This window comes from Paenibacillus oleatilyticus (genome assembly GCF_018998565.1).
Classification (GTDB): Bacteria; Bacillota; Bacilli; order Paenibacillales; family NBRC-103111; genus Paenibacillus_G; species Paenibacillus_G oleatilyticus.
Genome location: NZ_JAHNZO010000014.1, coordinates 1 through 57,671, shown reverse-complemented (window position 1 = coordinate 57,671; position 57,671 = coordinate 1). Strand labels below are relative to the sequence as shown.

The window sequence follows — 57,671 nt, the reverse complement described above, 5'->3', positions numbered from 1 at the left end:
CTTGCTGTTACTGTCTCCAGAATCGCATGGTTAAAGCTTCTTTTTCTTGGATGCGTATAGATAATCAGATGCTTCATTTCCTTTTCCTCCAATATTGGTAGTGATTAATCAATTACTTTTAGCTAAAATGAACGTTATTTTTTCTTGATCAGCTCGCGCACCGTATTCGTGATTCCTTCTTCAAAGGACGTCGCCCGCACCGGTCCGATCAACCGCTTGTATTTGTCCCCGCTCAGCACAAGCGGCTCTTCGGTCAAATAGAGCATCTCCACGACCTCCTTCATGACCGGCACCGCCATGCCAAGCAAGGATAGCCCGCCTCTTCCGAGCGGAATGACCGGTTTGCTGCTCCCGCTTGCTCGCCGGGCAATTCGCACGATTTCCTTGCCCGAGATCAAGCCCGCGCCCGGAATATGCCAGTTCTCCCCGTAAGCCTCGTCCCTGGCAGCGAGCTCCGCAATCATGAACGCAGCGTCCGGCAAGTAGACATACTCCCGTGGGACACGCATATTGCCGATGAAAAAAGTCATTTTGCCCGCCGCAATAGCTTCGAGCGTAGAGCCCAGATAGGAGGCCTCGTTCGCCGTGGGACCGTAATAGTCCGGCAAGCGGACGATCATCACCTTAGCCTGGCTCCATCGATCTTCGAAGAGCATTCGCTCGTAAGCAAGCCTAATCTTGCCTTTCCTCGTATGCGGCTGCTTCGGATGATCCTCGGTCGCCCGGTCCATCTGTCTTCTTCCATAGGGATAGATACCGTCGATCACGACTACCTTCAGTCTAAGCCGGTTGGCGGCTTCCATCACGGATTCGCCCAGCGGAATCAGCTTGCTCACCATCTCGTGATACGGCACGTTTGCGCAGTGAAACAGAACGTCCGCACCTTCCGAAGCCGTGATGATGTCATTCGGACGGAAAGCGTCGCCTACGGCAATCGTCAAATGATGCGGGTTACCCAGGTTGGCCTTGAGCTGCTCAAGCTTCCCGCGGGATCGCCCGAAGGCGACCGTTCGAATCCCTCTTCTAACCAGTTCCTCCGTAACCGAAGCGCCGGTACCGCCAGTTGCACCTATCACAATTGCTTTGTTCAATGGTCTCACCTCAATAGTTATTTATCAATCACTAACTAAATGAAAATGTATCATGTTATTAGTGATTAGTCAATAACTAATTTGTCGGGGATCGCCAAGGCCGCGGCAATGCTCCATAGCATCCCACAGGCCAGGAGCGAGAAAAACAAAACATACATTGGCTGCAATAATTTAAGCTTACTCTGCGACTTTTGCGACTTCTTGCTTGTTAATAACGAGCATTCACCATACGAATTTCGCATCCCAATAGCTGTTCAACCCTTCTCAACTGCTCTGCTGTCACTTCTTCCTCGGGGTTCTCGATTACAAAAATAAGACGCGAGAATCCTGCCGGGAAATCATAATGAAGGCCGTGAAGCGTAGTATGCGCCGAACAGCAAGGGAGCTGCACGTCCAAGTCCTTGAAGGTGCTTTGCCATGCGTTATCCATCGCTTGGTGCCACCATTTTAATTCAATCACCGTGTCGCAGCTCGGACACGTGATTTGAACGAAGTTTTCACCCTGATCGACGAATTGAATCTCTTCCGATTGCTCTACCGATATCTTATCGGTCGGGAATATGGAGGCCAGATAGGACCGTACTTGCTCTACGTTTGCTTTTTCAGGCACAAAATGTACATCCTCAGGTATCAATTTATAGATGGTGGATGACACGAATTTAACCTCCTGTATAAGATTTATATGGAGACGAATCGTGGCTTGGCAAAACCACAATTCGTCCCAGACTTGTTTCGGCGTAGAATGGGGTCAGACTAATCTGCAGGATTGAAAATGGATAACTTATTAAGCTCAATCTTAATATTACGACGAGTAACATCACCAATCGTCACGTCATAGCTTCCTTCGCTTAAAGGATACATCCATTCGGTTTTCCCATAAACGACTCCTGAATAACTAAAGCTATTGTCCGTTTTCTTAATCGATACGAATGGGTTTGTCAGAGGCTTGTCGTTACTATCTTTGAAAACCAATTTAATAAATCCGCCATAGCCTACCAAGTTAAAATCAGCCGTTTCGTATACATTTGAGGTTACATTTACATTGGATTTCGAACTTTCCACATATCCATTTGCGAAAACCATCAAATTGTATACTCCTGAAGGAACCGAAAGTGCATAATTTCCATAGACATCCGTCGTTACTGTCCATGATTGGTTGTAGGTGCTAGCCGTTACCGTAGCATGCTCCACAGGGAGGCCCTCGACACCACGTATCTTGCCTTGAATTACTCTTGTTGTTGGAACAGGGATTGAAGGATCAAAGACGGATAGCTTATTAAGCTCGATTTTAATATTACGACGAGTAACATCGCCAATCGTAAAATCATAAGTTCCTACGCTTAAAGGATATACCCATTCATTCTTTCCATAAACTATCCCTGAGTAACTGAAGCTATTATCCGTTTTTTGAATCGATACGAATGGGTTGGTCAAAGGTTTGCCGTTACTATCTTTGAACACGAATTTAGCAAATCCGCCATAGCCTGCCAAGCTGAAATCAACCGTTTCGTATACATTTGAGGTTACGTTTACATTGGATTGCGAACTTTTCATGTATCCATTTGCAAAAACATTCAAGGTGTAGATTCCCGATGGAACCGTGAGATTATACTTGCCATAGACATCCGTTGTTACTGTCCATGATTGGTTGTATGTGCTAGCTGTTACCGTAGCATACTCCACGGGGAGTCCCTCAACACCACTGATCCTGCCTTGAATTACACTTGTTGTTGGGACAGGGATTGAAGGATCGAAAACGTATAACTTATTAAATTCGATCTTGATATTACGACGAATAACATCTCCAATCGTAACGTCATAATTTCCTACACTTAAAGGATATACCCATTCGGTTTTACCATAAACTTCCGTTGAAAAACCAAAGCTACTATCCGTTTTTTTAATTGATACAAATGCTTTTGGCAAAGGCTTGCCACTGCTATCTTTGATTACCAGTTTAATAAACCCGCCACTACCTACCAAGTTAAAATCGGCCGTTTCATATACGTTTGAGGTTACATTAACATTGAATTTCCAGCTTTCCATGTAACCATTCGCGGAAGACCTTAAGGTGTAGATTCCCGATGGAAGCGAGAAGGCATATCTGCCATAGACATCCGTGGTTACTGTCCATGATTGGTTGTATGTGCTAGCTGTTACCGTCGCATTCTCCACGGGAAGACCTTCAATGCCATGTACCTTGCCTCGAATTACACCAAATATGGATGGGTCAAAAACGGATAATTTATTATGTTCGATCTTTATATTACGACGAGTGATGTCGCCAATGGTAACATCATAATTTCCGACGCTTAAAGGATATACCCATTCGGTTTTCCCGTAAACTTCCGTCGAATACCCAAAGCTATTATCTGTTTTTTTAATCGATACGAATGCGTTTGGCAAAGGCTTGCCGCTACTATCTTTAAATACCAGTTTAATAAACCCGCCGTTGCCTACCAAGTTAAAATCGACATTCTCGTATACACTTGAGGTTACATTTACATTGGATTTTATATTTTCCACGTAACCATTCGCAGAAGTCTTCAAGGTGTAAGCTCCCACTGGAACCGAGAGAGAATATCTGCCATAGACATCCGTTGTTACTGTCCACGATTGGTTATAGGCGCTCGCTGTTACCGTCGCATACTCCACGGGCATGCCTTCAATGCCATGTACCTTGCCTCGAATTACACCAAATATGGATGGGTCAAAAACATACAACTTATTCAGTTCGATCTTGATATTACGACGAGTAACGTCACCGATGGTAACATCATAAGTTCCCGCGCTTAAAGGATACACCCATTCGGTTTTGCCGAACACTGCCCCCGAATAACTGAAATTACTATCCGTTTTTTTAATCGATACGAAGGGATTTTGCATAGGCTTACCGCTGCTATCTTTGAATATTAATTTGATAAATCCGCCATAGCCTGCCAAGTTAAAATCAACCGCTTCGTACACACTTGAGGTGACAGTTACGTTTGATTTCGAGCTTTCCATGTATCCATTTGCGAAAACCTTCAAATTGTAGATTCCCGATGGAACGGAGAGGGCATATCTGCCATAGACATCCGTTGTTACCGTCCATGATTGGTTGGATGTGCTTGCTGTAACCGTAGCATGCTCTACAGGAAGGCCCTCAACACCACTTACCCTGCCTTGAATTACACTCGTTGTCGGAACAGGGATTGACGGATCAAAGACATATAACTTGTTAAGCTCTATACCAATATTACGACGAGTAACGTCGCCAATGGTAACATCATAATTTCCGACACTTAAAGGATGCACCCATTCGGTCTTCCCATAAACTAAGCCGGAATAACTAAAGCTATTGTCCGTTTTCTTAATCGATACAAAAGGATTCGACAAAGGCTCGCCGTTACTATCTTTCAACGCCAACTTAATAAATCCGCCATAACCTGCCAAGTTAAAATCGGCCGTTTCATATACGTTTGAGGTTACATTTACGTTTGATTTCGTACTTTCCATGTATCCATTTGCAAAAACCTTCATGCTGTAGATTCCCGTTGGAACCGAGAGGGCATACTTTCCATAGGTGTCCGTTGTTACTGTCCATGATTCGTTGTATGTGCTGGCCGTTACCGTAGCATACTCTACGGGTATGCCTTCTATACCATATACAGAGCCTGTAACAAAGTGAGAGCCGGGTTGATCATCATTCGGGAAGCTTACTCGGACCGGATTGGTTTTATCTTCAAGTGTCCCATCACCTAATTGTCCCCAGTAGTTGCTTCCCCATGCCCACACTGTTCCATCTTTTTTAATTGCTAAGCCATGCTGCGGAAAATCATATGTTCTTCCTGAAATAAAAACGACATCGTTTATCGTTATTGGTGTGATAACGAGCTGATCATTCATTATGTCATGTCTAACCGACAAAACAGTTCCATCAGCTTTTAAGGCAATCCCATTTGATATAGATACAATATTGTTCAGATTCGAAATTTGGGAAGGATTTGGACGATAATCATCCCAACTCCATACTGTACCATCAGATTTTAGTGCCAGCGTACTTAAATTTGACCCATTCTTAATGCCTGTTGCATTTGACCCATTCTCAATAGCTATTACATTTTCTATCCCTAAAATTTGTTTTGGAGTAGTTTGGTAAGTAGAACCGTCAACTAAATCTCCCCACTCCCAAACCGTTCCGTCTGACCTGACTGCTTTTGATTTTTCATATCCCCCTGCGATTGCAGTAACATCTGATAATTCCTTCACTTGAACCGGGGTAAATCTATTAACAGTAGTTCCATCGCCTAATTCACCGTGTGAATTAAGGCCCCAAGTCCATACTGTCCCATCGGATTTCAAAGCAAGCGAATGATGGCTCCCTACTGATATGGAAATTACATCATGTAAACCAACTACTTGTGTAGGTTTAGATTTATAAATATTAGTTCCGTCACCTAGTTGTCCTTCAGCATTATAACCCCAGGACCATACCGTACCATCTGATCTTAGAGCCAGTTGGAAACTGTTACCTACAACTTTCGTTATTTTATTCAGATATGGGATTTTTACAGGGGTCTTAATGAGATTCGGATAACCTACCATTTCACCCTTATCATTCAAACCCAGCCCCCATCCCCATACGGTCCCATCTGCTTTAACTGCAAATGATCTTCCATAGTCGGCTGTAACATTGATGAACTTAGACGATTGATTGGAATTACTGTCAGATGAAGCATACACAAAATTTGAAATAAAAAGCATCGCCATAAGCAACATTGAAAATTGTAAGATCGTCAGTCTAAACATTTTTAGCACTCTGTACATGTCGCTATCATCCTTTCTAGGTGGTTGTGATGGATCTCCTCGTGCTCGCTCTCATTGGAACAACTTCGTACAAAACTGATCGGCATCTATTATCTAGTCACATCCCTTTAAAAAATTTCTACAGCATAGGTAAATGGTCCCAATTCGAATTATACTTGAAACATCTAGGAATGTCATGGAAATATAGGTTGAAAGTGTGAAATCGAAATAATGATAGGAAGCAATCTATTAGCCCGATTTGCTCCACCGTTTGGTAATATATACAATGGATAGAGTGCATACTTCGACTAGGAGAGGATAAAATGACAGCCCAACAACAAGCGGCCATGCAGTCCATGATTGACTGGTTAGCGGATGAACGCGAGCTCGGGCGAATACCCAGCAAAATTGAAATCGCAGGAGAATTTGATTTGCATGACATGCATTACTACATATTCAAGTACAAAAAAACATTGCTTGGCAAGTGGCTCCTTGCCGTCTGCGGCGGTTATGAAGATCCATCCGATACGGAGCATTGCGGCCACATATTCAGTGAGATGCAGCCCTACGACCCGGCTACTGCGAAGCAGGAAGCCATTGCTATGGTGGAGATGATCCGCGAGTACTGGATGAAGCAGGCAGCTGCTATTGAGGCTGCACAAACACAAGAAGGCGACGCGGAATCTCAGGACGATTCATCCGGGTCCGGCATTTTTAACGGGTTCGTTCTGCTGAACTCTTCGGAGTGCGATCTTGATCAGGTAAAGGAACACCTTCTGCAGGATTGGAACATCTCCTGCTCATCGGCAGAGGGAGAAGGCCACCCCCAGGAAGAAAAAGAAGGAATCCTTGTCTTCGAAGTGGACGGCTTCACTGCAGCCTTAAGCTTTGTCGATGCTCCTATACCGAACGGAGAGGCGGAGCATTATGCACAGGGCAACTACCTGTGGCGAGAAGCCGCGGACATTACCAAAACCCATGTCGCCCAAATGATTGTGGCCGTATTTACCCGATCCGGCTCTCCGCTCGGCAGCGGCAGGCTTTACACTAAGCTGGCGGCCAGCTGCTTGAAGCTTCCCAATGCTATTGGGCTCTACTCATCCGGTACCGTGTTTCAACCGGAGCTTTTTCTGGAAATGGCTGAAATGATGAAATCGGATGACGCTTTTCCATTGTTGAATTTGGTTCACATTGGTCTGGTCGGAACCGAGACAGGAATGAACGGCTATACCCACGGGCTGAAATCCTTTGGCAAAGATGAAATCGAAGTGCTGGACAGTCAGACCTCTCCTGCCGAGCTGCGCGATTTTCTGATCGACATTTCCGGTTATGTGGTGGAATATAACGTATCTTTAAGGGACGGAGAAACAATCGGCTTTAGCGCAGAACAAAAGCTGCCGATTACCCGTTCGGAAGGCGTATATGTTAACGGAGAAAGTCTTAAGATCAAGTACTGATCTCCTGAATTTCCGCAAAACAAAAGCACCGGCCGCCTAGGCCGATGCTTTTTACTTTATTTCATCTTCTTCAATATCCCATTTCCTTCAATATTCTTGATAATGTACGCAGGCGTTCGCCGATCATTTCATCGTCCTCGCTTAAAGCTTGGCTGAACAGCTTGATATCTTCATTAATTCTCTCATTGTCCGTACATATCGCTACGGTCATGGCATCCCCTTGCAAGCCAACCCGGTCGATGACAGGCTGCTGCGGATCATATAGATGCTCGTATCTGTACGCTTCGCGAAAATGCGCCAAGGACCGACAAATCAGAATGGACAAATCAAGAACGCGATGAAGAGGCAGTTCCTCCGATTGCCTTGACCATTTTTCGCCCGTGTATCTCCATACCTTAGCGGAAATATCAATCTTCCCTCTATCGTTCCACTGGGCCAATCCTAAAGAAAGGCCTTTTGCATCTGTATTTCGAGCGAGTCGGCCGTCAATCTGCTCATAATTTTCCGACACGACTACAGGCTTATGTTTTAAGGTCGTAGGTATTTTCATATTCGTTCCCTCTTTTCATTTACTGATTTACTGACCCACTAAATGACTGTTTCATCTTATCTTGGATTGCAACGTTAGTCAATCCGCGTGAGTCAAAAGCCCCCGGTAAATGAACAAACGGCAGTCTTGGACGGAAAAAAGTCCCGGACTACCGCTGTTTTAAATGATCCTAAACTAATCTGCCTTAGGCCCCCATAGTCAATCCGTTATGATGCCTTTCCTCTCTCATCTTTTCGTCCTTTCTCAGCAATAAGAGGGGTTAGCAAAAGTGCGCCGGCAATAATCAAACCACCGCTCACGACATATACGGCCAACAGGGAAAACGATTCCTTCAAATAGCCGGATAGGAACATGCCAATCACCATCATCCCCATAAAAACAGGCGTAATCGCGCCGGATACCCGGCCAATAAATGCCCCTTCCGTGTTCCGCACAATAAGCGTCTGGATTCCGCCTTGAATACAAGGGTAAAACAAACCGCTGATCACCAAAAGAACGATTGTCAGCCAGATCGTGGTAGAGGCGCCTATTCCAATCGTACAGACGGCGGCGACAAGCAAGCCTACCATGAGCAACAGCTGCGGCTTCACCTTTTTGGCTATCCCCATGATGGCAATTCCGCCTACCAACATGGCTGCCCCGTTGGCCATAACAAACCATTGCAAAGATTCTTTGTTCAATCCCAATTTCTCGATGACAAGGAAGATCTGAAGCGGCTGAGTCAGTCCTGACGCTAACCCGACAGCCGAGAAAGTCAGGCTGAGTGTTCTTAAGGATTGATTCGACCCGATATAGCGCAGCCCGCCCGTCAATTCCTTCATGAAGCTGCCGGCATCCCCGGACTTCGGTTCTTCCGCATCACGTGGAAGTGATGATAATATCAGCGAAGACCCCAGGAACAGAACTGCCGTCAGAATCAGAGATACGTTAATTCCAAACCGGATGAAAATAAACGTGCCGATAACGGGACCCAACACCATAAAGACAGCAACAAGAGTTTGGGATATTGCCATCACGCCCTGCAGTTGATCCCCCAGCACATGCTGCTTGTATAGTTTCATGCCCGAAGGCTGAGAAAATTGAGACAGGCTGGCGGAAATAAATGATCCGACGAGAAGAGCAATCCATCCGCCGTTCATGACGGCAAGCAGCACAGTCACAACGGACAAGGCAGACAGCAGATCGCTCCATACCATTGTCCTCTTCGGCCGCCATCGGTCGGCAAAGGTCCCGCCAATAAGTCCGAACAGAAAAATCGGAGCGAATTCCGCAACCGAAATCAGCGATACATAAACCGGGTTATTATTTGTCAATTCGGTAACATAAAGAAGGACGGCATAGTTCCGGATCCATATTCCCAACTGCAGCAGCACCCGGGAAAGGATAATAGTTCGAACATAACGATTGGAAAACATTTTTAATACCCCATATCCTTTAATATTTGCGATAACGGACGCAGACGCTCGCCGATCATCTCGTCATCTGCGTTCAGAGCTTGGTGGAAATAGCAGCCTTTCCTCTATCGCTGCGCTGGGCCAACCCCAGGGAAAAACCTTTCGCATCTGTGTTACCGGCGAATCGACAGTCAACCTGCTCATAGTTTTCCGACACGACAATAGGTCTGTGCTTGAAGACAGCAGGTAATTTCATACTTTATCCCTCATTCCCATTTACTAAATTACTGGATTATTAGATTACTGATTTACTAAATTACTGCTTAAGTTTATCTTGGATTTCATTCTTAGTCAATCTTTTTTTAAACGTCATCTCGGCCCAAATGATTGGAGAAACGAAAAATAAGCCGATACAGCCGACCAAAGCCTTGAATCCGAATCGCCTGTCAAATCCTGTGATGGCTTGGGTCAAACCAGAAAAAGCCGCATTTTATGCGACTTTTCAATCCACTCCCTATAAACCTGAACGAACTTATCTCAATAAGTTCAATACGTACGAAGAACTGTAAGCAGCAATTGTGGAATACAGGCAATACCTTTTCAGTTCAGCAGCAAAAAAATGGCACCAACCATAACGATATGGCCGGTGCCAGAGCTTTTTCTTTTTTCACTGTCTACTTGACGGAGGGCACTTCATTTGGCAAAACCACAATCCGCCGCCTCTGCGTGATCCCAGAGTAGAGTGCAGGCTGCTTGCTAGTCCAAAAATTAATGCAGCTGCATTAGATTGGCATCGTTAATGTCGTACAAGGTACCATGATTACTTTGCACAAGCTTGATAATTTGCTCGTAGGCCAATCCGCTTTGCGGTGCAATGGCATCAAGAGTAACATGATTCGTTTGCAGTTTAGAGATAATTTCTTCGAGAAAGAAGCCGGACATTCCTTGCGAGGTGCCTTTATCGTGAACAGGGGCATCGGTTATAAAGATGATTCTTTTGGAGTTCTTGCTCCCTGATAATTTTTGAAGCGCCATATCAATAGCCTCCAATCCGGATTCCTCCAGATCTTCTCCCCCGGAAGCCACTAAGTTATCTAATTGCGCCTTTAACAAATCTTTATTATTCGTGAAATCAAAAAACTCGAAATCCGGATTATAAATATCCACAAAATTAATATCCCGATAAGCAACGATAGCAAAATTAGAGCCGGATGGGACGGAATCCACGAAGCTGCTGACCGTTTCTTTCACATAGTCGATGACTTCCCCCATACTGCCTGTAACGTCAATTACAAAAACGATATCGGAAGAATTCGTAATCCCTTTCGATATGTTTTGTAAAATAGGCGAAGAAGCCGACGGTTCGGACGGTTCCTGCACTCCCGCCTCGATTGGAGTTTTCTCGCTTTCAGCGGTCGTAGGAATAACGGGCTTATTTTGAAAAACAATAACCGACTTGGATGCCTCGTTCCACTCTACAACTCCCCCTAGAGCTTCACTCACGAATCGAACAGGAACCATGGTGCTTCCATTGATTAATTGTGCGGGTGCACTCAAAGTTACAGGAACGCCATTCACATAAGCTATACCGGAACCAATCGTTAATACGATCGTTTTGCCTTCTCTTGTTGCCGTGACCGTTTGGGTGGTGCTTTCCCATTCCACTGCTGCGCCGAGCGATTCGAAAATGGCCCGAAGCGGAACAAGCGTGCTACCGTTCCAATTTACAGGTGCCTGTGCATAAGCTTGCATTTGTCCGCCAATAAAGACTTGAATAGTTTGCGGTTCATTGTTAATCGGAACGAATTGAGGGATCGATGCCGCCAATCCACCCGATTGATTGACAGTCTTCAAATAAAAGTAATATCCCCCCGATGGCAGCCCAAGCTTGCTCAATGAATAAGTTGAAGGGCTATTGGGGGTAACTCGGATTTGCTTAACAAGCTTGCCCTTCGCATTTTTGACCATTAAATAGGTAAAATAGGTCGGCTGTGAAGTTGCAGCTGTCGTATTCACCGTGAGTGTATGATCCGGGTTTAGCGCAACTGTGCCGGGAAAGCTTGCTCCGCCAGGTACTTGGAATTCCGGTTTAACGGAAGTATTGGTAGATGGGGCTGCAACCGAGCCTGACGGAGGATTCGATGTAGATTCCCCGCGGGATGGTTGGACACCGGCAATGGAAGTTTTGGGAAAATAAAAGTAAATTTTCGACTTCGCGCCCGGTGCCCGGCGTTTTTCTAAGACCGTTACCGTATTATTCTCATGGTTAAAGGTAAATTCCGAAGATCGGACTTTAGAACCATCTATGTATAAACTGACATTTTTACTGGAGTTGATAATATAACGGGAAGTTACTTTAAAAACTCGCGTTGAACCATCCCCCTCGGAAAGAGCATTTCCAATTTTGTCCGTGCCCGACTCTCCTTCTCCCCATTCAAAGGTAGGGCTGATTAAGTATTTAATGGAAATTTCGGCCCCTAAGTCGGGAGCATTACGCATCGTTATGGTGCTGTTCTCATAATCAACCGTATACTCCTTAGACTCAATTTCACGTGCATTGATAAACAAGCGAAGCTTCGTATTCGTAGCTGTAATTCGATTACCCGGCGCGAATTTAAAAACGCGATTGTATCCATCCCCTTCTTGAAGGAGACTTACCAGGTAATCGCCTTCCCTAAAATCAAGGCGGTCATTCGCACTTGCAACTCCGGCACGAAAATCCAAGGCTCCGAGAAGCAACAAGAAAACAATAAACAAACTAATCATTGTTCTACTATTCATCTACTTCACCCCGTTACGAAAGACATGGTTAAATATTTTGCTGCAAAAATACTCTGCGAAAAGTAATTCCGATTTCTTGGCCCCATCCTCTTCGATAACTGAAAATAAACTTTTGCTAGGATCTGCTCTGCCTTATTCATCCTTATATCTATATCGGAAAAATAACACATAAAATGTTATATTTTTTCTGCTTTCGTTTCTCCTAAAATAAAAGCACCGACCTTTTTCGGTCGGTGCTCTTTTGTACTTAAATGGAGACGAGGGGAGTCGAACCCCTGTCCGAAGATAACGCCACACAGGCTTCTACGGGTGTAGTCACAGTTTTGATGTCACCCGAGCGTCGCCCCGTAACCGGCTACGCGTTAGGTCAGCCTGATTATCTTCTTCAGCTAGCCGCAGGCGGAGACTAGACAGCGTATCCCACTAAGGTTGAGCCCCTATCCCGGCACATGGGCGATGCAGGGTAGAAGCCGCGTCACAGGTTATTAAGCTGCGAAAGCGAGTTGTTGTTGTTGTTTGCCATTTAATTGGCTTTAGCGTTGATAAAGCGGACGCGTCCCCACTACCCGCAACCCATGCTCGAACTATCCCCGTCGAATCCAAGAACGTCCCCGCATAGGTGGATCTCCCATCGGATGGGAGACCCTAATTAAAAAGGTTATGAAAAAAACTTACCTACAACTTCTGCTGACTTCTGCTATAAAAGCTGTGCACTTCCCCAAGTGCCCTTTCATTATAACATATCCTTGAGCAAAATGAAGGGGCGAGTTGTTGGAAGCGATACCAGAACCTAAACATACTGGCGAATTTCCGCCAAAACGTTACCTTGCGACCTTCTGCTTCTCGCGCAGCGCTCGCTGAATATCCCGCTGAGCATCGCGCTTCGCCGCCGTATCGCGCTTATCGTATTGCTTTTTCCCTTTACCCAAGCCGAGCAGCAGCTTCGCATAGCCGTTGCGCACATACACCTTGAGCGGCACCAGCGTATAGCCTTCCTGCTTCGATTGGCCCAGCAGTTTGTTAATCTCGACTTTCTTGAGAAGAAGCTTGCGGGCCCGCGTCGGATCGCTGGGGTTAAACCGGTTGCCTTGCTCGAATGGGCTGATGTGCATATTGTGCACGAACGCTTCGCCGTTGCGGATCGTCGCGAACGCATCGCCGATATTGGCTCGTCCGAGCCGCAGCGATTTGATCTCCGTACCGGTCAGCACCAGGCCGCATTCGTAAGTATCCTCGATAAAATAATCGTGAGACGCTTTTTTGTTCTGCGCCAGCACTTTTCCATCGCTTTTTTTGCTCATGCCCCCGTAGCCGCTCCTTCCCATACCGATTTCCAAACAGAGGGATGGAGTCCATTGTACCAACTCCATCCCCGGAAATCAAGGGGAACTAGCGCTTGACGGTCTTTTTGCGCTTCTTCTTGGCGAAGCCGATGCCCACGCCGCCGCCTTTGGCTGCCTTGCCCACGGCTTTGGCGCTTTTGCGCCCTGCGGCACGGCCGGTCGCCGTGGCGCCCTCGCCCGTGCGCACCGCCTCCAGCGCACGCGTCTTCGCGGCTGCCGGGCCCTTCCCGCGGCCGTTGCCGCCTGCGCTGCGCTTCCCGGGGCGCTCTGCGCGTCCAGTGCGTGCTGCGCCTGCGGCGGCTTTGCCTGCCCGGCCGGGACGGCCGTCGCGCTTGGTCTTGCGCACAGCGTTCAGCGCGTCGACCAGGCTCATCTTCTGCGGCCGCGGTTTCATGTCGACCATCTCGAAATCGATGGTATGCTCTTCCATGTTCACCCGCGAGATGCGCACCTTCACTTCATCGCCAAGGCGATAAATTTTGGACGTGCGCTCGCCGATGAGCGCGTGCTGAGCGTCATGGAAGTGGTAATAGTCGTCCGTCAGATCGGATAGACGGATGAGCCCTTCTACGGTGTTATCCAGCTCCACGAACATCCCGAAGCTCGTCACGCTGCTGATGATGCCGTCGAATTCTTCACCGACTTTGTCGAGCATGAATTCGGCCTTCTTCAGCGCCTCTGTCTCCCGCTCCGCATCGACCGCCACCCGCTCCCGCTCGGACGATTGCTTCGCAATATCGTCCATCCGCGAAGCCAAGTACTCATGCCGCGCTTCGCTGAGCGTACCGCTCTCCAGCACCTCGCGCATGACGCGGTGAATGACGAGGTCTGGGTAACGCCGGATCGGCGACGTGAAGTGCGAGTAAAATTCCGCGGCCAAACCATAATGGCCCAGACTCTCCGAATCGTACTTCGCTTGCTTCATCGAACGCAGCATCACCGTGCTGATGACCGTTTCTTCCTTTGTACCCTTAATTTCCTCAAGCAGCGTCTGCAGCGCCCGCGGATGCACCGAATTGCCTTTGCCCCGGACAACATAGCCGAAGTTCGTAATGAACTCCATAAAATGCTGCAGCTTCTCCGTGTCCGGGTCCTCGTGAATCCGGTACAGGAACGGCACCTTGAGCCAATGAAAATGCTCCGCCACCGTCTCGTTCGCCGCCAGCATGAACTCCTCGATGATCATCTCGGCGATCGTCCGGTCCCGCTTCACGATATCCGTCGGCTTGCCGTCCGCATCGACCAATATTTTCGATTCCTGAAAATCGAAATCGATCGCACCGCGGCGCATCCGCTTCGACCGCAGCTTCATCGCCAGCTCTTCCATCAGACGGAAGTCGTCCATCAGGTACGCGTATTTCTCCAGCAGCTCCGGCTCCGGTGCTTCCTCGCTCAGCAGCTTGCGGACGTTCGTATACGTCATCCGCTCGGTTGTCTTGATCACGCTTGTAAAAATATCATGGCGCACCACGTTCGCATCCGCGTCGAATTCCATCTCACAGGACATCGTAAGCCGATCCACCTGCGGATTCAGCGAGCAGATCCCGTTGGACAGCCGATGCGGCAGCATTGGAATGACCCGGTCCACCAAATACACGCTGCACCCGCGGTTGTACGCTTCATTGTCAAGCGGCGAGCCCTCGCGCACATAATAGCTGACGTCAGCGATATGCACGCCGAGCACATAATTGCCGTTCGGCAGCCGCTCCACGTTGACGGCATCGTCCAAGTCTTTGGCATCTTCCCCGTCAATCGTAACGATACGTTTGCCGCGTAAATCGCGGCGGCCCTTCAGATCCTCTTCCGCGATCACCTCCGGGACAGCCGAGGCTTCTTCCATCACCTCATCCGGGAACGCTTCGGGCAGCCGGTGCTTGCGAATAATCGAGAGAATATCGACGCCCGGATCGTTTTTATGACCCAGAATCTCCACCACTTCGCCTTGCGCCGCTGCTCGTCCTTCCGGGTACGATACAATTTTTACGACGACCTTATGGCCATCCATAGCACCGCCGAACGATTCCTTCGGAATAAAAATATCCCGCACTACCCGCTTGTCGTCCGGGATAACAAACGCATACTCCTCGTGGGATTGGAACAGACCGACGATCTGCGTATTGCCCCGGGTGACCACCCGTACGACTTCGCCCTCCATCCGGCCGCCGGACGGGCTCTTCGACGTGATCCGCACGAGCACGATATCCCCGTTCATCGCCGTCCCCATGTCGTTGGCATGGATGTACACATCCGGTTGATCCCGGTCGTCGGGAATGAGGAAGCCGAAGCCTTTGGCATGCGCCTGCAGCTTGCCGCGCAGCAGATTCATCCGCTCCGGCACCCCGTACCGTTCGTTGCGCGTACGAAGAATAAGTCCTTCATTCTCGAGCTCATTGAGCAGCTTGAGAAACGCTTTGAACTCCTCTGCGCTCTCCAGCACGAAGTGCTGCTCCAGCTCATGATACGTCATCGGCTTATACGCCGTCTCTTTCATAAAATCTAGTAAAACTTCACGCGTTATCAATGTTCTCACCTGCCTTTTCTTTCTATAACCTATGTCTGATTTTCCACGACCGCCTGTTTCCATGTCCCGGCCTGGTCAAGCCTCGCCAAAAAACGGGATATATCTTCGTATACCCGCTCCCGCCACTCGTCAAGCAGCAAGCCATGGGAGGAATGGGGGTAATACTCGATTTGACGGACGAGCGAGGAGACATGCCGGTAAATGTACTCTGCGCTTTTCGGAAGGACCATCCCGTCCTGTATGCCCTGCCCGACAAATAACGGTGCCGACACTTGTCCCAAGTTCGCTTTTACGAGCTTCATCAGCTTCCGAAGATCGACCACGCACCGGACCGGCGTCTTGTCATATGTACAGGCTTCTTCCATCAAATGTGCAGCAGCAGACGGCCTCCGTTCGATGTAATTGATAAAATACTGCAGCACCAGGGCCAACGAGGTTTTGCGGCTGGACAAAAACATCGGCGCCGCCAGCGAAACCACGCCATCAAGTCTTCGCTTCATCGCCAGCTCCAAAGCCAACAGCCCTCCCATAGAATGGCCGATCGCCACAATTTTGCCCTCGCGAGCCTGCCTGGCAGCCATCGCATCATAGCTGCGCAGCACATGACCGGACCAATCGTGCATACCGGTTCGGATCATGTCCTCCGGCGTCGTGCCATGCCCCGGCAGCAGGACCGCATTAACAGTATAGCCCAGATCGTTCAAATAATAGCCTAGCCGCCGAAGCTCCGACGGGGACCCCGTAAAGCCGTGAATGAGCAGCAGCTGCGTCGACGCCCGCTCACCGGTACCTTCCAGCCGAAAAGGCTCCGTTGTTTTGTATACTCGTTTCAAGCGCCCCGCCTCCGTCTCGCACCCTTCGGGATGTTCCAGGCCGTCCCTTCCTTCCTGGAGCGAGATCTATCCATGTGAAAAGCTACAAAAAAACAGCAGGAGTAATATTCCCCTGCTGTCGCCTTTTTATGTTTACGCGCCTCTTACAAAGTACGCCACAATCAAAGATAAGACGAAGAATACAACGGCGAGACCCATAGTCAAACGGGACAAAAACAGCTCCAGCCCCCGCGCCTTCTTCTTTCCGAACAGATGCTCCGCCCCTCCGGAGATGGCACCGGACAAACCTGCGCTTTTTCCCGGCTGCAGCAATACGGCCGCAATCAAGCCAAGCGAAGCGATGACCAGGATGATCTTCAATGCTAATTCCATGATTCCACCTCCTGCAAAAATAAACGGACTTGTCCGAAAATAGACAGCATGCTTAGTATACCACAAAAAATACGCACTGACAAATCCTGTTGGATCGTCCAGGCGTATTTTTACAAAATCTTTAATCTTCGAACTGCTGCCGGTATGCGGGACGAGAGGAACGTGACGACTTGCGGCCGCCGAGAAACCACTTCAGCGCCCGTACCGCGCACCATAAGGAAAACAGCGTCAACAGCACGGCCCACCCGATAGCCGGGATCGGAGTCACCAGACTGAGGTTCGTCGCATCGCCCGCCTTCGCCGGATCGTTCCACGCATACAGGATCAACGAGAACGGTCCGAAAACCGACTCTTCCAGCGTGAGGAAGGCCAGAAGCAGGTAATACAGATCGCTGAGCCAGCGCGGCATAAACGCCAGCATGATCGTATTCAAGATAATGAAGCCGAGCAGCCAGAAGATTCCGAACTCGTTGCGCACGAACAGGATCAGAGCCACGATGGCGATCGCTGTCATCACCTGCAGTCCAAGCCGCTGCTTGTCACTGGCCCGCATCCGGAACATGAAGAGCGCAAACAGCGAGGCCGTCATGTACCCTGCCAGCGCAATCGGAAGGAGACTCCACCGGCTTGTTACCTGCGAATACGTCACGCCGCTATGGTTCGCGAACAGCTCGATGTACATTACTTTGCCGGAGAGCGCCAACGTCACGATCGCGTGGCCGAACTCGTGAATCATCGTATCGAGATTGCGGAAAAAATCACTGAAGGGAATCAGATGCGTAAGAAAGGCCGATAAAATCAAGAAAAATACGGTCTTTATCAAATTACTCATGTGATCCCCTCCGGGTGAGTGTCAGTCGTCGTTGTGAGTTTGATGCTCGTGCAGTTACGGGTATTGCTGTCCTCCTGCGGCTGCTCTTAAAAACGGGTTCTATGTGAACTTACCTTTCGGTAATAACCCGTTTTTAAAGGCAGCACGTAGACTCTACGGAGGACACAATACCCTTCACCTTCGTGCCGTCAAAAACAATACCGTCTGACAGTTATTTTATTATTAAACCCCTGTACTTTACAACTGCAAACTTACTTGAAGTTTTTCAGGTTGTAAAATGCGGATTTGCCTGCGTATTGAGCGACGCTTGCCAATTGGTCCTCGATGCGGAGCAATTGGTTGTACTTCGCTACGCGGTCGGTACGGGAAGGCGCACCGGTTTTGATTTGGCCTGCGTTCGTAGCTACCGCGATATCCGCGATCGTGCTGTCTTCGCTCTCGCCGGAACGGTGGGAGATAACCGCCGTGTAGCCAGCGCGTTTTGCCATTTCGATCGCGTCGAACGTCTCGGTCAAGGAACCGATTTGGTTCACTTTCACGAGGATGGAGTTGCCGATATTTTGCTCGATGCCTTGGGACAGGCGGTTCGTGTTTGTTACGAACAAGTCGTCACCGACGAGCTGTACTTTGCCGCCAAGCTTCTCAGTGAGCAGCTTCCAGCCTTCCCAATCGTCTTCGGAGCAGCCGTCTTCGATCGTGATGATCGGATATTTGTCTACCCAGGAAGCGAGGAAGTCTACGAACTCGGCGGAAGTGAACGATTTGCCTTCGCCTTCAAGATGGTACTTGCCGTCTTTGAAGAATTCGGTGGAAGCTACGTCCATGCCGAGGAATACGTCGACGCCCGGCTTGTAGCCTGCGCGCTCGATTGCCGTGATGATCGTTTGAATCGCCGCTTCGTTGGAGCTCAGGTTCGGAGCAAAGCCGCCCTCGTCGCCAACAGCCGTGTTCAAGCCTTGCTCTTTCAATACGTTTTTCAAGCTGTGGAAAATTTCCGCGCCTGTACGCAGCGCTTCTTTGAAGGTCGGAGCGCCTACCGGCAATACCATAAACTCCTGCACGTCCACGTTGTTGTCCGCGTGTGCGCCACCGTTGATGATGTTCATCATCGGAACCGGAAGCGTCTTGGCGTTGAATCCGCCAAGGTATACGTACAGCGGAATGTCCAGCGCTTCAGCTGCTGCGCGAGCTACGGCCATGGATACGGCGAGAATCGCGTTGGCGCCAAGCTTCGCTTTGTTCGGCGTGCCGTCCAGCTCGATCATGCGCTTGTCGATGCCGACTTGGTCAAGGGCGTTCATGCCGATGATTTCCGGTGCGATTAAGTCGTTCACGTTCTCAACGGCTTTCAGTACGCCTTTGCCGAGGTAACGGCCTTTGTCGCCGTCACGAAGCTCTACAGCTTCGTAAGCGCCTGTCGATGCGCCGGATGGAACGATAGCGCGGCCGCGCGCTCCGGATTCCAGATATACTTCCACTTCTACCGTCGGGTTACCGCGGGAGTCGAGCACTTCACGTGCGTATACATTGGAGATTACAGTCATTGCTAGAACACTCCTTCTCGTTTTTTATTCCGTTTGCACAAGGGTTAACCGCGTGTTGCAACGATCGATTTCCCGGTCATTTCCGCCGGCTGCGTCACGCCCAGAAACTCGAGCATCGTCGGGGCGATATCCGCCAAAATGCCATCGTTTCTTAGTGTAACATGACTGTCGGTGAGAATGAAAGGGACCGGATTCGTCGTATGCGCAGTATTACGCGAACCGTCCGGATTCGTAACGACATCGGCGTTGCCGTGGTCGGCCGTAATTAGCGCGACCCCGCCCTTCGCCAGAATGGCGTCGACGACTTTGCCGAGGCACTCGTCCGTCGCTTCGATCGCTTTGATCGTCGGCTCCAGCAAACCGGAGTGTCCGACCATGTCAGGGTTGGCAAAGTTCAGGATGATCACGTCTTGACGCTCGGCCTCGATCTCCTGCACCGCCGCTTCCGCTACCTCGTAAGCGCTCATCTCCGGCTTCAGGTCATACGTCGCCACCTTCGGGGAGTTGATAAGAATACGCGTTTCGCCCGGAAGCTCGACGTCGCGGCCGCCGCTGAAGAAGAACGTGACGTGCGGATACTTTTCCGTCTCGGCAATGCGGAGCTGCTTCAGGTTGTTCTGCACCAGCACCTCGCCGAGCGTATTGTCCAGATTCTTCGGTTTATACGCAACGTAGCCGCCCACGGTTTCGCTGAAGAGGGTCAGGCACACATAATACAAATCTTTCGGGCACTTGTCTCCACGGTCGAAGCCGCGGAAATCGCTGTTCGTGAATACTTGCGACAGCTGGATAGCCCGGTCCGGACGGAAGTTGAAGAACACGACCGAATCGCCGGACTCTACCAGACCGACAGGCGTGCCGTCCTTCTTCACGATGACCGTCGGCATGACGAACTCGTCGAATACGGAACGGACGTACGATTCCTTGATGGCGTTCATCGGGTCCTCGAAGGTTGGTCCATCGCCGTATACCATCGCGCGGTACGACTTCTCCGTACGCTCCCAGCGCTTGTCGCGGTCCATCGCGTAGTAGCGTCCTTGCACCGTAGCGATGCGTCCTACGCCAAGCTCCGCAATTTTGCTTTGCAGCTGCTCCATGTAGTTCACGGCGCTGTCCGGCGCCACATCGCGGCCGTCCAGAAACGCGTGAATGTAGACTTCTTGGAAGTCTTCCTTCTTGCACACTTCCAGCAATGCGAACAAGTGTGCGATATGGCTATGTACGCCGCCGTCGGACAGCAGACCGTACAGATGAAGCTTCTTGCCATGCTCGCGGGCATGGCGTACAGCACTGAGTATCGTTTCGTTCTCGAAAAACTCGCCTTCGCGAATCGACTTGGAAATCCGCGTCAAGTCCTGATACACGACCCGTCCGGCACCGATGTTGAGATGACCCACTTCCGAGTTGCCCATTTGCCCTTCTGGCAACCCGACAGCCTCGCCGCAAGCGGTCAGCGTCGTATGGGGAAACTGGTTCCAATACCGGTCGTAATTCGGCTTGTTCGCCTGCGCCACCGCATTGCCCTGCGTTTCGCCGCGAAGGCCGAAGCCGTCCAAGATGATCAATGCTACCGGTTTCGGTCTGGCCATGTTACTCGGCCCCCTTGATCAAATCAATGTAGGATGCCGGCTCCAGACTCGCGCCCCCTACCAGTGCGCCGTCGATGTCCGGCTGCTGCATGTACTCGGCGATATTGTTCGGCTTCACGCTGCCGCCGTATTGAATCCGTACCGCCGCTGCCGTCTCGGCTCCATACAAGCCGGCAACCAGCTCGCGGATGTAGCCGATCACGTCCTGTGCGTCCGCCGCGGTCGACGATTTGCCCGTTCCGATCGCCCAGATCGGCTCATAAGCGATGACGACTTTCGCCGCCTGCTCCGCGCTCAAGCCGGCAAACGCCGCTTCGGTCTGCACTTTGCATACGTTTTTCGTTTGGCCCGCTTCGCGCTCTTCCAGCTTCTCGCCGACGCATACGATCGGAGTCAAGCCGTGCTTGAACGCCGCGTGCACTTTTTTGTTGACCGTTTCGTCGGTTTCCGCAAAATAAGCCCGGCGCTCGGAGTGTCCGATGATCACGTACTCTACGCCCAGATCTTTCAGCATCACGCCGCTGATCTCGCCAGTAAACGCGCCGTTGTCTTCAAAATGCAGGTTTTGAGCGCCGACCTTCAGCGTCGTGCCCTTCACCGCTTCTACCAAGGCCGGAAGGTTCGTAAACGGCGCGCAAATGACGCTCTCGACGCCCGCCGCTTCCGCCTTGCCCTTAACCTCGCTGACGAAGGCCAGCGATTCTCCTACCGTTTTGAACATTTTCCAGTTGCCTGCAATGATCGGTTTGCGCATTTGCCCCGCCTCCTATTTATCGTTTAAAGCCACGACGCCTGGAAGCGCCTTGCCTTCCATAAATTCCAGAGAAGCTCCGCCCCCGGTGGAGATGTGATCCATTTTGTCGCCGAGATGGAATTTCTCTACAGCCGCCGCCGAGTCGCCGCCGCCGATGACCGTATAGCCGGCCGTCGCCGCGCAAGCTTCAGCTACCGCTTTCGTTCCGTCTTCGAACGGCTTCAATTCGAATACGCCCATCGGCCCGTTCCATACGACCAGCTTGGATTCCGCAATCGTTTTGGCAAACAACTCGCGGGTTTTCGGTCCGATGTCGAAGCCTTCCCAATCCGCCGGAATTTGGTCGACGTCTACGATTTTCGCATTCGCCGAAGCGCTGAAATCGTCGCCGACGACAACGTCAACCGGCAGCAGGAAGTTCACGCCTTTTTCCTTCGCTTTGCGCTCGAATTCCTGCACTAGCTCCAGACGGTCATTGTCCACCAGGGACTTGCCGATCTCGTAGCCTTTCGCTTTGAAGAAGGTGTAGGATAGTCCGCCGCCAATGATGATGTTGTCCGCAATCTCGATCAGCTTCTCGATGACAGCAATTTTGTCTTTGACCTTCGCTCCGCCGACAATCGCGGTGAACGGACGATCCGGGTTGTTGAGCGCTTTGCCGAGAACGTCGAGTTCTTTTTCCATCAGCAACCCGGATACGGCCGGCAGATGATGCGCGATACCTTCCGTGGAAGCATGAGCCCGGTGCGCGGCGCCGAACGCGTCGTTGACGTACAGATCCGCCAGTTCGGCAAAAGCTTTCGCCAGCTCCGGATCGTTCTTCTCTTCGCCCGCGTAGAAGCGCACGTTCTCAAGCAGCAGCACGTCGCCGTCGTTCAGCTTGGAAATTTGCGCTTTGACTGTGTCGCCAATCGCTTCGTCCGCCTTCGCCACCGGCTTGCCGAGCAGCTCGGACAAGCGTGCCGCAGCCGGAGTCAGCCGCATCTCTTCGACAACTTGTCCCTTCGGACGGCCCAAATGGCTGGCCAGAATGACTTTCGCTCCGCGATCCGTCAAGTACTTGATCGTCGGCAGCGTTTCGCGAATCCGCGTATCGTCGGTAATTTTTCCGTTCTCCAGCGGCACGTTGAAATCGACCCGGACAAATACGCGCTTACCGCTAACTTCTACGTCACGAACGCTTTTCTTATTCATCTTCCATGCCTCCCAGCGGTTTTGTCTCTTCCTACCCACACACAAAAAATTGTGGGGACGTGCCTGGTTTCCACTATTGAAAGGCAGCTCGCGCGAGCGCAAATGGGGTGTGTCGTAGAGCGCTAGCGCGGTTCCTTTGAATTTTCGTTTCATCCTATTAAATATTGTTAAAAGAAACGAAAGTTCAACAGAACCCGGAGACACATCCCATTGCGTACGATAAGCGAGCTGTCTTTCAAGCAGTTTTCAGAACATCACCACAATTTTACCATTACAGACCTTTTTTCGCGATAAAGCTTACCAGATCGACGACACGGTTGGAGTAGCCCCACTCGTTGTCGTACCAGGATACCACTTTCACCATGTTGTCGCCGACAACCATCGTGGACAACGCGTCGATCGTGGAGGAAGCCGGGTCGCCGTTGTAGTCGCTGGATACGAGCGGCTCTTCGGAGTAGTTCAAGATGCCTTTCAACGGGCCGTTAGCGGCTTCTTTCAGAGCGCTGTTGACTTCGTCAACCGTTACGTTTTTGCTCAGCTCAACGACGAGGTCCGTAACCGATACGTTCGGCGTAGGAACGCGCATTGCCATACCGTTCAGCTTGCCTTTCAGCTCCGGCAGCACGAGAGAAACGGCTTTTGCAGCACCAGTTGTCGAAGGAATGATGTTTTCAGCGGCTGCACGAGCGCGGCGCAGGTCTTTATGCGGCAGGTCGAGCACTTGCTGGTCGTTCGTATAGGAGTGAACCGTCGTCATCATGCCTTTAACGATACCGAATTTGTCGTTAATAACTTTGGCGAAAGGAGCCAAGCAGTTCGTTGTGCAGGATGCGTTGGAGATGATCGTATGTTGAGCCGGATCGTATTTATCTTCGTTAACACCCATAACGACCGTGATATCTTCGTTCGTTGCAGGTGCGGAGATGATAACTTTTTTCGCTCCGCCTTTCAGGTGAAGCTCGGCTTTCTCTTTTGCGGTAAAGATCCCTGTGGATTCAACGACGATTTCAACGCCGTTTGCAGCCCAAGGAAGGTTTTCCGGATTGCGCTCGGCGAACACTTTAATCGTTTTGCCGTTTACGATGAGCGCGCCTTCGGTAGCTTCCACCGTAGCGTTCAGACGGCCGTGAGTCGTGTCGTACTTGAGCAGATGAGCCAACGTTTTTACGTCCGTCAAGTCGTTGATAGCGACGATCTCCACCTCAGGATTGCCAAGTGCTGCGCGGAATACGTTACGACCGATACGTCCAAAACCGTTAATACCAACTTTTACCATGTTGAAAGCCTCCTAGAAATGATTTGGTGTCCGCTGCTCCCGGCAAGGTTTCGTAGAATTACAACCGCGGCAGCGATATGTCAAGACAGGCAGAGCCCGTCAAGATAGCAAACGATTCACAACTTCCCAGGCAGCCGCCTCATCGGTGACCAGCACGTCCTCGTGACCGTGCTTTAATACCGAAGCGATCGACTCGCCCTTGCTTTTGCCTCCGGCAATTCCGATCACATGGTCCATGCGGTGAATATCTTCGATCCGCAGCCCGATGGTCGGCATCTTGTGCAAAATGTTCCCGTCCCGGTCAAAATAGTACCCAAACGCTTCCGCAAGCGCGCCGTCGCGCCGCAGGCTTTCGGTCGTCTCCGGGTCCACCTTGCGCCGTCTGGCCATTACCATAGCTTCTCCGATGCCGTGAACGACAATCCGCGCACCGCGGATGAAGGCGATGATCTCAGCAATGTGGCTGTCCTGCATCAGCGACTGATACGCTTCCTCGCCGAGATGGTCCGGCACGTGCAGCAGCCGATAGCGGCCGCCCGCTTTCTTCGCCATCGTCGAGGCGATCGTGTTCGCCTGAAGCTCGACGCTTTCCCCGAGTCCGCCGCGGGCCGGTACGAACCAGCAGCCCTTCATCGGAGTCGCCGGCGTCAAATGATAGGCCACTTCAGCCATCGTGGAGCCGCCGGTTACGGCAATGGTCTCGTCCTCGCCGACCAGCTTCCGCAAGACGGAGGCGCCGGCACGGCCAAGCTCTTTCTTCGTATGAGGGGAAACGTCCGAATCGCCGGGGACGATGATCACCTGCTTCAAGCCGAAGTGCGAACGTATGCGTTCTTCCAGCTCCGTCAGACCGAACAAGTCTTTGACGAGCGGTTCGAGCCGCTCCAGCAGTTCTCTGCCCGACACGCTGATCCGCATGCCGGAAGCTTCGACTTCGATCAAGCCCTGCTCCTTCAGAAAATCCACTTCCGCGCGGAGCACCCGCTCCGTCGCTCCCACCGACATCGCCAGCGTCCGACGGCCCACCAAGCCGGATACCATGATGTGATGCAAGATCGTATATCGCTTCTTCATGGTGTCAACCAGATCGGGCAAAAGCTGCTTTTGAATGTCGAGGATTTCTCTCATGGATTCACACCCGCTTAAGATTGCAGCTTAGTTGGACGTTTTTTGTCCCGGTGCTGCATTTTAAGTCCCACATACTCTAAAAAAAGTACTAAGTTGTTTTCACTTAGTGTCCCCATTATAACCCATTCTTCCCTTCGCATCAAGTGCCTTCGTCACCATTCGACATTCCGTCAGCGCCCCGGAGCCGCTATTCTTGCGGCAATTCGGCATGGAAAATTTTTTTATCGCCAAAAGGTTGCTTTTCTTGGGCTTATGGCTTATAATAAATTTTGCTGTCACTTACGAGACACAGCACACCAAATTGAATATGCGCCCGTGGTCCAATGGATATGACGTAGGCCTCCGGAGCCTGAGATCAAGGTTCGATTCCTTGCGGGCGCGCCATTTACACACCAATCAGTTTGTGCAAAACTGGTTTTTTTATTTCCTTGGTTTGACCTTTCTTGACCTTTGTTTGTTTTTCGTATATGATGGTTATAGTTTGAATATAAAGGAGGCTGCAGCCGATGAGTTTTATTCCAATGGTCGTCGAACCGGATGCAAGAGGAGAACGCGCTTATGACATCTATTCGCGTCTGCTCAAGGACCGGATTATTTTTCTCGGAAGTCCGATCAACGATGTTGTAGCCAATTCGATTATCGCGCAAATGCTGTTCTTGGCCGCAACCGATCCGGATAAAGACATCAGCTTGTATATCAATAGCCCTGGCGGCTCCATTACGTCGGGGATGGCGATCTATGACACGATGCAGTTCATCAAGCCGGACGTGTCCACGATCTGCGTTGGCATGGCGGCATCGATGGGCGCCTTCCTACTGGCCGCAGGAGCGAAAGGCAAACGTTTCGCTCTGCCGAACAGCGAGGTTATGATTCACCAACCGCTCGGCGGAGCCGAAGGCCAAGCCAGCGATATCGAGATTCGTGCGAAGCGCATCCTGAAAATGCGCGACAAGCTGAACACGATTCTCGCCGAGCGTACAGGCCAATCGTTTGAACGCATCGAGAAAGACACCGACCGCGACAACTTCATGTCCGCAGAGGAAGCTCAAAACTACGGCTTGATCGACAAAGTTATCGAACGCGTATAACCTTGATCCGGTCAGCACGAAAAGCCCGGCCATTCCACGGCGCATCTTTGGATGCTACCGTGCGAATGGCCGGGCTTTTTTGCATACAACGACTTGCGTCCTCCGCATTAGAAAAAAGGCCTTGCCCCGAACCGCATAGCGGCTGAAGAGCAAGGCCTTATTTTTTACCTTTATTCCGCCGCACGTTCGTCGAGCGGATAGAAGATCAGTTCGAACGGCAGCGCCGAGCCGGCCGGCGGACTGAATTCGATATCGAGCGAATCTTCTTTGCCCGTCGTTTTGGCCAGAATCTGCATGCCGTCGAAAGCGGTCATCACGCCGGATTGAGGAGCCAGACGGATATCGCCGTTAATTTTGAACGGTCCTTTGTATACGCCGCCCTTCGGCAAAATCATGACAGCCAACTTCCGAGGCTTATCGGCATGAATCTTATAAACGACGCCGTAGTTGCCGTCGTTCTTCACTTCCATCTTGCGCATCGGATCGTATCCCGGCTGGAACGGATCGGTAACTCCGTCGCCAATCAAGAGCCGTGACGGCTTCGTAAAGGAAGAAGCATCGATCTGCCACGTCATCTCAGACACCGGGAAGGAGCCTCTTACATGCCCCTCAAAAGGAAGCAGCGGCAGAGTCTGCGAATTTTGAGAAATTTCGCGGTCGGCCACGAACGAGAACTGCACTTTCCCGTCGGTCTCGACATCGTAGAACAAGTTAACGCCTTGATCCGGATAGAAGTCCGGCATTTGCTTGTAAATAAACGTTTGGTGAGCCGGAATCGTCATCGTCTCGTTGATCTGGTCGTTCATCAGGAAATCGACCGTCGCTTCACTGCCGATCAAGTTGGCATACACCGAAGGCCAAACTTCGCCTTTGTTCGTCGTTTTGATCGTAACCGGCTTGTCTGTCAAGTTTTTGGCGAGAATCGCCATGCTGAGCTTTTCCTTCGTTCCGTTGATGTGGTCGGCGTACAGACGGCCTTTGCCTTCCACTTCATCCTGGTACAGAACGCCCCGCTCCGTGAACGTCTCCGGGCTGTCGCTGACAAGCAGCTTGCGCGAACGATCTTCGCTTACCGTCTTCGGCAGCTGCGGCAGCTCCCAGAACGCACCCCAGAGCATGCTCCAATCGGTCTTAATAAACGAACCGACCGGCTTCCTGAAGATCGGATATTCGATCGCGCTCAGATACGTCTCATTGCTGATCACCAGATTGCGGGTATAGGTCTCACTCTTGTTGCCGTGAATATCCCATACGGTCAACGTAACCGGATACGTTCCCGGGGTGAAAAAGGCTTCCTGATTGCCGGTCCATTCATACCGCGCAATGCCTTCCGCATCCGGGTCATAGCTCAGATCCACGTATTTGACCGGTTCCCCGATCTTGTAGCTCGGCTGGGCGAACGTAAATTTCGCTACCGGATTCGAGTTGCCCCGATTCGGATCGAAAATGCCCGTCGGCGCCTTCACATGCAGCACTTCTACGCGACGCAGCTCGTTGTTGTACGTATATTTCGCTCCCATGTAATCGGCCAGCCAAGTCAGCTTAATCATCAGACGGCCGTTTACAATCGCCGCTACGTCGTCGAACTTCATCCAGTAGCCGTTAATCCATACCGACTTGTTGTCGATGTCGATCGTAATGTTGTGGCTCGGCGTCACCATTTCGATTTGGCGCGTCTTATCGTTCCATTCGACCTTCATCCCGAACGCATCGCCCAAAAACTTGGCGGGCACGAACGTCTTGTCCTTCAAAATCGTTGCAGGCGCATCCAGCTTCACCTGCTTGCCATTCAAGAAGGCATCGGGCTTATCGATATACAGCAGCACATAGGTGGTTCCGGACGACATCGGCGCCTCTTTCTCCGAGGCGGACGTCGACGACGCCTCTTTCCCCGGGGTGGACGACACCGGCGCTTCTTTTCCTGGGGCAGGCGACATCGGCGCTTCTTTCTCTGCGGCGGATGCCAGTGGCGCAATGCCAAACGACAGCAGCATGGCCATTACCAACAGAACGACCCATTCTTTCTTCAACGGCTTCATTCCCTCTACTCCTCTTTCTGCACTTCTAATGGTGCCCGATACAGAAAAAACCTTTTCCGGTTCAAAGACACGTCAAATTAGACGCATCAGCCCAAAAAAGGTTGCGCTTTATGAACAAGTATCATATGTGACAAAATAAGGAACGCCGCAAAGAAAAAAGCTTCCGGATCGGAAGCCCTGTGGCGGTTTATTGGTTTTCCAGCTCTTCCTTGCTGACCAATGTGACTAAAGCGTTTACAGCCTGTTCGGCGTCCGAACCTTCTGCACTTATGTGAACTTCGGTTCCCGTGCTGATAGCCAAACTCATAATGCCCATAATACTTTTGGCGTTGACCTTCTTCTCGTCCTTCTCCACAAAAATCTCCGAAGAAAACTTATTCGCTTCCTGAACGAAAAGCGCTGCCGGTCTGGCGTGAAGGCCTGTTTTCAACTTGACGACTACTGGGCGTCTCGACATGCAACCAATACCCCCTACAATCTTTAAATTCCTAAAATAAGGAAGGGCATAACGCCCTCAGCGTAAACGAATACATCGTCCTGCAGGACATAGACAAACGGTTTACCAACGATTTCGGCATTGAAGCGCAATCTGGAAGACAGTCTGCCCGAAACCGATTTAAAAAAAGCGATTTTTCAAACATTATATCATTTTTCGGCAGTTTGCACTAGAATTATTGCAAATTTACACAAAAAATCTATAATTGGCCGAATCTACTCACGATTTCCGCAGCTTTTCAGCCAATTCATCGATCTTGCGCAGCCGGTGGTTCACCCCGGATTTGCTTACTTTACCTTTCAGCAGATCGCCGACCTCTTTGAGGTTCATATCCGGATGCTTGAGCCGGATCTCCGCCACTTCCCGAAGCTTGTCGGGCAGGTTATCGAGCCCCACTTCCTTCTGCAGCAGCCGGATGTTGTCGATCTGCCGGACGGCGGCGCCGATCGTCTTGTTCAGATTGGCGGTTTCGCAGTTGACCAGACGGTTCACGGAATTGCGCATATCCTTCATAATCCGGACGTCCTCGAACCGGAGAAGCGCTTGGTGAGCACCGATCAGGCTGAGAAACTCGATGATCCTCTCGCCTTCTTTCATGTACAGGACGAAGCCCTTTTTCCGCTCGATGCATCTGGCATTCAGATCGAACTCGTTGGCCAGCCGCACCAGAGCTTGGCAGTGCTCCTCGTACATCGAATAAATCTCCAGATGGTACGACGACCCCTCCGGATTGTTCACGGAGCCGCCCGCAAGGAATGCCCCGCGTAAGTAAGCGCGCTTGCAGCAGTCGCGTTTAATGATCTCCGGCTCGATGCCCGGAGTGAACAAAAACCCTTCGGAGACGATATGCAGCTCCGACAACAGGTCCTGCACTTGATTCGGCACGCGCACGATATACACGTTGTTTTTTTTGAGCCGCATTTTTTTGCGGACGAGCAGCTCGGTATGCACCTTGAACGATTTTTTGAGCAGCGAATAAATGCGTCTGGCAATCGCGGCGTTTTCCGTCGAGATATCGAGGACGATCTTCTGGCTGGTCAACTGCACAGCCCCGTTCATGCGGATGAGAGCGGACAGCTCGGCTTTCTCGCAGCAGCGCTCCGACTCCATCATGGTCAGTTCTTTTTTCGTCTGGGCGGCGAAGGACATGGGAAATCACCTCTTCTTGAACATCCAGCTCTCCACCAGTTGATAAATATGTTGACTCAGCTTCTCGGCGTCATGACGCAGGTAAGTCCGGAACAGAACGAGCTGGTCGGCAATGACCTTATAGCCCTGCTTCGTCACTTCGTCCAAATCGAGCGGAACGATCTTGGCCCCCTGCTCGGCATACTTGCTCTGCACCTGCTCCGGGATGACTCCGTTGTTCACGATCACGTAATCGAACAGGTCGCTGCCGACGTGGTCGCGCACCGCTTTGAGATGGTCGCTGACCTTGTAATCGTCAGTTTCGCCCGGCTGCGTCATCACGTTGCAAATAAAAATTTTGAGCGCATTCGACTCGATGATCGTTTTCGCGATTTCCGGCACCAGCAGATTGGGCAAAATGCTCGTATACAAGCTTCCCGGACCGACCAGAATCGCGTCCGCCTCCCGAAGTGCCTCCAGCGCCTCCGGGAGCGCCCGAACGTCCTTCGGCTCGATGAACACCCGGCGGATCACCCCTCTTGCCTTCGGGATATTGGACTCGCCCTCGACAATCGAGCCGTCCTCCATCAACGCCCGCAGCACGATCGAGTGATCGGAAGCCGGAAGAACCCGCCCGCGCACGGCCAGCACCCGGCTTAGCTCGCGCACGCCGGTGACGAAATCGCCGGTAATGTCGCACATGGCTGCCAACATTAGGTTGCCCAAACTGTGGCCTGCCAATCCGTTTCCTTTATCAAAACGGTAATCGAGCAACTGACCGAGCAGCGGCTCTACGTCCGCCAGCGCAGACAAGACGTTGCGGATGTCGCCCGGCGGGATCATTTCCAGCTCCGACCGCAAGATGCCCGAGCTTCCCCCGTCATCGGCTACGGTGACAATCGCCGTAATGTCCACGGGCTTATGCTTTAGCCCCCGGAGCATGACCGATAGCCCGGTTCCCCCGCCAATGACGACGATGCGCGGAATGTACGTTTCCCTCTCCCGGTCAAACGTCATTTCTTCACCTCTACCCGGTCGCGTTCGGAATCGCGGTGGCTGACCCGGACGACTTCCGTTTCGCTATTGCCCATCATTTTACCGAGATATTCGGCAATCGCCACCGAGCGGTGTTTGCCGCCCGTACAGCCGATGCCGATGACGATCTGGCTTTTGCCTTCTTTCTTGTACTGGGGAACGAGAAAGTGGAGCATGTCGAGCAGCTTCGAAAGGAACTCCTGCGTTTCGGTCCACTTCATGACATATTCGTACACATCCGGGTCCTGCCCGGTATTGGGGCGCAGATTGTCCACATAATGCGGATTCGGCAAAAAGCGGACGTCAAAAATAAGATCGGCGTCGATCGGAATGCCGTACTTGAAACCGAACGAGATGACGTTGATCGAAATGCCGCTGTTTTCGAGGTTGGTGAACCGGGAAATGATTTTTTCCTTCAGCTGCGCCGGCTTCAGGCTGGACGTATCGATCACCTGCGTAGCGTGGCCTTTGAGCTCCTCCAGCAGCTTGCGCTCCTGCTGAATCCCTTCCAGCGGGGCTCCCGTCGGGGCCAGCGGATGCTTGCGCCGGCTTTCTTTATACCGCTGCACCAGCGTCGAATCCGTGGCGTCGAGGAACAAAATCTCGTGCGTCAGCGTGTAGTTCTCGCTCAAGTAGCGCAGCGATTCGGACAGTGAAGTGAAAAACTCTCTCCCCCGCAGATCGATGACCAGCGCAACTTTGCCGATTCGACCTTTGGACTGCTCGATCAGCTCGGCAAATTTGGGAATCAACACCGGAGGAAGGTTATCCACGCAAAAAAAGCCCAAGTCTTCCAAGCTCTGCACCGCAATCGTCTTGCCGGCTCCGGACATGCCCGTAATGATGACCAGCTTTCCGAGAGTTTGCATATCTTCCATGGCTGCTCCTCCTGAGGACGCTCCGTTCGGGTCTTTTCGCTGTCGCAGCAGGAAAGTACCTCCGGGTCCTGTTCAAATCGTGTTCCTGGAATAATAATAAAATGGTCGGAACACGATTTAAAAGGGACCACGTAAACTCTCCGGTATCTTTCCTGCTGCTTACGCAGACCCGACCTTCGCTATATATCTATCTGTTGGCGCTTTGCAATTTGCCGCGCCGATTGTTTATACGTGAAAATCCAGCCCGGGTTTCCGGGCTCCAGCGGGTGCCGGACCGATGCGCCGGCTTCATAAGCCGTGCAGGCACGTCAGCCTGCCTCTAGCCGTGCAGGTTGAGGCCCGCTGCGCCGACGACGCCGGCATCGTTGCCGAGAACGGCTGGGACGATGTCCACGCCTTCTTTAGCCGTTTCCTGGGCATGCTCGTTGTAATACTTGCGGATCGCATCGAACAGGATGTCGCCTGCTTTGGATACGCCGCCGCCCACGATAAAGCGCTGCGGGTTCAGAACGACGGAAATCGCCGCCATCGATTTGCCGAGATAAAGCGCGGCGCGGTTAATGATCCGCAGCGCTGTTTCGTCGCCTGTTTTGGCCGCGTCAAACACGTCTTTTGCCATAATGTTCTCGACAAGCGCCAGAGACGTATGCTCGCCCCGCTCCACGGCTTCTTTAGCCATGCGGATGATACCTGTCGCCGACGATACGGTCTCCAGACAGCCTTTCTTGCCGCAGCCGCATTCGATCGCTTCGAGGTCCGGCACGACAACCATGTGGCCGAGCTCGCCGGCCATGCCGTTGTAGCCTTGGTAGATACGGCCGTGGATAATGACCCCGCCGCCTACTCCGGTACCCAGCGTATAGCAGACGACATTCGGAATGCCCGCGCCTGCGCCGCTCCATGCTTCTCCAAGCGCAGCGACGTTGGCGTCGTTGTCGATTTTGACCGTTTTGCCAAGCTTCTCTTCCAGAATCTTCTTGACCGGCACGTTGCGCCAGCCCAGGTTGGGCGACAGCTTGATGAAGCCTTCGGGAATATCCATGAACCCGGCGATTCCCGCACCGATGCCGGCGACTTGCTCCCATTCGTATGGAGATTCGTCAACCAGCTTACGCACATACTGCGCGATATTTTCCAGCACTACCTCTGCGCCATGTTCGGTACCGGTCGGGCCCTCGTACGTTTGCAGCAGCTTGCCCTGCTCGTCGCACAATCCGACTTTAATCGCGGTTCCTCCCAAATCGACTCCTACATAAACACGTTCTCCCATACCTGTCGAATCACCTCGTACCTATCCGTTATCTATAAGCTCCTGTTCCAACTATAAGCCAACCTCCCTAGAAGGTCAAGATTAGCCAAGGGGAAGCCGAGCACTCCTCCAAGAGTGTGTCGAGAAAGTGTCAATGACCGCTTTCCGACCGTTTAATCACGGAAAAGTACCCCCGGAAACTTAAGACGGAACGTTATTTTTTTAAGCATGAAAAAGGCGCAGAACGCAGGGTTCCACGCCTGAATGGCGTTGTTAGAGAGACTTGCTCCAGTCATGCACCATATGCCCTTCCAGAAACTTCTCGCAGTCGAGCGCCGCCATACAGCCGCTGCCGGCCGCCGTAATCGCCTGGCGGTATTTGCTGTCCTGCACGTCGCCGCAGGCAAAGACGCCTTCGACATTGGTCAGGGACGTGCCCGGCTTGACCAGGATGTATCCGACTTCGTCCGTAACGATTTGCCCGCCGAGGAAGTCCGTGTTCGGCTTGTGGCCGATCGCCACAAAGATCCCGTCGGTTTCGATAATTTCCTCTTCGCCGGTCTCGTTATTTTTCACCTTCAAGCCGGTCACGCCCTTCTCGCCGGAAATAACCTCCAGAGGCGTGCGGTTCAGGCTCCATGTAATTTTCTCATTTTCGCGCGCGCGGTCCTGCATGATTTTGGAGGCACGCAGCTCGTTTCTGCGGTGCACCAGACGCACTTCCGTCGCAAAACGGGTCAGGAAGTTCGCTTCCTCCATCGCCGAGTCGCCGCCGCCCACGACAATGATCTTCTTGCCGCGGAAGAAGAAGCCGTCGCACGTTGCGCAGGTACTGACGCCGCGGCCGATGCTTTCCTTCTCGTTCGTAATGCCGAGCAGCTTCGCCGAAGCGCCGGTCGAGATGATGAGCGATTCGGCTTCAATATCGCCGAGGCCTTCCACGTTCAGCTTGAACGGACGCTTGGACAGATCGACCTTGTTCACCCAGCCCGTTTTAAACTCGGCGCCGAAACGCTCCGCTTGCTTCCGCATGTTGTCCATAAGCTCCGGGCCCATGATTCCTTCCGGGAACCCCGGGAAGTTCTCGACTTCGGTGGTCGTCGTCAATTGTCCGCCCGGCTCCGGTCCTTCGATGACGAGCGGGTTCAGGTTGGCGCGGGCCAAATAAATGGCAGCCGTGAGTCCCGCCGGGCCGGTTCCGATTACGATCGATTTGTACATAGAGGTTCCTCCTATCGCATCTTCTGATCTCTATATTAAGATTGAGACTCCATGCCGGTCAATTTTTTGAAAATGGCGTCCATTTTCTCTTTTAAACCGCAAGCATCGTCGATCAGCTTCGCATTCTTGCTCACCGTCGCCACCGATACCCCGTAACGCTGCGCCGCCTCCTGATAACTGATCGGACGTCGGTGCATCTTCGCCGTCAAATATTCCAGCGCGGCCGCCCAGCCTTCGACCTTGGTCATCTTGGGCACGTTCGGAAACACCCGCGATAAATATTCTACCCAAAGCGTCTGCAAATCGTACTGCTGCACCATATCGTAACGCCGGGCCATATGCCGCAGCGCCGTTTCCATGATGGTCTGCCACTTGCTTTCCCATACGGGAAGCCCCGGGGAGAATGGCGACGGCGCGACCGTCGTCGGCTTGCCATTCAGCATGGCATTCAGCGGCTCCTTCATCCCGATGCTGCGCAGCACGAAGATCGCGACCTGCTTCAAGTAATCGTCCTCGTCCGGCAGCATAATAAATTCCGTGAGCGCATCCTTCACTTCGTCGTCCGCAATCAGACCGAACGCCTGGATCACCTGCAGCTTCGTATCCCCGTCACCGTGACGTAATGCCCAGAAGAACGATGACCGGACAAGCGGATCGCGCTTCATATGCTCCGGCAGTCCGCCCTCGGCGCGCTCCAGCCCGCGAAATTGTTCCTCAAACGGCAGATGGTAGTGATAGCTGACCGGAGGCTTTCTCGTTTCCTCCCGGTGCTTATCCAGCAAGCTCAGATAGAACTTCGGGATTTCCGAGCCCGGATCGAATTTTTCCGCCTGCTTCCACTGCCGCTGAGCTTCCTCGTACCGCCCCGTATTGTAAGCGGCTACCGCAGTGTAATGGAATAAGCAAGGATCGAGACCCGCTTCGCCCGTTTTCAACAGCCGCTTGAACAGACGGAACGCTTTCTCGTGCTCGTTCAAGATTCCCATCGTTGTAGCCAGCTTGAATACGTGGTCCTGATGGAACGGATAAGTTTTTCGCAGCACTTCGAGCAATTCGGCCAGGCTCTCCCGGTCACCGAAATGCTGGTAGAAGATGGCCAGGTTGCAGAGCGCATGCAAATTGCCGGGCTCCATCACCAGCACCTGCCGGATCATGTCGACCGACTTGTCAAAATGCCCCATATAATAATATGCCAAGGCCAAGTTGTTGCGCGCGGCCATAAAATCGGTATGCTTGCTGATGATATTTTCCAGGAGACGTACCGCTTCGGAGAACTTCCCTTCCTCCAGCATCGAACGCGCCCGATCGTGATCGAACAAGCCTTCCCGGCTCTTGATCGTCGACAGCTTCGCAGGGCGGTCCAGCTCGTAGCTGAGCAGTTCCATCATTTCCTCGGACTCTTCCAGAAACTGTCCGGTCGGATCGTTCTCCAGGTAATGAATAATCGCTTTTTCCGCCGATTCGTAATTTTCCATATTGGCAAAATTGTTCGCCATATAGAAGTAGCATTCCGTCATCGTCGGATCGATCCGGTCCAGTACGTGCTGCAAAATGCGGTTGGATTCCTCGTAATTTCCCATCTCGGACAGCAGACCGGCCAAGTTGCAGTGATTGACCGGGTTTTCCGGCTCGTACTCGGCCGCACGACGAAAATATTTCAATGCCTTATCATAATGATAACGGTCCAAGGACTGAACGGCTTTTTCGAAAAAGAACGTGGCGTCCATTTTCATCGGTATGACATTGGTGCTGGGTTTCGGCAGCACACGTTTTTTCTTCTCCATAATTCAGGCACCTCCGTGACCCGTCCGGAATTACATGAGAAACCCGCCTGTGCATTTCAGAGCTTCATTTCTACATCGCCGGAGTAATAATGATTCCTAAGTATAACACAATCCGGCCCAAAACCGTAAGGTTTCGACAGCCGGAGTCGTGTGGTAATAATTATTATACGCCGCCGTATTTGAACAGCGAGCTGAGCGAACCGCCGGACATGATGATGTTGATCGCGTCCGAAAGCAGATGGGCAACCGAGAGCACCCGGAATCGGCTAGGATGGTGGTCCGGAATAGCGATGGAGTCCGTAATAACGACTTCCTTGATGTTCGGATGATCCAGTCGCTGCAAGGCCGGGCCGGAGAATACCGGGTGCGTCGCACAGACATAAGCGTCGTGGGCTCCGCGTTCCTTCAGGCCTTCCACGACGTTGACGATGGTCGAGCCGGTATCGATCAGATCCTCGATGATGATCGGCGTGCGACCGGCTACGTCACCGATGACATGCGTAATGACCGCTTCGTTGTGAGCCGGTCTTTTCTTGATCATCATCGCAAACGGCGCATCGAGAATGTTCGCCATCTTCTCGGCTGTCGTCGCGCGTCCCGCGTCCGGGGAGACGATGATCGGGTTTTGGATATTAAGCTTTTTAATGTAATCGCTAACCAAGTCCAGCGCTGTCAAATGGTCCACAGGGATGTTGAAGAAGCCTTGAATCGCCGGGGCATGCAGATCGATCGTGATGACACGGTCCGCGCCCGCTGCCGTCAGCAGGTCCGCCACCAGCTTGGCCGAGATCGGTTCCCGAGGCGCGGCTTTGCGCTCTTGGCGGGAATAACCATAGTAAGGAACGACAAGATTGATCGTTCTCGCCGAAGCCCGCTTGGCCGCATCCATCATGACGAGAAGCTCCATGAAATTCTCGTTGATCGGATGAGAGAACGTTTGCACCAGAAAGACGTCGCAGTTCCGAATGCTTTCTTCGTAGAGACAATAAATTTCCCCGCTCTTGAATCGGGAAAGCTTGATTTTGCCGAGCGGCACTTTAAGCTCTTCGCATATGCGCTCCGCCAGTTTCGGGTTGGACGAACCCGAGAAAATCTTCATTTTGTCGCTGTACATGGTTACCTCCGCTTTTGCTTATGTTACAATGGGTCATTTGACGATGGATGGACCTTCTCTAAAAGGCTCCGGTTGGCCGGTTTACACAATATTTAAAATGCCCACGTCCCCATTATACATGAAATGAAGCGAATCCAATAGGCACCATGGTGCGTTTCCTGCTTTTAAATGTGGCTAATTCGTTAAATCCTGCCTGCTGCAGCAGATCGGTCGCCTGGTCAAGGTACTGTGCAAGCCGCTCCGGCTGATGCGCGTCCGATCCGAGCGTTACAGGAATTCCCAGCTCGCGGGCGTACTCCAGCATACGAAAGCTGGGGAACATTTCCTCCGCCGGCATGCGCAGGCCCGATGCGTTCAGCTCGATGGCCATTCCCGCCTCCCGGACGGCTACCAGCGCCTGACGCTCCAAGTGCTCCACATTCTGCTCCGGCTTGAAGCCGAACCGCTTGATCACATCGATGTGCCCGATGTAATCGTAGAATCCGGTCCGGCACGCTTTACAGACCGCATCGTAATATTGAACGTAAACCTCGTAGGCGTCCCGTTCCTTCCAGCCGTCCGTCTGCCGGTAATCCGTAATATCCCATTCGCCCAGAAAATGAACGGACCCGATCACGTAATCCCACGGATACGCTTTGATGATCCGCTCGATTTCCGCTTCGTAGCCTTCGATATAATCGCCTTCGAGTCCGACCCGGATATCGATCCGGTCTTTGTATTTCTGCTGCAAGCGCAGCGCTTCTTCCACATAGTTCGGCAGTTCTTCCATCGGCATGGCCATGCCCGGGTAATAGGAAGCCGGGTCGACATGCAGCAAGGGCATGTGATCGGATAGCCCCAGTTGGTCCAGTCCGATCTCAATGCCCTTCAGCACGTACTCCTCCAGCTCTCCCGACGCATGTCCGCACCGCACATGGTGCGTATGATAATCGATGCGCATTCGAGTGAATTCTCCTTTTAGGCGGCGGGAGGCGGCATGCTAAACCAGCCTGTCCCTCCTACGGCGCCGTTATTTTTTGTGCCGGCGGTCCAGCTCGCGCATAACCTCGTCAAGCGGCAGCTTCGCTTCGCGCAGCAGCACCATCAGGTGGAAAATCAGGTCGCTCGCTTCGTACCGCAGCTCGTCGTTGTCGCGGTTTTTCGCCGCGATGATGACCTCGGCCGTTTCCTCGCCCACTTTTTTCAATATTTTATCGATACCTTTTTCAAACAAATACGTCGTATACGCGCCTTCCGGCCGTTCCGCGTCGCGCTGCGCGATCACCGACTCCAGTCGGCCGAGCATGGCAAACCGGTCCGCAGACTCCGATTCTGCCGCAGCTTCCCCGCCGTCCGCCAAAGCTCCGAGCTTCACTTCGTTGTAGAAGCAGCTGTAGCGCCCAGTATGGCAAGCCGGCCCCGCTTGATCCACAAGCACCAGCAGCGTGTCGCCGTCACAATCGTATTTCAATGCTTTGACCTTCTGCACATGGCCGGACGTCGCACCCTTATGCCACAGCTCGCTGCGCGAACGGCTCCAAAACCACGTTTCGCCCGATTCCAGCGTCAGCTTCAGCGACTCCTGGTTCATATAGGCCATCATCAGCACGTCCTTGCTTGACGCATCCTGCACGATGGCCGGCACGAGGCCGTTCGCATCCCATTTGATCGCCGCCGTTAACTCTTCTAAGGTTCCTGCCGTTTGCCCGCTCACCGGACCTCCACTCCTTTATGCCTGAGGTCGTCTTTAACCTCTTCGATCGTCATCTCTTTATAGTGAAAAATCGTGGCGGCCAGCCCTGCATCCGCCTTGCCTTCCGCAAATACGTCGTAGAAATGCTCCTTCTTGCCCGCTCCGCCGGAGGCGATGACCGGGATCGATACGAGCTCCGAAACCGCCCGCGTGAGCCGCAGGTCAAACCCGTCCTTCGTGCCGTCCGCGTCCATACTCGTCAGCAAAATTTCGCCGGCGCCGAGCTCTTCGATCCGCTTGGCCCATTCGAGCGCCCGGATGCCCGTGCCATTGCGTCCGCCGTGGGTGAACACTTCCCATTCGTTCCACTCCGGGTTGTACCGGGCGTCGATCGCGACGACGATGCACTGCGAGCCGAAGCGGCGCGCCCCGTCGGACACAAGCTGAGGATTGCGGACCGCAGCCGTGTTGATCCCGATTTTGTCCGCGCCCGCCCGCAGCAGCCGTTTCATGTCGTCCACACTCGAGATTCCGCCGCCGACCGTGAACGGGATCGTGATTTGTCCGGCCGTCTGCTGCACGACGTTGACCATCGTCGCCCGTCCTTCATGGGAGGCGGAGATGTCCAGGAACACCAGTTCGTCTGCTCCTTCGCGGTCGTAGATCGATGCGAGCTCGACCGGATCGCCGGCATCGCGCAAATTGACAAAATTGACTCCCTTGACGACCCGCCCGTCCTTCACGTCCAGACAAGGGATGATCCGTTTGGCCAGCATATGCCGTCCTCCTTTCTGCCTCTATATCCGTCCGTGCGCTTCCTCCAGCTTGATGCTGCCGGTGTACAGCGCCTTGCCGACGATCGCGCCGCCTACGCCGTCCGCCGCATGCTGCGCCAGCCGCTCCAGGTCCTCATAACGGCTTACGCCGCCGGAAGCGATCACCGACTGCCCCGATACCTTTGCCAAATGGACGATCGCCTCCACGTTCGGACCGCCCATCATGCCGTCGCGCGAAATATCTGTGAAAATAAACGTCTTCGCGCCTTCCTTCGCCAGCTCAGCGGCAAGCTCATCCGCCTTAACCGCGGACGTTTCCAGCCAGCCGCGGGTCGCCACATACCCGTCCCGGGCGTCGATGCCGATAGCGACCTTGTCGCCGTGCTTCTGAAGCACCCGGTTCACGAAATCGCGGTTTTCGATGGCCGCCGTGCCGAGAATGATGCGCGAAACGCCGAGCGACAAAATATGATCCACGTCCGCTTCCGTGCGCAAGCCGCCTCCGAGCTGGACCGGAACGTTAACGGCTTTGGCGATATCGCCGACCAGCTTGTCGTTAACCGGATAGCCCGCCTTCGCTCCGTCCAGATCGACGAGATGAATCCATTTGGCTCCCTGCGCTTCCCAAGCTTTGGCGACCTCCAGCGGATTTTCGTTATACACGGTTTCCTGATTGTAATCGCCCTGAATCAGGCGCACGCACTTGCCCCCGCGAATGTCGATGGCGGGATAAATGATGAATGAAGACATGAAAACGTTCCTCCAACCTTGGAAATATGAATCGCGCCGATCGTTTGAAAGCCCGGTCTGACTTACCGGAGCCAAGCAGACGGCTCGTCTATTTACGCGTACACAGCGCAAGAAAATTGCCGAGCAGCTTCATGCCAACGCTGCCGCTTTTCTCAGGGTGAAACTGCATCCCGAATACGTTATTGCGGCCGACGATGGCCGTCACCTGCTGATAGTAATCCGTCACCGCCAGCAGATCGCCCGGCTGCTCTGGCTTCACATGAAACGAGTGCACGAAGTACACATGCCCCTCTTCTACCTCTTCAAACAGCGGGCTTGCCTGCAGAAGTTCCAGTTTGTTCCATCCCATATGAGGCACCTTATAATCGCCGCGGAAGCGGACGACGTCGCCGGGCAGCAGGTTCAGCCCTTCATACATACCGTGCTCCTCGCTCCGGCTAAACAAAAGCTGCATGCCCAGGCAGATGCCAAGCAGCGGCTTGCCGCTGTCCGCATAACGCTTCACGGCCGCATCCAGCTCCGATTCGCGCAGGTGATCCATCGCATCGCCGAACGCCCCGACGCCGGGAAGAATGGCTCCTTCCGCCTCAAGCAGCTCCTGCTCGTCCGAAACGATCACGCCGCGGTAGCCCAGCCGTTCCACCGCCGAAGCGACGCTGTGCAGGTTGCCCATGCCGTAATCGATGATGGCGATCATGGATTACAGGACCCCTTTCGTCGACGGAACGCCCTGTACGCGGGGATCGATGCTCGTCGCCTCGTCAAGCGCCCGTCCGAGCGCCTTGAATACCGCTTCGACCATATGGTGCGTGTTATGCCCATAGTGCACGATGACATGCAGCGTAATTCGCGCTTCCAGCGCAAATTTCCACAAAAATTCGTGTACCAGCTCCGTCGTAAAGCTGCCGACCGTCGCCGACGGATATTGGGCCCGGTATTCGAGATGCGGCCGGTTGCTGATATCGATCGCCACCTGTGCCAGCGCTTCATCCATCGGGATGAATACGTTGGCGTAGCGCTTGATTCCTTTCTTGTCGCCGAGCGCCTCGCGCAGCGTCTGTCCGAGGCAGATGCCGATGTCCTCGACCGTATGATGATCGTCGATCTCAACGTCGCCTTTGGCATCCACCTTCAAATCAAACTGTCCATGCTTCGTGAACAGATCGAGCATATGATTTAAGAACGGTACATCCGTTTCGATCTCGGATACACCGGTACCGTCTACGTTAAATGCGAGCCGGATGTCCGTCTCATTCGTTTTGCGCGCGATTTCGGCCTGGCGCCCGGCACCTTGCATGTTTTGTTCAGCCACGCTGGTCCCCTTCTTTCTTCAAGCGAATTTCGATTGCCCGCGCATGCGCGTCCAGCCCTTCGTGACGGGCCAGCGTTATAATCTTTTCCCCGTCGCGCAGCAGCGCCTCCTTGCTGTAATAGATGACGCTCGATTTTTTCAGAAAATCGTCGACGTTTAGCGGCGAAGAGAACCGTGCCGTTCCATTCGTCGGCAGCACGTGGTTCGGTCCCGCAAAATAGTCCCCCACCGGCTCCGAGCTGTAAGGCCCGAGGAAAATCGCCCCGGCGTTCTCGATCCGGCTCAAATAATCGAACGGCTCGCGCACGATGATTTCCAGATGCTCCGGCGCCAGCCGATTTACGACGCCGACGCCTTCCGTCAGGCTGTCCACGGTGAGAATCGCGCCGTAATCGCGAATCGATTGCGCGGCAATGTCGCGGCGCGGCAGCTCGCTCAACTGGCGGTCCACCTCCAGGCGGACCGCTTCGGCCAGCTCCCGCGACGGCGTGACGAGAATGGCCGACGCCATCTCGTCGTGCTCGGCTTGCGACAGCAGGTCCGCCGCCACATAGGCGGCGTCCGCCGTCTCATCGGCCAGGACGACGATCTCGCTCGGCCCGGCGATGCTGTCGATGTCCACCGCGCCGAACACGCTGCGCTTCGCCAGCGCGACGTAGATGTTGCCGGGGCCGACGATTTTGTCCGCCGCCGGAATCGACTCTGTCCCGTACGCCAGCGCAGCTACCGCCTGCGCGCCGCCGACGCGGTAGATCTCGCGCACGCCCGCTTCCGCGGCCGCGACGAGAATATGCGGGTTGATACCCTCCACCCCGGCCGTGGCCGGAGGCGTCACCATCACGATTTCGGGCACGCCCGCGACCTGTGCCGGGATCGCGTTCATCAGCACCGACGACGGATACGCCGCCTTGCCACCGGGCACATACAGCCCGACCCGTCGCAGCGGACGGATCACTTGGCCGAGAATGCTGCCGTCGGCTTGCAGATCCATCCACGAGTTGCGCATTTGCTTCTCATGGAAGCGGCGCACGTTCGCGGCCGCTTCGCGCAGCGCCGCCAAGAACCCCTCGTCCACCTGTGCATAGGCGGCTTCGATCTCCTCCTGCGTGACACGCAGCTCTCCTATCTTGACGCCGTCAAACTGCTGCGCGAACTTGCGCAGCGCGGCATCCCCGTCCCGGCGCACCTCTTCGATGATGCGCTGTACGCTCTCGTTTTGCTCGGGCGTGCCGTATTCGACCTCCCGCTGCAGCGAAAATTCCGATGCGGGCATTACTCTCATGACCGCAGCCTCCTTTAATGTATGCGAATTTCTTTTCCTATTTTTTTATACCTTTGCCGTCACCGCGGCAATGACCGGCTGCAGCCGGTCACAGAGCGCCTGAATGGCGTCGTTTTTCATCCGGTAGCTGACGCGGTTGGCAATGAGCCGGCTCGTAATCGCAAATATCTGCTCATGCTCCGCCAGCCCGTTTTCCCGGATCGTGCTGCCGGTCTCCACCATATCGACGATCCGGTCGGCCAGCCCGATCAGCGGGGCCAGCTCGATCGAGCCGTTCAGCTTGATGACCTCCACCTGCTGCCCCTGCTCCCGAAAATATTGCGAGGCCACGTTCGGATATTTGGTCGCCACCCGCGGGTTCAGCACCGGCTGCCAATCCGGCAGCCCGATGACGGACATGCGGCAGCGCGCGATCCCGAGATCCAGCAGCTCGTATACGTCCCGGTTCTCCTCCATCAGCACGTCTTTGCCGACGACGCCGATATCCGCCACGCCGTATTCGACGTAGGTCGGCACATCGACCGGCTTCGCCATAATGAATTCCATCCGCGCCTCCGGAACGGCAATAATCAGCTTGCGCGAATCGTCCGTCTCCTCGGGGATCGCGAGCCCCGCTTCGCGGAACAGCTTGGAAGCCTGTTTATAAATACGCCCTTTGGGCATTGCCACCTTCAATAAGTCCTGCATGCGCTGCCCCTCCTTACTCCGTAAACGATATGATGTCGCAATAGCGGGAGCCGTGCACTTGCAGCGCGCCGTCTGCTTGCCGTACCGCATTCAGCCCTTGTTGTCCGTCCGCCAAAAGACGCGTCTCCGCAATAAAGCCTTCTTGCGAGCGGTACTCCCTTGCCTTAGCCAGTGCCGCCGCACGATAACGCTCTGTGTAGACGATCAGCACGCGCTGCGGCGCTTCTTCCGCTTTGCTTTTGCCGATCACTTCCAGGATCCGGTTCGTTTTGAGCGCGAAGCCCGTTGCCGGCGCCGGACGCCCGAACTGTGCCAGCAGGTTGTCATAGCGCCCTCCGCTGCATACGGGAAAGCCCATATCCGCAGCGTAGCCTTCAAACGTCATCCCCGTATAGTACGAGAAATCGCCGATCATCGTCAGATCGATCAGTACATGTTCACTGACACCGTATGCTTCTAGCACATCCCAGATTTCGCACAGATGCGCAATGGCATGCTGGGCGACGGGGTCCTTCGTTACCTGCCGCGCCTGACGGCAAATCTCCTCTCCCCCGCGCAGCCGGAGGATACCTTCCAGTTCGTGCTGCACTTCCCGAGAGAGGCCGAGCGACTTGATCGTCTCCCGGTAGCCGACGTGATCGCGGCTGAGCAGGCACGCTTTCAGCGCGGTTTGCGCGTCCTGACGCTGCTGCAGCGTCTCTTGGAACAAGCCGTTGAGGAAGCCCACATGGCCGAGGGCGATCTTGAACTGCTGTACGCCGGCCGCTTGCAAGCAAGCGATCGCCAAGGCGATCACCTCGGCATCGGCTTCGCTGGAAGCATCGCCGATCAGCTCCACACCGGTCTGGAAAAACTCCGCATCCCGCCCCGCTTCGGCCTCGAACGCCCGAAATACGTTCGCTTGATACGAGAGCCGCAGCGGAAACGGATGCTCCTTGAGCAGCGAGGAGGCCACCCGGGCGATCGGCGCCGTCATATCGGAACGCATCACAAGCGTCGTTCCGTTCCGGTCCAGCAGCTTGAACAGCTTTTTGTCCTCCGTCGAGCTGGCTACCCCAACGGTATCGTAATACTCCAGAGTAGGAGTAATAATTTCTCTATAGCCCCAGCGCTCCATGCACTGCATGACTTTATACTCGATGCGGCGGAGCTTGGCCGCCGCTTCGGGGAGGTAATCTTTTACGCCTGTCGGCTTTTCAAACACCTTCGGTTTGGACACCGTCTTCACCCTGCTATCTTTAATTTTGCTTTAGTGCGCTACCATACTACCAAAATAAAGAATGTAATCGTAAGTTTATCACGGGAACGCTTGATTCGTCAATGATTCGATTGCATGGATCCCGGTTGCACGAATAAAGGCAAGAGCATATAATAAACAATACAAGGGAGCAACGGCTGCCACCGTGCTCCCCAGGTACAATAGCCGCTTCAAAGGCGGTCGGCTGAATAAGGAATGATCGTGAAATAGACCGTATTCCATTCGCGATGGGCGGTCTATTTCTTTTTGTTTTGGATAAGAGCGACGATGATGTTAACTATCAGCGTAAGCAGCGTAATAACCAGCATCCCGAAGCCGATCATTAAAGTCAGCGTGTCCTTAACCTCCACAGGCATCACCTCCCTTCCGGGAGACTAGCCGACCGCCCTTGCAAGCCTTTTTATTGTACAAGCCGTATTATAGAACATAATGTTAACTTTTGCAAAATATTAAATTCGCAATTTCTAAAACGCGCCGACTCATTTATCCTGCTCCGTCATGCGCACATCCTCCCGGATCACTTGAAGCGGATTCCCCGCCACAAAGCTGTACGGCGCGACATCCTTATGCACGACCGAACCCGCACCTACGACCGCGTGATCGCCAATCGTCACCCCGGGCAAAATCGTCGTATTCGCTCCGATCATCACATGCGACCCGATTTTCACCCGTCCGAGCCGGTATTCCTTGATCAAATACTCATGCGTTAGAATCGTCGAATTGTAGCCGATAATCGTATTGTCTCCGACCTCGATCTTCTCCGGAAAAAATACATCCACCATCACCATCAACGCAAAGGAGGCATGCTCCCCTACCTTCATTCCAAGCACGCGGCGGTAGATCCACCGTTTCAGTGGCAAGGAGGGAGCATACCTGGAAATTTGGATAAAAATAAAATTGCGAACCGCCTTGAAACGGCTGATCGTCTTATATACCTGCCACAGCGAGTTCGGCCCTTCCACCGGATAGTTGTCCGTGTTTCTCAAGCGTTATTTCTCCTCGATCCCGACGATCGGCACAATATCGCGCATATCTTGAATGATATGGGTCGGGTTATACTGTTTCAAATATTCGGTCCCTTTCAGCGACCAGGCGACCGCCACCGACGGAATGCCCGCATTGTGCGCCGCTTCGATATCATAGTGGCTGTCTCCGACCATCAGCGCGGAAGAGGGGTCGCCGCCGAGCTCCCGGACCGCTTTGTGAATTCCTTCCGGGTCCGGCTTCGCTCTCCCGACGTCGTCCACTGTCACGATCGTGCCGAAGTAGTCGTACAGCCCCGTCAGCTTCAGCCCCATTTCCGTCGTCTGCCGGATTTTGCTCGTCACCACGCCCAGCTTGACGCCGGCGGCATGCAGCTTGGCTACCGTCTCGCGCACATAGGGAAATTCCCGCACCAGCTCGTCATGATGCGCAATGTTGAACGCCCGGTACTTTTGCACCAAATCGTCCACCTGCTCCCGTCCGGAAAAGAACACCATCTGCTCGATCAACGGCCGTCCCATGTTCGGAACAATATGCTCCCGGGTAACCGGCTCTGCCGTTATTCCCTCAAACGTATGCAAGAACGACTGAATAATGAGCTCGTTCGTATCGACAATCGTTCCGTCCAGATCAAATAACACAGTTTGTATCATGCTGCTACTCCTTTGCCTTTACGTCTGCTTCCTTGCTGCCATCCGACCGAGTACCGGCTTCGCTCGCTTCCTCCGGGGCTTGTCCGATCCGTACAATCGGATCGCTATAGCGCTCCGAAGCTGCGCCCGTCCGGCGGCGAACGATGATAAGCGCAATCGCGGCCAGTACGATCAGCACCGCCAGAAGCTGCGAAATCCGCACATTGCCTCCGTAGGTCATGAATCCGGGCTCGAAGCCGAAAGCTTTCATCGGCGACCACATGCCGTTCATCACCGCGGCCAGCCAGCTTGGTCCCGTAAAATCAAGGCTGTCCGTCCGCAAGCCCTCTACGAAAAATCGCCCGATCGAATACCAAATGAAATAACTGAAAAAGAGCTCCCCCGCCCGCAAAAACGAACGCCGACGCAGCACGAACAGCAGGAGGAGTCCTACGACGTTCCAGAGCGATTCATATAAAAACGTCGGATGGTAATACTGGCCTTCAATCAGCATTTGATTGACGAGCCAGTCCGGCAGATGCAGATTGTTTCTAAGGAACGACTCCGCCACCGGTCCGCCGTGCGCTTCCTGATTAATGAAGTTGCCCCAACGCCCGATTGCTTGTCCAATGATTAAGCCTGGCGCGCAAATATCGGCAATGCGCCAGAACGAATAGCCTTTCCGCCGCACGTAAATGACCGCCGCGATAATTGCGCCGATCAGCGCCCCGTAGATGGCAATACCGCCTTCCCAAACGGCAAAGACTTTCCATAGATTATCTTGATAATCTTCCCATTTGAAAGCGACATAGTAAATTCTTGCGCCAACGATCGCTGACGGAACCCCGATCAACACCAGATCCATGAAGAAGTCCGGAGACATGCGGAACCGTTTGCCTTCTCGAATCGCAAGCAGCAGACCGACCAGCGCCGCCGTCCCCAAGATGATGCCGTACCAACGGACGCTCAACGGACCGAGCGCAAAAGCAATCGGATTAATCGCGAGAAACATGCTTGTGACTCCTTCCTTATGCCAAAAATTATCCCCCTTCAAAATCGGGGCTTCCCTTACAAATCGTCCATGTCCTCCGCGAGCGACTCGGTCAGCTTATTCGTAAACTGCAGGGCCGCGTTATAGCCCATCCGTTTCAAGCGGAAGTTCATCGCCGCAACCTCAATAATAACCGCCAGATTTCGTCCCGGCCGCACCGGAACCGTTACAAGCGGTATGTTCGTATCGATAATCTGCGTCGTTTCCTCGTCCAGGCCGAGCCGGTCGTATTGTTTGTCCTGCTGCCAAGTCTCCAGCTTAACGACGACCGATATTTTCTTCTCAGTACGCACCGCACCGGCGCCGAACAGCGTCATGACGTTAATAATCCCGATGCCGCGGATTTCAAGCAGGTGCCGGATTAATTCAGGCGCATTGCCGATCAGCTGATGGTCGGCCGTTTGACGGATTTCCACCGCATCGTCAGCGATCAGCCGGTGTCCCCGCTTCACCAACTCCAATGCCGTTTCGCTTTTACCGATACCGCTGGACCCGGAAATCAGCATGCCGATACCATATACATCAACCAGCACCCCATGAATCGTCGTCGTAGGGGCAAGCCGGTTTTCCAGAAAGTTCGTTACGCGGCTGGCCAAAATCGTCGTCGCCATCGCCGTCCGAACGACCGTGATCTGATGGTCGTTGGCCGCGGCCAGCAGCTCGATCGGCGCGTCCATCCCGCGGCTGATAATAATGCAGGGTGTCTCCTCCGGCGCACACAGCCGGTGCATCCGGTCCATCCGCTCTTCCGACGACAACCCGTCGAAGAACGTCAGCTCCGTTTTGCCGAGAATTTGGACCCGGTCCGTCGGATGGAATTCGTAATAGCCAGCCATCTCGAGCCCGGGACGGTACAAATCCGCCGTGACGATCGGACGCTTCAGTCCCTCTTCGCCGCAAATAATCTCCAGATGGAACTCTCTCACCAAATCCGATACTTTCACTTTTTTCGGCATCGTGATCTTTCTCCTTTTTATCCCAATATCCTCATCCTAAAGGAATCAGCCGCATAAATCAACCGGAAGAGGCCGTGCGAAGCCCTCTCACCTGCTGGACGAACCGGTCCAGCGCAAGCGTCCCCGCCCGCTCCTCGCCTTGAATCAGCGACAGCAAACGGGTCAGCCGCTGGCCGCGAATCCGCAGCTCTTTCAGCTCCTCCGTCGCAAGCATCCGTCCTACGGTCCAACGCGACAGTACGGCAATGCCAAGTCCGGCCGCAACCGTCTCCTTGACGCCTTGCGTGCTGCTCAGCACGTAAGCCCGCTGCACCCGCAATCCCCATTCGCGGATCAGCCGGTCGCTGTAAGCCCGGGTACCGGAGCCGACCTCGCGGAATATCCAGACTTGATCCTGCAAAGCCTCCGGCGTCACTTCCCGGTAAGCCGCAAGCGGATGGCCCGCCGGAACGGCCACGATCATCTCGTCCTCCATGAACGTCTCCGAGCGAATCCCCGGCCGCTGCAGCTCTCCTTCGACCAGCCCGACCTCCAGTTCGTGCGCCTGCACGAGCCGCTCGATTTCATCCGTATTGCCGACGGTGACCTGAACCTCCACCCCCGGATACAGCCTCGCATAGCTTGCCAGCAGCTTTGGTAGAAGAAACTCTCCGATCGTGAAGCTTGCCCCCACGCTCAAACTACCGGAGACGACCTGGTTCAGCCTGTCGATCTCATGCTTTGCCGTCTCATATTGCAGCAGGATCGCCTTCGCTTGACGATACAAGATTTCCCCTGCCTCCGTCAGCTTCACCCGCTTCGACGAACGATGAAGCAGCTTCGTCCCGAACTCGTTCTCCAAGCTGCGGATATGCATGCTGACCCCCGGCTGAGACAAATGCAGCAGCTCCGCGGCACGTGAAAAATGCTGCAGCTCCGCCACCGTCACAAACACTTTCAATTGCTCGATGCTCATGAATCTTCCCACTCCCCAGCTCTTCGTACAGCCGCGCTGTCCGGACAAGATCTTCATTCGTAGAGGCTACGCCTAGCATATCGCGATTTTCTTTCCAACGCCACCCGCAGCAGCAGCAAAAAAGGCCAGCCCGTCAGGACTGACCTTTTATTCCGTTCAATGCGCATTAAGCGTTCAGCAAAATGGAATTCGTCGTATCTTTGTCGAAGAAGTGAACTTTGTTCATGTCCACAGCGAGCTTCACGTTGGAGCCTTCTTTGGCATTCGAGCGGCCGTCTACACGAACAACGGCCATTTGGCTGCCGATTCCGCTGAGGTGCAAGAGCATTTCATGACCGAGGTTCTCCGCCACTTCGACATGAGCGTTGATGATAGTGTTCGGAGAAGCTTCCATAAAGATCGCTTCTTCGTGGAAATCTTCCGGACGTACGCCCAGCACGACTTCCTTGCCGGCATAGCCTTTTTCGCGGAGAATTTTAGCTTTGCCTTCCGGCACTTCGACATTAAAGCCCGATGCTTTAAAGTACAAGCTGCCGCCTTGCTCAGCGAATCCGCCGTGCACGAAGTTCATGGACGGGGAACCGATAAAGCCCGCTACGAACATGTTCACCGGATAGTTGTAGATCTCCTCCGGAGATGCCGCTTGTTGAATGATGCCTTTATCCATAACGACGATCCGGTCGCCCATCGTCATTGCTTCCGTTTGGTCATGCGTTACGTAGATCGTCGTCGTTTCGAGACGTTTCACGAGCTTCGTAATTTCGGCGCGCATTTGTACGCGCAGCTTCGCGTCCAAGTTGGACAGCGGTTCGTCCATCAGGAACACTTGCGGCTCACGGACAATCGCCCGGCCCAAGGCAACGCGCTGACGCTGACCGCCGGAGAGCGCCTTCGGCTTACGGTCGAGCAAGTGCTCGATATCGAGAATTTTGGCCGCTTCGCGCACGCGGGCGTCGATGTCGGCTTTTTTGAATTTACGCAGCTTCAAACCGAATGCCATGTTTTGATATACGTTCATATGGGGATACAAAGCGTAGGATTGGAATACCATCGCAATATCGCGGTCTTTCGGAGCGACGTCGTTCACGAGACGGTCGCCGATATACAGTTCGCCTTCCGTGATTTCCTCCAAGCCGGCGATCATCCGCAGCGTCGTGGATTTACCGCAGCCGGAAGCGCCTACCAGAACCAGAAATTCCTTGTCCTGAATATCGAGATGGAAGTCTTTCACCGTTGCTTCTTCTGCACCCGGATATTTTTTGACGATGTGGTTCAAACGTACACCTGCCATGATTAATTCCCCCTACGAATTAGTATCGTGTTCATTGCTTAAATCATACCGTAACAAGGCGTATCATGACTATGCACAATCTCTACAAAAAAACTACTTTCTTTTCGTTACTTTGTACAATAGTATGGCAATCTTCACAAGTACGGCGTTATTGAACGTCCGCACGTCCAATCCCGTCTCCTGCTTGAATTTGTCCAAGCGGTACAGCAGGGTATTGCGGTGAATATACAGCTTTTTGGCCGTCTCGCTGACGTTGCAGTCCAACTGGAAAAACTGTTCGAGCGTCGTCATCGTCTCCGCATCGAACGCCACGTCGAGCCGTTTCAGTACATGCTCCAGAAAGCTCGCCTTCTCCGCTTCCGGTACCAAATGCACCAGCCTTTCCAGTTGGAGCTCCCATGGCATATGCATGTTGCTGCCTACGTGATACGTGCGTCCCAGCATCATCGTCTCCCTGAGCTGAAGCACCGCGCCATATAACGATTTGGCCGGCATGATCGGGTAGTGGATGGCCAGATGGCACTCGCCTACCCATTCGTTCTCGAGCATTTCGTGCAAGCCGTAGCCGATGGCCGCGAGCCGGTCTTCCAGCGTTTCGCTGTCCGAATCTTCCTTATCGTCGCCGGAATCCATCGACATGATTTTCTCCGAGCCGAGAATGAGCCATTCCTTATCCGTCAGAGGAATCAAGGTCATATCCGCATCGAAGAACGATTCCAACAGCTTCTTCAGCTCCCGGTCGTGCGCCCGCCGCGAGGTTGTGTAATCCCCATACAACAGCAGCGGAATTTTTTTGGAGTAAAGCGACATCTGAGACACCAGCGCATCGGGCATCTCGGCCTGCGTCAAGCCCAGCTCCTGCTGCGTGCGAAGCCAATCGCCCACCATCCCCGCTTTGCGCTCCTCCTCGTTGATGATCGACGGAGGCTTTTTATCCTGCGTTTGACGGTTCTCCAGCGTAAGCTCCACGAGCCGCCGCTCCACGGGCGATATGGCATCTGCCCGTATGGTCAGAAGCAGCGCCTCCTGCCCTTCTTTTTGCGCCAAAAAAAGAAGCCTGCCCTCGCTGATCAAGCTTCCGCCTTCGTACCCCGGCTCGGCCTTATGCTTCTCCGCTTCTCGCCGCCACGCTTCCCAGGCCCATCTGGTGGTTTGAACCGGAGTATTCAATATGGCTTCAAGCTGCTCCCTCACTTGTTCCCAATCCATCTCCTCGCTCCCAACCCTATGTCTATATTCAATAACTGGTTACCATCTATTGTAACACAATCGGGACTAGAAACCGCAACAAAACGAGCTGCCTTAGGACATAAATCATTAATCGCGTTTAGCTAAGGATAAGAGCTTAAGATAAGGTAATAATAAAATGTAAATCTTCCATCGTCATCCATTCTTGATTTGCAAAGCGAAGGAGGACTGCACCATTCCCGAACTGCGTTATGGCTGCACCACCGTCCCGTTGGAGCTGCCTTCGGGCAGGACGTACGATACATTGACGTGCGGACTTGAAACTTTAGAGACATCTCCCGAACTGTCCCAAGACCGGATTCGCGAAGCACTGGCCGCGCCTATCGGGGCAAGGAGGCTCCGTGAGCTTGCCAAGGGGACAAGCCGGGCTGTCATTCTGATCAGCGACGGTACCCGTCTGTGCCCTACCAGGCTGCTCTTGCCTCCGCTGCTGGAGGAGCTTATGGTGGCTGGTCTCGGCGACGATCAGATTGATATTGTTGTGGCGCTCGGCGCCCATCGCAAGCACACGCCCGACGAATTGAAACGGCTGGTCGGGGCGGAAATCTACGCGAGAGTACGCGTGCATAATCATTCGGCCGAGTCGGAGGACTGCGTTTATAGGGGGACGACGTCGCTCGGCACCCCGGTCGAGATCAACCGCCTGGTCGCCGAGGCGCCGCTGCGCATTGCAACGGGCAACATCGAGCCGCATGCAATGGTAGGCATTTCCGGGGGTGTCAAGGCGCTCGTACCTGGTGTGGCGTCCAAGCGCACCATTGAATGCCACCATGCGTTGTCGTTAACGTACAAGGCCGTGCCCGGCGTCCCGACGAATCCGTTGCATCTCGATTTAGAGGAAGCCGAGCGGTTCGTTCCCATCCAATTCCTGCTCAATGTGATTGTCGACCATGATCGTCATGTGCTGAAAGCCGTAGCCGGAAATCCCGCGGAAGCTCATAAGAAAGGGACCGAATTTGCCGCCGGCTGGTTTACCCGGCAGGTAACCGAACTGTACGATGTCGTCATCGTTTCGGCCGGGGGAGCTCCGAAAGATTTGCAAATGTATCAAGCTTTAAAAGCGCTCCGCAATGCCGCCGCTTTCGTAAAGCCGGGAGGTGCCCTGCTTCTTGTGGCGGAGTGTCCCGAAGGGATGGGAAACGGCCTGTTTCAGCATTGGATCGAGACGATGGGCGATCGTCGTAAAATGACGGACAAGCTGCGGGAACGATTCGTACTGGGCGCCCACAAAATTTTGCATGTGGAAGAAGTGCTGCACCGCGCCCGGGTGTTTGTCCGTTCCTCATTGCCCCGTCACTTGATTGAACTACTAGGCTTTTATCCGGCCGACGATTTAAGCGCCACGGCCCATGCTCTGCTGCAAGACCCCGACACGAAGCTGGCTCTCATGCCATTCGGCTCGCTAACCTATCCGCGTCGTCAACGCTAACAGAAAAGGAGGAAGATTCGTATGAACTGGATCGGATGGCCCTTGGCACGCGTCGTTTTTTTGTTCGTGGGCGTCGCTTTTTTTGCCATTTGGATACAAGTGACCATCTCGCATTACCGGCAAAACTTTCACCATAAAGCCATGTGGGTTCCCGTCGTCTCCGCCCCTATATTCAGCCTGCTTGCCGTATTGCTTGCCTATTACCGGCTGGATTGGCTGCTTTACCTTTTTTCCTATCTGATGTGGTTCGGCGTTGTTGCAGGCGGCATCGGATTTTACTTTCATTTCCACGGGGTAGGCGTTCGCGTCGGCGGCTATACGATGCGTAACTTTCTTGTCGGTCCTCCTGTCGTGCTTCCGATCGTGTTCAGCGCTTTGAGCGTCCTTGGACTTCTCGCCTATTATTGGAGGTAAATCGATGAAAAAACTCACACGGTACCCTTCCTACGATGTCCTGCACGAAAAAGACGCTTGGGACGATCATACCCAGCAAATCGTGCTTTCCCGGCTGCACACGACCGGCGATTATATGTTCCTGACAACCGTCGAGGCCGAACATTTGCGGGCCTGGTGCTCTCTCCTGGTTGATGACGAACGTCCGGAAATCATTCAGTTCGTATTGGATCATATCGACCGGACGCTGGCAGGCGGACAAGAAAGTCAGCGTAAAAGCGGCGAGCCTGAGGCTGCTGTGCTGGTGCGCGAAGGGCTTCATGCCTTGGATCTCGCATGTCAAACGATCCATACCGAGCGTTTCTTTCACCTTCAACCAAAGCAGAAAAAACAGGTCATGCTTGATGTCAGCCGCAATCAAGCAGTACCTCTCGAAGTGTGGCAGCACGTGCCGCAGGAAGCGCTGTTCAAAAAATTTCTGAACCTCACTGTCGAAGCTTATTATTCTCATCCTGAAATATGGTCGGAGATCGGATACGGAGGACCCGCTTATCCCCGCGGCTATGTACGTATGCATCCGGGACAGCTTGATCCATGGGAGCCCAAGGAGGAGAAACAGCAGCATGAAGCGTAAATATGAGGGCGAAACGGTCGATGTCGTCATTGTGGGAGCCGGGGCTGCCGGCGGCGTACTGGCCAAAGAGCTGAGCGAAGCCGGCATGAGCGTCGTGGTGCTGGAAGCCGGTCCTTTCCGTGATCCGCAGCATGATTTTGCCAGCGATGAGCTATCTATGCAGAGCCTGGGATGGCAGGAGGCACGAATCGTGGATGGCCGCGACCCGCTGCAAATGGGGCATAACAACTCCGGCTGGGGGGTTGGCGGGGGAACGACGCATTTTACCGGAGTCTTTTTGCGTTTTCATGAAAGCGATTTTCGAACCAAAACGTTGGACGGCGTCGGAGAGGATTGGCCGATCGGCTATTCCGATCTTGAGCCTTACTATACCAAGATCGAGAAGGAGATCGCCGTCTCGGGCCCAAAATATTTTCCTTGGGGCGAGTTTCACGGCCCCTATCCTTATCCCGAACGCGATCCGATAAGCCCAAACGCGCAGGTATTTGCCCGAGGCTGCGAAAAGCTCGGCATTCGCTGGGTCGTCAGTCCGCTTGCCATTTTGTCCGCACCCTTCGAAGGCCGCCCACCTTGCATTAACCGCGGATTTTGCAACCAAGGCTGTATGCCGAACGCCAAATTCAGCACCCTGATCGTCCATATTCCCAAAGCAATTGAAGCCGGTGCGGAAGTGCTGTCCGACTGCAGGGTTACCCAAGTGAATACGGACGAAAGTGGCCGAGCCACGGGAGTGACATTTGTTCATCACGACGCGACCTATGAGCAACGGGCGCGGTTAGTCATTTTGTCCGCCTATGTCGTAGAGACACCGAGACTGCTTCTGAATTCTGCCAACAGCCGGTTTCCGAACGGACTCGCCAACAGCAGCGGATGGGTCGGGAAAGCGTTCATGACTCATAGCAGCCACGATGTCTATGCACGATTCGAAGAGGAGGTCCGCCTATATAAAGGAACCCCAGTGCTCGCAACGACGCAGGACTTTTACAGCACTTCCCCCGAACGTGATTTTGCCCGCGGCTACACGCTGCACGCGCACGGGGTCCGGCCGGTGAGCTTTGCCAGCGGAATTACCCAATCGGGTAAGAACGGTCCCATTTGGGGAACACGTTTGCGGGAAGTGGTACTCGATTACAATTACTACGGACGAGTCACGTTAGTCGGGGAGGTGCTCCCGAACCCGGATAACGCCATTACCTTGAGCGATGAAAAGGATGCTTTCGGTATGCCTCGCGCGAAAGTCACCTTCAGCTATGGAGAAAACGACAACCGGCTTATCCAGCATGCCATCGGAAGGATGAGCGAAATTTTAAGCGCTGCTGGGGGCAAGCCCGAATTCGTCATCCCCGATACGGCTCATTTGATGGGAGGCTGCCGTATGGGCAATGATCCCGATACGTCCGTCGTGAACTCCTATGGGCAGACGCACGATATTCCGAATCTGTTTATATGCGACGCGAGTATTTTCGTGACGTCCGGAGGCGGCAATCCGACCAATACGGTGATGGCGCTTGCGGCCCGTACTGCCGATTATATCAAGGCGACCATGAAGCGGATGGAGCTTTGACTATACCCTGCCCATCCTTTACGGTAAAATAAACACATGCTGTGTTTACAAGCTACTAAGGAGGGAGAACCGTTGGCTATAGTCGAAGTAACCGTGATTCCCATCGGAACCGAAACGACCAGCTTAAGCGGATATGTCGCCGATCTGCACCGCCTGCTGGAACAAGCCCCGGAACCGATTCAATTCCAAATGACGCCGATGAGCACCATCATCGAAGGAGAGCTGCAAGATTTATTTCAAGTGCTTCGGCGGCTACACGAAGCCCCGTTCCAGCACGGAGCCCAACGCGTGTCCACATCGATCAAAATCGACGACCGCCGTGACAAGAACGCTTCCATGGAGCAGAAGCTTCGCTCCGTCCGCGACAAACTTCAGTCGTGAAGTAAAAAAGTAAATACAATGCAAAAAAAGAGACCCTATAAGGTCTCTTTACTTGTCACCTAAATGGTGAGCCATGTAGGACTCGAACCTACGACACCCTGATTAAAAGTCAGGTGCTCTACCAACTGAGCTAATGGCTCGTGAGAATAACTGGTGGAGGCTGATGGATTCGAACCACCGAACTCGTCAGAGAACAGATTTACAGTCTGCTGCGTTTGGCCACTTCGCTAAGCCTCCGTGTTGCTTATAAAGCATGGTGGCTCGGGACGGAATCGAACCGCCGACACGAGGATTTTCAGTCCTCTGCTCTACCGACTGAGCTACCGAGCCTTATGTATGCGGTTAGCTTGTCACTTAAGGTTCAAGCTTATCCTATTCGATAAGATAAATCATGGCGGAGCCGACGGGATACTCTTCGTTTCACTTCGAGACTGCGAAGTAAAGCTATCGAAGGTATTTCTCCGACGAACCCAAGGGTTCTCATCCCTCACAGGGAAGAAATTCATGGCGGAGCCGACGGGATTCGAACCCGCGGTCTCCTGCGTGACAGGCAGGCATGTTAGGCCTCTACACCACGGCTCCACACTATAAAGTTGAAACAACTGGTGCCGCCGAGAGGACTTGAACCCCCAACCTACTGATTACAAGTCAGTTGCTCTACCAATTGAGCTACAGCGGCATATGGTGGAGGCTGACGGGATCGAACCGCCGACCCTCTGCTTGTAAGGCAGATGCTCTCCCAGCTGAGCTAAGCCTCCATGGGATAAATATATATGGTAGCGGCGGAGGGGATCGAACCCCCGACCTTACGGGTATGAACCGTACGCTCTAGCCAGCTGAGCTACGCCGCCAAACTTGAAACGGAGAGAGAGGGATTCGAACCCTCGCACCACTTACGCAGTCTAACCCCTTAGCAGAGGGTCCCCTTGAGCCACTT

At 53.2% G+C, this 57,671-nt stretch carries 52 protein-coding genes, 8 tRNA genes, 1 other RNA gene and 1 pseudogene (1 of these 62 running past the window's edge); 8 read left to right on the top strand and 54 right to left on the bottom strand.

Going from position 1 to position 57,671, the window contains the following annotated elements; genetic code table 11:
- From KQX66_RS18805 to KQX66_RS18790, 4 genes are all read right to left on the bottom strand, one after another.
- Window positions 1-77 carry the start of an NAD(P)H-dependent oxidoreductase gene (locus tag KQX66_RS18805; RefSeq protein WP_216794351.1) on the bottom strand. The gene continues 493 nt to the left of window position 1, outside the view, so 77 of the gene's 570 nt are visible here — the first part of the coding sequence; it begins with the start codon at window positions 75-77; the stop codon falls past the left edge of the window.
- Between the two features lie 57 nt (window positions 78-134).
- The gene (locus KQX66_RS18800) at window positions 135-1,091 is read right to left on the bottom strand and encodes an NAD-dependent epimerase/dehydratase family protein (RefSeq protein ID WP_216794350.1); all 957 of its coding nucleotides are present in this window, start codon (window positions 1,089-1,091) and stop codon (window positions 135-137) included.
- A gap of 208 nt (window positions 1,092-1,299) precedes the next feature.
- Window positions 1,300-1,746: a hypothetical protein gene (locus tag KQX66_RS18795; RefSeq protein WP_216794349.1), complete on the bottom strand. Its 447-nt coding sequence runs from the start codon at window positions 1,744-1,746 to the stop codon at window positions 1,300-1,302.
- A gap of 98 nt (window positions 1,747-1,844) precedes the next feature.
- Window positions 1,845-5,900 (bottom strand): carboxypeptidase regulatory-like domain-containing protein, encoded by a 4,056-nt coding sequence (locus tag KQX66_RS18790; protein WP_216794348.1) that lies wholly within the window; start codon window positions 5,898-5,900, stop codon window positions 1,845-1,847.
- A 302-nt stretch (window positions 5,901-6,202) separates the two neighbouring features.
- Here KQX66_RS18790 and KQX66_RS18785 point away from each other — a divergent pair, with 302 nt between their 5' ends.
- Window positions 6,203-7,336, top strand: coding sequence for a DUF4261 domain-containing protein (locus tag KQX66_RS18785; RefSeq protein ID WP_216794347.1), 1,134 nt, complete (start codon window positions 6,203-6,205; stop codon window positions 7,334-7,336).
- 70 nt (window positions 7,337-7,406) lie between these two features.
- On the opposite strand, the gene KQX66_RS18780 is transcribed toward KQX66_RS18785, so the two are convergent.
- The 17 genes and pseudogenes from KQX66_RS18780 to KQX66_RS18705 form a co-directional block, all read right to left on the bottom strand.
- Window positions 7,407-7,886 carry a DUF6530 family protein gene (locus tag KQX66_RS18780; RefSeq protein WP_216794346.1) on the bottom strand — a complete coding sequence of 160 codons (480 nt, stop codon included), beginning with the start codon at window positions 7,884-7,886 and terminating at the stop codon, window positions 7,407-7,409.
- A gap of 206 nt (window positions 7,887-8,092) precedes the next feature.
- A complete protein-coding gene (locus tag KQX66_RS18775; RefSeq protein ID WP_216794345.1) occupies window positions 8,093-9,301 on the bottom strand; it encodes an MFS transporter in 1,209 nt (402 codons plus the stop codon).
- A gap of 2 nt (window positions 9,302-9,303) precedes the next feature.
- Window positions 9,304-9,360 carry a hypothetical protein gene (locus KQX66_RS38725; RefSeq protein WP_438804201.1) on the bottom strand — a complete coding sequence of 19 codons (57 nt, stop codon included), beginning with the start codon at window positions 9,358-9,360 and terminating at the stop codon, window positions 9,304-9,306.
- 17 nt (window positions 9,361-9,377) lie between these two features.
- Window positions 9,378-9,536: pseudogene (locus KQX66_RS18770) on the bottom strand (DUF6530 family protein); the annotation flags it as partial.
- A gap of 512 nt (window positions 9,537-10,048) precedes the next feature.
- Complete coding sequence (locus KQX66_RS18765) at window positions 10,049-12,061, bottom strand: stalk domain-containing protein (RefSeq protein ID WP_216794344.1); 2,013 nt, start codon at window positions 12,059-12,061, stop codon at window positions 10,049-10,051.
- 249 nt (window positions 12,062-12,310) lie between these two features.
- Window positions 12,311-12,674: a transfer-messenger RNA gene (gene ssrA / locus KQX66_RS18760) on the bottom strand.
- A gap of 208 nt (window positions 12,675-12,882) precedes the next feature.
- Complete coding sequence (smpB, locus tag KQX66_RS18755; protein WP_025845132.1) at window positions 12,883-13,362, bottom strand: SsrA-binding protein SmpB; 480 nt, start codon at window positions 13,360-13,362, stop codon at window positions 12,883-12,885.
- Window positions 13,363-13,450: 88 nt separating this feature from the next.
- Complete coding sequence (gene rnr, locus KQX66_RS18750) at window positions 13,451-15,925, bottom strand: ribonuclease R (RefSeq protein WP_216794461.1); 2,475 nt, start codon at window positions 15,923-15,925, stop codon at window positions 13,451-13,453.
- 29 nt (window positions 15,926-15,954) lie between these two features.
- Window positions 15,955-16,758, bottom strand: a complete 804-nt coding sequence (locus KQX66_RS18745) for an alpha/beta hydrolase (RefSeq protein ID WP_216794343.1) — start codon at window positions 16,756-16,758, stop codon at window positions 15,955-15,957.
- 132 nt (window positions 16,759-16,890) lie between these two features.
- On the bottom strand, window positions 16,891-17,130 hold the full coding sequence (gene secG, locus KQX66_RS18740) for a preprotein translocase subunit SecG (protein ID WP_010500424.1): 240 nt from the start codon (window positions 17,128-17,130) through the stop codon (window positions 16,891-16,893).
- A gap of 121 nt (window positions 17,131-17,251) precedes the next feature.
- A complete protein-coding gene (locus KQX66_RS18735) occupies window positions 17,252-17,962 on the bottom strand; it encodes a M50 family metallopeptidase (protein ID WP_216794342.1) in 711 nt (236 codons plus the stop codon).
- A gap of 251 nt (window positions 17,963-18,213) precedes the next feature.
- The gene (gene eno, locus KQX66_RS18730; protein WP_127462795.1) at window positions 18,214-19,506 is read right to left on the bottom strand and encodes a phosphopyruvate hydratase; all 1,293 of its coding nucleotides are present in this window, start codon (window positions 19,504-19,506) and stop codon (window positions 18,214-18,216) included.
- A gap of 44 nt (window positions 19,507-19,550) precedes the next feature.
- Window positions 19,551-21,095 (bottom strand): 2,3-bisphosphoglycerate-independent phosphoglycerate mutase, encoded by a 1,545-nt coding sequence (gene gpmI / locus KQX66_RS18725; protein WP_216794341.1) that lies wholly within the window; start codon window positions 21,093-21,095, stop codon window positions 19,551-19,553.
- A 1-nt stretch (window position 21,096) separates the two neighbouring features.
- Window positions 21,097-21,849: a triose-phosphate isomerase gene (tpiA, locus tag KQX66_RS18720; RefSeq protein WP_054974582.1), complete on the bottom strand. Its 753-nt coding sequence runs from the start codon at window positions 21,847-21,849 to the stop codon at window positions 21,097-21,099.
- A 12-nt stretch (window positions 21,850-21,861) separates the two neighbouring features.
- Window positions 21,862-23,043 carry a phosphoglycerate kinase gene (locus KQX66_RS18715; RefSeq protein WP_216794340.1) on the bottom strand — a complete coding sequence of 394 codons (1,182 nt, stop codon included), beginning with the start codon at window positions 23,041-23,043 and terminating at the stop codon, window positions 21,862-21,864.
- Window positions 23,044-23,314: 271 nt separating this feature from the next.
- A complete protein-coding gene (gene gap / locus KQX66_RS18710) occupies window positions 23,315-24,319 on the bottom strand; it encodes a type I glyceraldehyde-3-phosphate dehydrogenase (RefSeq protein ID WP_010500417.1) in 1,005 nt (334 codons plus the stop codon).
- Between the two features lie 99 nt (window positions 24,320-24,418).
- Window positions 24,419-25,447, bottom strand: a complete 1,029-nt coding sequence (locus KQX66_RS18705) for a sugar-binding transcriptional regulator (RefSeq protein ID WP_216794339.1) — start codon at window positions 25,445-25,447, stop codon at window positions 24,419-24,421.
- 309 nt (window positions 25,448-25,756) lie between these two features.
- Here KQX66_RS18705 and KQX66_RS18700 point away from each other — a divergent pair.
- Together KQX66_RS18700 and clpP are read left to right on the top strand one after the other, a co-directional pair.
- Window positions 25,757-25,831 (top strand) — tRNA-Arg (locus KQX66_RS18700).
- Window positions 25,832-25,953: 122 nt separating this feature from the next.
- A complete protein-coding gene (gene clpP, locus KQX66_RS18695) occupies window positions 25,954-26,535 on the top strand; it encodes an ATP-dependent Clp endopeptidase proteolytic subunit ClpP (RefSeq protein ID WP_054974995.1) in 582 nt (193 codons plus the stop codon).
- Window positions 26,536-26,705: 170 nt separating this feature from the next.
- Here the strand turns inward: clpP and KQX66_RS18690 are convergent, their stop codons facing one another.
- The 26 genes from KQX66_RS18690 to KQX66_RS18570 form a co-directional block, all read right to left on the bottom strand.
- Window positions 26,706-28,574: a stalk domain-containing protein gene (locus KQX66_RS18690; protein WP_216794338.1), complete on the bottom strand. Its 1,869-nt coding sequence runs from the start codon at window positions 28,572-28,574 to the stop codon at window positions 26,706-26,708.
- Between the two features lie 187 nt (window positions 28,575-28,761).
- The gene (locus tag KQX66_RS18685) at window positions 28,762-29,031 is read right to left on the bottom strand and encodes an HPr family phosphocarrier protein (RefSeq protein ID WP_010500412.1); all 270 of its coding nucleotides are present in this window, start codon (window positions 29,029-29,031) and stop codon (window positions 28,762-28,764) included.
- 258 nt (window positions 29,032-29,289) lie between these two features.
- The gene (whiA, locus tag KQX66_RS18680; RefSeq protein ID WP_063179060.1) at window positions 29,290-30,219 is read right to left on the bottom strand and encodes a DNA-binding protein WhiA; all 930 of its coding nucleotides are present in this window, start codon (window positions 30,217-30,219) and stop codon (window positions 29,290-29,292) included.
- A 6-nt stretch (window positions 30,220-30,225) separates the two neighbouring features.
- Window positions 30,226-31,215, bottom strand: coding sequence for a gluconeogenesis morphogenetic factor MgfK (locus KQX66_RS18675; protein ID WP_216794337.1), 990 nt, complete (start codon window positions 31,213-31,215; stop codon window positions 30,226-30,228).
- Window positions 31,212-32,111, bottom strand: a complete 900-nt coding sequence (gene rapZ / locus KQX66_RS18670) for an RNase adapter RapZ (RefSeq protein ID WP_216794336.1) — start codon at window positions 32,109-32,111, stop codon at window positions 31,212-31,214. The genes KQX66_RS18675 and rapZ overlap by 4 nt, the downstream gene beginning before the upstream one ends.
- Before the next feature lie 319 nt (window positions 32,112-32,430).
- The gene (locus KQX66_RS18665) at window positions 32,431-33,381 is read right to left on the bottom strand and encodes an ROK family glucokinase (RefSeq protein WP_216794335.1); all 951 of its coding nucleotides are present in this window, start codon (window positions 33,379-33,381) and stop codon (window positions 32,431-32,433) included.
- Window positions 33,382-33,633: 252 nt separating this feature from the next.
- Entirely contained in the window at window positions 33,634-34,581 is a 948-nt protein-coding gene (gene trxB / locus KQX66_RS18660) for a thioredoxin-disulfide reductase (protein WP_216794334.1), read from the bottom strand.
- A gap of 35 nt (window positions 34,582-34,616) precedes the next feature.
- Entirely contained in the window at window positions 34,617-36,365 is a 1,749-nt protein-coding gene (locus tag KQX66_RS18655; protein ID WP_216794333.1) for a tetratricopeptide repeat protein, read from the bottom strand.
- A 163-nt stretch (window positions 36,366-36,528) separates the two neighbouring features.
- Window positions 36,529-37,479, bottom strand: coding sequence for a ribose-phosphate diphosphokinase (locus KQX66_RS18650; RefSeq protein WP_216794332.1), 951 nt, complete (start codon window positions 37,477-37,479; stop codon window positions 36,529-36,531).
- A 112-nt stretch (window positions 37,480-37,591) separates the two neighbouring features.
- Window positions 37,592-38,419, bottom strand: coding sequence for a histidinol-phosphatase HisJ (hisJ, locus tag KQX66_RS18645; protein ID WP_216794331.1), 828 nt, complete (start codon window positions 38,417-38,419; stop codon window positions 37,592-37,594).
- Window positions 38,420-38,488: 69 nt separating this feature from the next.
- On the bottom strand, window positions 38,489-39,172 hold the full coding sequence (gene hisIE / locus KQX66_RS18640; RefSeq protein WP_216794330.1) for a bifunctional phosphoribosyl-AMP cyclohydrolase/phosphoribosyl-ATP diphosphatase HisIE: 684 nt from the start codon (window positions 39,170-39,172) through the stop codon (window positions 38,489-38,491).
- The gene (hisF, locus tag KQX66_RS18635; RefSeq protein WP_054974985.1) at window positions 39,169-39,927 is read right to left on the bottom strand and encodes an imidazole glycerol phosphate synthase subunit HisF; all 759 of its coding nucleotides are present in this window, start codon (window positions 39,925-39,927) and stop codon (window positions 39,169-39,171) included. Before hisF ends, hisIE begins: the two co-directional genes overlap by 4 nt.
- Window positions 39,928-39,948: 21 nt before the next feature.
- A complete protein-coding gene (hisA, locus tag KQX66_RS18630; protein ID WP_216794329.1) occupies window positions 39,949-40,677 on the bottom strand; it encodes a 1-(5-phosphoribosyl)-5-[(5-phosphoribosylamino)methylideneamino]imidazole-4-carboxamide isomerase in 729 nt (242 codons plus the stop codon).
- 88 nt (window positions 40,678-40,765) lie between these two features.
- The gene (gene hisH / locus KQX66_RS18625; protein ID WP_216794328.1) at window positions 40,766-41,374 is read right to left on the bottom strand and encodes an imidazole glycerol phosphate synthase subunit HisH; all 609 of its coding nucleotides are present in this window, start codon (window positions 41,372-41,374) and stop codon (window positions 40,766-40,768) included.
- Between the two features lie 3 nt (window positions 41,375-41,377).
- Complete coding sequence (hisB, locus tag KQX66_RS18620; RefSeq protein ID WP_216794460.1) at window positions 41,378-41,974, bottom strand: imidazoleglycerol-phosphate dehydratase HisB; 597 nt, start codon at window positions 41,972-41,974, stop codon at window positions 41,378-41,380.
- A gap of 7 nt (window positions 41,975-41,981) precedes the next feature.
- Window positions 41,982-43,271: a histidinol dehydrogenase gene (gene hisD / locus KQX66_RS18615; RefSeq protein ID WP_216794327.1), complete on the bottom strand. Its 1,290-nt coding sequence runs from the start codon at window positions 43,269-43,271 to the stop codon at window positions 41,982-41,984.
- Window positions 43,272-43,316: 45 nt separating this feature from the next.
- On the bottom strand, window positions 43,317-43,958 hold the full coding sequence (hisG, locus tag KQX66_RS18610; RefSeq protein ID WP_054974980.1) for an ATP phosphoribosyltransferase: 642 nt from the start codon (window positions 43,956-43,958) through the stop codon (window positions 43,317-43,319).
- A 13-nt stretch (window positions 43,959-43,971) separates the two neighbouring features.
- Window positions 43,972-45,177 (bottom strand): ATP phosphoribosyltransferase regulatory subunit, encoded by a 1,206-nt coding sequence (locus KQX66_RS18605; protein WP_216794326.1) that lies wholly within the window; start codon window positions 45,175-45,177, stop codon window positions 43,972-43,974.
- Window positions 45,178-45,452: 275 nt separating this feature from the next.
- A complete protein-coding gene (locus KQX66_RS37440; RefSeq protein ID WP_253957266.1) occupies window positions 45,453-45,572 on the bottom strand; it encodes a putative holin-like toxin in 120 nt (39 codons plus the stop codon).
- Between the two features lie 123 nt (window positions 45,573-45,695).
- Entirely contained in the window at window positions 45,696-46,202 is a 507-nt protein-coding gene (locus tag KQX66_RS18600; RefSeq protein ID WP_216794325.1) for an acyltransferase, read from the bottom strand.
- A 3-nt stretch (window positions 46,203-46,205) separates the two neighbouring features.
- Window positions 46,206-46,853: a pyrophosphatase PpaX gene (gene ppaX / locus KQX66_RS18595; RefSeq protein ID WP_216794324.1), complete on the bottom strand. Its 648-nt coding sequence runs from the start codon at window positions 46,851-46,853 to the stop codon at window positions 46,206-46,208.
- A 4-nt stretch (window positions 46,854-46,857) separates the two neighbouring features.
- A complete protein-coding gene (gene lgt / locus KQX66_RS18590) occupies window positions 46,858-47,844 on the bottom strand; it encodes a prolipoprotein diacylglyceryl transferase (RefSeq protein WP_216794323.1) in 987 nt (328 codons plus the stop codon).
- A 56-nt stretch (window positions 47,845-47,900) separates the two neighbouring features.
- Window positions 47,901-48,839: an HPr(Ser) kinase/phosphatase gene (hprK, locus tag KQX66_RS18585; protein ID WP_216794322.1), complete on the bottom strand. Its 939-nt coding sequence runs from the start codon at window positions 48,837-48,839 to the stop codon at window positions 47,901-47,903.
- Window positions 48,840-48,897: 58 nt separating this feature from the next.
- Window positions 48,898-49,794 carry a LysR family transcriptional regulator gene (locus KQX66_RS18580; RefSeq protein WP_036692601.1) on the bottom strand — a complete coding sequence of 299 codons (897 nt, stop codon included), beginning with the start codon at window positions 49,792-49,794 and terminating at the stop codon, window positions 48,898-48,900.
- 166 nt (window positions 49,795-49,960) lie between these two features.
- Window positions 49,961-51,085: an ABC transporter ATP-binding protein gene (locus KQX66_RS18575; RefSeq protein WP_036692603.1), complete on the bottom strand. Its 1,125-nt coding sequence runs from the start codon at window positions 51,083-51,085 to the stop codon at window positions 49,961-49,963.
- 93 nt (window positions 51,086-51,178) lie between these two features.
- A complete protein-coding gene (locus KQX66_RS18570; RefSeq protein ID WP_216794321.1) occupies window positions 51,179-52,294 on the bottom strand; it encodes a PucR family transcriptional regulator in 1,116 nt (371 codons plus the stop codon).
- A gap of 184 nt (window positions 52,295-52,478) precedes the next feature.
- Between KQX66_RS18570 and KQX66_RS18565 the strand changes: the two genes are divergently transcribed.
- From KQX66_RS18565 to KQX66_RS18545, 5 genes are all read left to right on the top strand, one after another.
- Entirely contained in the window at window positions 52,479-53,762 is a 1,284-nt protein-coding gene (locus KQX66_RS18565) for a nickel-dependent lactate racemase family protein (RefSeq protein ID WP_253957265.1), read from the top strand.
- A gap of 21 nt (window positions 53,763-53,783) precedes the next feature.
- Window positions 53,784-54,176, top strand: a complete 393-nt coding sequence (locus KQX66_RS18560) for a hypothetical protein (RefSeq protein ID WP_216794320.1) — start codon at window positions 53,784-53,786, stop codon at window positions 54,174-54,176.
- A gap of 4 nt (window positions 54,177-54,180) precedes the next feature.
- The gene (locus tag KQX66_RS18555; RefSeq protein WP_216794319.1) at window positions 54,181-54,789 is read left to right on the top strand and encodes a gluconate 2-dehydrogenase subunit 3 family protein; all 609 of its coding nucleotides are present in this window, start codon (window positions 54,181-54,183) and stop codon (window positions 54,787-54,789) included.
- Window positions 54,779-56,353, top strand: a complete 1,575-nt coding sequence (locus KQX66_RS18550) for a GMC family oxidoreductase (RefSeq protein WP_216794318.1) — start codon at window positions 54,779-54,781, stop codon at window positions 56,351-56,353. Before KQX66_RS18555 ends, KQX66_RS18550 begins: the two co-directional genes overlap by 11 nt.
- Before the next feature lie 72 nt (window positions 56,354-56,425).
- A complete protein-coding gene (locus KQX66_RS18545; protein WP_216794317.1) occupies window positions 56,426-56,734 on the top strand; it encodes an MTH1187 family thiamine-binding protein in 309 nt (102 codons plus the stop codon).
- 64 nt (window positions 56,735-56,798) lie between these two features.
- On the opposite strand, the gene KQX66_RS18540 is transcribed toward KQX66_RS18545, so the two are convergent.
- The 7 genes from KQX66_RS18540 to KQX66_RS18510 all read right to left on the bottom strand — a co-directional run bounded on the left by KQX66_RS18540 (window position 56,799) and on the right by KQX66_RS18510 (window position 57,585).
- A tRNA-Lys gene (locus KQX66_RS18540) sits at window positions 56,799-56,874 on the bottom strand.
- Window positions 56,875-56,885: 11 nt separating this feature from the next.
- A tRNA-Tyr gene (locus tag KQX66_RS18535) sits at window positions 56,886-56,971 on the bottom strand.
- Between the two features lie 17 nt (window positions 56,972-56,988).
- Window positions 56,989-57,064 (bottom strand) — tRNA-Phe (locus KQX66_RS18530).
- Between the two features lie 175 nt (window positions 57,065-57,239).
- Window positions 57,240-57,316 (bottom strand) — tRNA-Asp (locus KQX66_RS18525).
- A 21-nt stretch (window positions 57,317-57,337) separates the two neighbouring features.
- Window positions 57,338-57,413, bottom strand: a tRNA-Thr gene (locus KQX66_RS18520).
- 3 nt (window positions 57,414-57,416) lie between these two features.
- Window positions 57,417-57,492, bottom strand: a tRNA-Val gene (locus KQX66_RS18515).
- Window positions 57,493-57,508: 16 nt separating this feature from the next.
- Window positions 57,509-57,585: transfer RNA gene (locus KQX66_RS18510), tRNA-Met, on the bottom strand.
- Between the last annotated feature and the right edge of the window lie 86 nt (window positions 57,586-57,671).

What these genes read in the sequence shown, in the direction of transcription:
- clpP (WP_054974995.1), top strand. Translation starts at nt 25,954, where the DNA reads ATGAGTTTTATTCCAATGGTCGTCGAACCGGATGCAAGAGGAGAACGC.
- eno (WP_127462795.1), bottom strand. Translation starts at nt 19,506, where the DNA reads ATGACTGTAATCTCCAATGTATACGCACGTGAAGTGCTCGACTCCCGC.
- hisJ (WP_216794331.1), bottom strand. Translation starts at nt 38,419, where the DNA reads ATGCGCATCGATTATCATACGCACCATGTGCGGTGCGGACATGCGTCG.
- KQX66_RS18650 (WP_216794332.1), bottom strand. Translation starts at nt 37,479, where the DNA reads ATGTACAGCGACAAAATGAAGATTTTCTCGGGTTCGTCCAACCCGAAA.
- KQX66_RS18790 (WP_216794348.1), bottom strand. Translation starts at nt 5,900, where the DNA reads ATGTACAGAGTGCTAAAAATGTTTAGACTGACGATCTTACAATTTTCA.
- KQX66_RS18655 (WP_216794333.1), bottom strand. Translation starts at nt 36,365, where the DNA reads ATGGAGAAGAAAAAACGTGTGCTGCCGAAACCCAGCACCAATGTCATA.
- KQX66_RS18780 (WP_216794346.1), bottom strand. Translation starts at nt 7,886, where the DNA reads ATGAAAATACCTACGACCTTAAAACATAAGCCTGTAGTCGTGTCGGAA.
- KQX66_RS18765 (WP_216794344.1), bottom strand. Translation starts at nt 12,061, where the DNA reads ATGAATAGTAGAACAATGATTAGTTTGTTTATTGTTTTCTTGTTGCTT.
- gpmI (WP_216794341.1), bottom strand. Translation starts at nt 21,095, where the DNA reads ATGGCCAGACCGAAACCGGTAGCATTGATCATCTTGGACGGCTTCGGC.
- hisA (WP_216794329.1), bottom strand. Translation starts at nt 40,677, where the DNA reads ATGTCTTCATTCATCATTTATCCCGCCATCGACATTCGCGGGGGCAAG.
- secG (WP_010500424.1), bottom strand. Translation starts at nt 17,130, where the DNA reads ATGGAATTAGCATTGAAGATCATCCTGGTCATCGCTTCGCTTGGCTTG.
- rapZ (WP_216794336.1), bottom strand. Translation starts at nt 32,111, where the DNA reads ATGGAAGATATGCAAACTCTCGGAAAGCTGGTCATCATTACGGGCATG.
- hisB (WP_216794460.1), bottom strand. Translation starts at nt 41,974, where the DNA reads ATGCAAGGTGCCGGGCGCCAGGCCGAAATCGCGCGCAAAACGAATGAG.
- lgt (WP_216794323.1), bottom strand. Translation starts at nt 47,844, where the DNA reads ATGTTTCTCGCGATTAATCCGATTGCTTTTGCGCTCGGTCCGTTGAGC.
- KQX66_RS18555 (WP_216794319.1), top strand. Translation starts at nt 54,181, where the DNA reads ATGAAAAAACTCACACGGTACCCTTCCTACGATGTCCTGCACGAAAAA.
- KQX66_RS18575 (WP_036692603.1), bottom strand. Translation starts at nt 51,085, where the DNA reads ATGGCAGGTGTACGTTTGAACCACATCGTCAAAAAATATCCGGGTGCA.
- trxB (WP_216794334.1), bottom strand. Translation starts at nt 34,581, where the DNA reads ATGTACAAATCGATCGTAATCGGAACCGGCCCGGCGGGACTCACGGCT.
- hisG (WP_054974980.1), bottom strand. Translation starts at nt 43,958, where the DNA reads ATGCAGGACTTATTGAAGGTGGCAATGCCCAAAGGGCGTATTTATAAA.
- hprK (WP_216794322.1), bottom strand. Translation starts at nt 48,839, where the DNA reads ATGCCGAAAAAAGTGAAAGTATCGGATTTGGTGAGAGAGTTCCATCTG.
- tpiA (WP_054974582.1), bottom strand. Translation starts at nt 21,849, where the DNA reads ATGCGCAAACCGATCATTGCAGGCAACTGGAAAATGTTCAAAACGGTA.
- smpB (WP_025845132.1), bottom strand. Translation starts at nt 13,362, where the DNA reads ATGAGCAAAAAAAGCGATGGAAAAGTGCTGGCGCAGAACAAAAAAGCG.
- KQX66_RS37440 (WP_253957266.1), bottom strand. Translation starts at nt 45,572, where the DNA reads ATGCCTGTGGAGGTTAAGGACACGCTGACTTTAATGATCGGCTTCGGG.
- KQX66_RS18570 (WP_216794321.1), bottom strand. Translation starts at nt 52,294, where the DNA reads ATGGATTGGGAACAAGTGAGGGAGCAGCTTGAAGCCATATTGAATACT.
- KQX66_RS18580 (WP_036692601.1), bottom strand. Translation starts at nt 49,794, where the DNA reads ATGAGCATCGAGCAATTGAAAGTGTTTGTGACGGTGGCGGAGCTGCAG.
- KQX66_RS18775 (WP_216794345.1), bottom strand. Translation starts at nt 9,301, where the DNA reads ATGTTTTCCAATCGTTATGTTCGAACTATTATCCTTTCCCGGGTGCTG.
- gap (WP_010500417.1), bottom strand. Translation starts at nt 24,319, where the DNA reads ATGGTAAAAGTTGGTATTAACGGTTTTGGACGTATCGGTCGTAACGTA.
- whiA (WP_063179060.1), bottom strand. Translation starts at nt 30,219, where the DNA reads ATGTCCTTCGCCGCCCAGACGAAAAAAGAACTGACCATGATGGAGTCG.
- KQX66_RS18785 (WP_216794347.1), top strand. Translation starts at nt 6,203, where the DNA reads ATGACAGCCCAACAACAAGCGGCCATGCAGTCCATGATTGACTGGTTA.
- KQX66_RS18560 (WP_216794320.1), top strand. Translation starts at nt 53,784, where the DNA reads ATGAACTGGATCGGATGGCCCTTGGCACGCGTCGTTTTTTTGTTCGTG.
- KQX66_RS18715 (WP_216794340.1), bottom strand. Translation starts at nt 23,043, where the DNA reads ATGAATAAGAAAAGCGTTCGTGACGTAGAAGTTAGCGGTAAGCGCGTA.
- KQX66_RS18705 (WP_216794339.1), bottom strand. Translation starts at nt 25,447, where the DNA reads ATGAGAGAAATCCTCGACATTCAAAAGCAGCTTTTGCCCGATCTGGTT.
- hisH (WP_216794328.1), bottom strand. Translation starts at nt 41,374, where the DNA reads ATGATCGCCATCATCGATTACGGCATGGGCAACCTGCACAGCGTCGCT.
- hisF (WP_054974985.1), bottom strand. Translation starts at nt 39,927, where the DNA reads ATGCTGGCCAAACGGATCATCCCTTGTCTGGACGTGAAGGACGGGCGG.
- KQX66_RS18550 (WP_216794318.1), top strand. Translation starts at nt 54,779, where the DNA reads ATGAAGCGTAAATATGAGGGCGAAACGGTCGATGTCGTCATTGTGGGA.
- KQX66_RS18735 (WP_216794342.1), bottom strand. Translation starts at nt 17,962, where the DNA reads ATGAGTAATTTGATAAAGACCGTATTTTTCTTGATTTTATCGGCCTTT.
- KQX66_RS18685 (WP_010500412.1), bottom strand. Translation starts at nt 29,031, where the DNA reads ATGTCGAGACGCCCAGTAGTCGTCAAGTTGAAAACAGGCCTTCACGCC.
- KQX66_RS18675 (WP_216794337.1), bottom strand. Translation starts at nt 31,215, where the DNA reads ATGACGTTTGACCGGGAGAGGGAAACGTACATTCCGCGCATCGTCGTC.
- ppaX (WP_216794324.1), bottom strand. Translation starts at nt 46,853, where the DNA reads ATGATACAAACTGTGTTATTTGATCTGGACGGAACGATTGTCGATACG.
- KQX66_RS18690 (WP_216794338.1), bottom strand. Translation starts at nt 28,574, where the DNA reads ATGAAGCCGTTGAAGAAAGAATGGGTCGTTCTGTTGGTAATGGCCATG.
- KQX66_RS18665 (WP_216794335.1), bottom strand. Translation starts at nt 33,381, where the DNA reads ATGGGAGAACGTGTTTATGTAGGAGTCGATTTGGGAGGAACCGCGATT.
- hisD (WP_216794327.1), bottom strand. Translation starts at nt 43,271, where the DNA reads ATGAGAGTAATGCCCGCATCGGAATTTTCGCTGCAGCGGGAGGTCGAA.